At 72.2% G+C, this 55977-nt stretch carries 55 protein-coding genes and 7 pseudogenes (1 of these 62 only partly in view); 33 read left to right on the top strand and 29 right to left on the bottom strand.

Going from position 1 to position 55977, the window contains the following annotated elements; all coding sequences use genetic code 11:
- Nucleotides 1-231: 231 nt before the first annotated feature.
- Nucleotides 232-1704 (bottom strand): ligand-binding sensor domain-containing protein, encoded by a 1473-nt coding sequence (locus OV079_RS46280; protein WP_267776366.1) that lies wholly within the window; start codon nucleotides 1702-1704, stop codon nucleotides 232-234.
- A gap of 140 nt (nucleotides 1705-1844) precedes the next feature.
- Nucleotides 1845-3680 carry a DUF2254 family protein gene (locus OV079_RS46275; RefSeq protein ID WP_267776365.1) on the bottom strand — a complete coding sequence of 612 codons (1836 nt, stop codon included), beginning with the start codon at nucleotides 3678-3680 and terminating at the stop codon, nucleotides 1845-1847.
- A 50-nt stretch (nucleotides 3681-3730) separates the two neighbouring features.
- Here OV079_RS46275 and OV079_RS46270 point away from each other — a divergent pair, with 50 nt between their 5' ends.
- The 6 genes from OV079_RS46270 to OV079_RS46245 all read left to right on the top strand — a co-directional run bounded on the left by OV079_RS46270 (nucleotide 3731) and on the right by OV079_RS46245 (nucleotide 8797).
- On the top strand, nucleotides 3731-4540 hold the full coding sequence (locus tag OV079_RS46270) for a type III pantothenate kinase (RefSeq protein WP_267776364.1): 810 nt from the start codon (nucleotides 3731-3733) through the stop codon (nucleotides 4538-4540).
- 83 nt (nucleotides 4541-4623) lie between these two features.
- On the top strand, nucleotides 4624-5196 hold the full coding sequence (locus OV079_RS46265; RefSeq protein WP_267776363.1) for a Uma2 family endonuclease: 573 nt from the start codon (nucleotides 4624-4626) through the stop codon (nucleotides 5194-5196).
- A 10-nt stretch (nucleotides 5197-5206) separates the two neighbouring features.
- Nucleotides 5207-6112, top strand: a complete 906-nt coding sequence (locus tag OV079_RS46260; protein WP_267776362.1) for a hypothetical protein — start codon at nucleotides 5207-5209, stop codon at nucleotides 6110-6112.
- A 408-nt stretch (nucleotides 6113-6520) separates the two neighbouring features.
- Complete coding sequence (locus OV079_RS46255) at nucleotides 6521-7543, top strand: TlpA family protein disulfide reductase (RefSeq protein ID WP_267776360.1); 1023 nt, start codon at nucleotides 6521-6523, stop codon at nucleotides 7541-7543.
- On the top strand, nucleotides 7540-8235 hold the full coding sequence (locus OV079_RS46250; protein WP_267776359.1) for a cell surface protein: 696 nt from the start codon (nucleotides 7540-7542) through the stop codon (nucleotides 8233-8235). The genes OV079_RS46255 and OV079_RS46250 overlap by 4 nt, the downstream gene beginning before the upstream one ends.
- Before the next feature lie 94 nt (nucleotides 8236-8329).
- Complete coding sequence (locus tag OV079_RS46245) at nucleotides 8330-8797, top strand: DUF6939 family protein (RefSeq protein WP_267776358.1); 468 nt, start codon at nucleotides 8330-8332, stop codon at nucleotides 8795-8797.
- Nucleotides 8798-8828: 31 nt separating this feature from the next.
- Here OV079_RS46245 and OV079_RS46240 read toward each other — a convergent pair whose 3' ends face one another.
- From OV079_RS46240 to OV079_RS46230, 3 genes are all read right to left on the bottom strand, one after another.
- Nucleotides 8829-9212, bottom strand: a complete 384-nt coding sequence (locus OV079_RS46240; protein WP_267776355.1) for a hypothetical protein — start codon at nucleotides 9210-9212, stop codon at nucleotides 8829-8831.
- Between the two features lie 28 nt (nucleotides 9213-9240).
- On the bottom strand, nucleotides 9241-9465 hold the full coding sequence (locus OV079_RS46235) for a hypothetical protein (protein WP_267704405.1): 225 nt from the start codon (nucleotides 9463-9465) through the stop codon (nucleotides 9241-9243).
- Between the two features lie 624 nt (nucleotides 9466-10089).
- Nucleotides 10090-11085 (bottom strand): MopE-related protein, encoded by a 996-nt coding sequence (locus tag OV079_RS46230; RefSeq protein ID WP_267776354.1) that lies wholly within the window; start codon nucleotides 11083-11085, stop codon nucleotides 10090-10092.
- Between the two features lie 104 nt (nucleotides 11086-11189).
- On the opposite strand from OV079_RS46230, the gene OV079_RS46225 reads away from it, so the two are divergent.
- Together OV079_RS46225 and OV079_RS46220 are read left to right on the top strand one after the other, a co-directional pair.
- Nucleotides 11190-11837, top strand: coding sequence for a hypothetical protein (locus OV079_RS46225; RefSeq protein WP_267776352.1), 648 nt, complete (start codon nucleotides 11190-11192; stop codon nucleotides 11835-11837).
- Nucleotides 11838-12606: 769 nt separating this feature from the next.
- A complete protein-coding gene (locus OV079_RS46220; protein WP_267776351.1) occupies nucleotides 12607-14307 on the top strand; it encodes a SulP family inorganic anion transporter in 1701 nt (566 codons plus the stop codon).
- 30 nt (nucleotides 14308-14337) lie between these two features.
- Here OV079_RS46220 and OV079_RS46215 read toward each other — a convergent pair whose 3' ends face one another.
- Together OV079_RS46215 and OV079_RS46210 are read right to left on the bottom strand one after the other, a co-directional pair.
- Entirely contained in the window at nucleotides 14338-15141 is an 804-nt protein-coding gene (locus tag OV079_RS46215; RefSeq protein WP_267776349.1) for a DUF1963 domain-containing protein, read from the bottom strand.
- Nucleotides 15142-15468: 327 nt separating this feature from the next.
- Entirely contained in the window at nucleotides 15469-16227 is a 759-nt protein-coding gene (locus tag OV079_RS46210; RefSeq protein WP_420829590.1) for a phytanoyl-CoA dioxygenase family protein, read from the bottom strand.
- Here OV079_RS46210 and OV079_RS46205 point away from each other — a divergent pair.
- Together OV079_RS46205 and OV079_RS46200 are read left to right on the top strand one after the other, a co-directional pair.
- Nucleotides 16186-16509, top strand: coding sequence for a hypothetical protein (locus tag OV079_RS46205; RefSeq protein ID WP_267776347.1), 324 nt, complete (start codon nucleotides 16186-16188; stop codon nucleotides 16507-16509). The two genes, OV079_RS46210 and OV079_RS46205, sit on opposite strands and share 42 nt — an antisense overlap.
- Nucleotides 16510-16800: 291 nt before the next feature.
- Complete coding sequence (locus OV079_RS46200) at nucleotides 16801-17220, top strand: hypothetical protein (RefSeq protein WP_267776346.1); 420 nt, start codon at nucleotides 16801-16803, stop codon at nucleotides 17218-17220.
- 119 nt (nucleotides 17221-17339) lie between these two features.
- On the opposite strand, the gene OV079_RS46195 is transcribed toward OV079_RS46200, so the two are convergent.
- Nucleotides 17340-17684 (bottom strand): AgmX/PglI C-terminal domain-containing protein, encoded by a 345-nt coding sequence (locus tag OV079_RS46195; RefSeq protein WP_267776345.1) that lies wholly within the window; start codon nucleotides 17682-17684, stop codon nucleotides 17340-17342.
- 311 nt (nucleotides 17685-17995) lie between these two features.
- On the opposite strand from OV079_RS46195, the gene OV079_RS46190 reads away from it, so the two are divergent.
- From OV079_RS46190 to OV079_RS46145, 6 genes and pseudogenes are all read left to right on the top strand, one after another.
- The gene (locus OV079_RS46190; protein WP_267776344.1) at nucleotides 17996-18607 is read left to right on the top strand and encodes an RNA polymerase sigma factor; all 612 of its coding nucleotides are present in this window, start codon (nucleotides 17996-17998) and stop codon (nucleotides 18605-18607) included.
- Entirely contained in the window at nucleotides 18597-20297 is a 1701-nt protein-coding gene (locus tag OV079_RS46185) for a serine hydrolase domain-containing protein (RefSeq protein WP_267776342.1), read from the top strand. Before OV079_RS46190 ends, OV079_RS46185 begins: the two co-directional genes overlap by 11 nt.
- 141 nt (nucleotides 20298-20438) lie before the next feature.
- Nucleotides 20439-21101 (top strand): hypothetical protein, encoded by a 663-nt coding sequence (locus OV079_RS46180; RefSeq protein WP_267776341.1) that lies wholly within the window; start codon nucleotides 20439-20441, stop codon nucleotides 21099-21101.
- A 131-nt stretch (nucleotides 21102-21232) separates the two neighbouring features.
- Nucleotides 21233-22323, top strand: a pseudogene (locus tag OV079_RS59725) (calcium/sodium antiporter).
- 42 nt (nucleotides 22324-22365) lie between these two features.
- Nucleotides 22366-23676: pseudogene (locus OV079_RS59720) on the top strand (OPT family oligopeptide transporter); the annotation flags it as partial.
- 55 nt (nucleotides 23677-23731) lie between these two features.
- On the top strand, nucleotides 23732-24568 hold the full coding sequence (locus OV079_RS46145) for an OPT/YSL family transporter (protein ID WP_267776330.1): 837 nt from the start codon (nucleotides 23732-23734) through the stop codon (nucleotides 24566-24568).
- A gap of 25 nt (nucleotides 24569-24593) precedes the next feature.
- Here OV079_RS46145 and OV079_RS46140 read toward each other — a convergent pair whose 3' ends face one another.
- On the bottom strand, nucleotides 24594-25091 hold the full coding sequence (locus OV079_RS46140) for a CAP domain-containing protein (RefSeq protein WP_267776329.1): 498 nt from the start codon (nucleotides 25089-25091) through the stop codon (nucleotides 24594-24596).
- Nucleotides 25092-25419: 328 nt separating this feature from the next.
- The gene (locus tag OV079_RS46135) at nucleotides 25420-26202 is read right to left on the bottom strand and encodes a hypothetical protein (protein ID WP_267776327.1); all 783 of its coding nucleotides are present in this window, start codon (nucleotides 26200-26202) and stop codon (nucleotides 25420-25422) included.
- Between the two features lie 266 nt (nucleotides 26203-26468).
- Between OV079_RS46135 and OV079_RS46130 the strand changes: the two genes are divergently transcribed.
- A complete protein-coding gene (locus tag OV079_RS46130) occupies nucleotides 26469-27206 on the top strand; it encodes a TerB family tellurite resistance protein (protein ID WP_267776325.1) in 738 nt (245 codons plus the stop codon).
- A gap of 298 nt (nucleotides 27207-27504) precedes the next feature.
- On the opposite strand, the gene OV079_RS46125 is transcribed toward OV079_RS46130, so the two are convergent.
- The gene (locus tag OV079_RS46125) at nucleotides 27505-28287 is read right to left on the bottom strand and encodes a hypothetical protein (RefSeq protein WP_267776323.1); all 783 of its coding nucleotides are present in this window, start codon (nucleotides 28285-28287) and stop codon (nucleotides 27505-27507) included.
- Between the two features lie 51 nt (nucleotides 28288-28338).
- Complete coding sequence (locus tag OV079_RS46120) at nucleotides 28339-28521, bottom strand: hypothetical protein (protein ID WP_267776322.1); 183 nt, start codon at nucleotides 28519-28521, stop codon at nucleotides 28339-28341.
- Nucleotides 28522-28949: 428 nt separating this feature from the next.
- On the opposite strand from OV079_RS46120, the gene OV079_RS46115 reads away from it, so the two are divergent.
- The gene (locus OV079_RS46115; RefSeq protein ID WP_267778901.1) at nucleotides 28950-29378 is read left to right on the top strand and encodes a hypothetical protein; all 429 of its coding nucleotides are present in this window, start codon (nucleotides 28950-28952) and stop codon (nucleotides 29376-29378) included.
- 371 nt (nucleotides 29379-29749) lie between these two features.
- On the opposite strand, the pseudogene OV079_RS59715 reads toward OV079_RS46115, so the two are convergent.
- Both OV079_RS59715 and OV079_RS46105 read right to left on the bottom strand, forming a co-directional pair.
- Nucleotides 29750-29797: pseudogene (locus tag OV079_RS59715) on the bottom strand (hypothetical protein); the annotation flags it as partial.
- 315 nt (nucleotides 29798-30112) lie between these two features.
- Entirely contained in the window at nucleotides 30113-30304 is a 192-nt protein-coding gene (locus tag OV079_RS46105; protein ID WP_267776321.1) for a hypothetical protein, read from the bottom strand.
- A gap of 737 nt (nucleotides 30305-31041) precedes the next feature.
- On the opposite strand from OV079_RS46105, the pseudogene OV079_RS59710 reads away from it, so the two are divergent.
- The 4 genes and pseudogenes from OV079_RS59710 to OV079_RS46090 all read left to right on the top strand — a co-directional run.
- Nucleotides 31042-31314, top strand: a pseudogene (locus OV079_RS59710) (acyl-CoA dehydrogenase family protein); the annotation flags it as partial.
- Nucleotides 31236-31742, top strand: a pseudogene (locus OV079_RS59705) (acyl-CoA dehydrogenase family protein); the annotation flags it as partial. The pseudogenes OV079_RS59710 and OV079_RS59705, both read left to right, overlap by 79 nt.
- Nucleotides 31743-31763: 21 nt before the next feature.
- Nucleotides 31764-32384 (top strand): hypothetical protein, encoded by a 621-nt coding sequence (locus OV079_RS46095; protein WP_267776318.1) that lies wholly within the window; start codon nucleotides 31764-31766, stop codon nucleotides 32382-32384.
- A gap of 46 nt (nucleotides 32385-32430) precedes the next feature.
- On the top strand, nucleotides 32431-33369 hold the full coding sequence (locus OV079_RS46090) for a WD40 repeat domain-containing protein (protein WP_267776317.1): 939 nt from the start codon (nucleotides 32431-32433) through the stop codon (nucleotides 33367-33369).
- Nucleotides 33370-33567: 198 nt separating this feature from the next.
- Here OV079_RS46090 and OV079_RS46085 read toward each other — a convergent pair whose 3' ends face one another.
- The 4 genes and pseudogenes from OV079_RS46085 to OV079_RS46075 form a co-directional block, all read right to left on the bottom strand.
- Complete coding sequence (locus OV079_RS46085; protein ID WP_338089012.1) at nucleotides 33568-34584, bottom strand: aminotransferase-like domain-containing protein; 1017 nt, start codon at nucleotides 34582-34584, stop codon at nucleotides 33568-33570.
- A 278-nt stretch (nucleotides 34585-34862) separates the two neighbouring features.
- Nucleotides 34863-35012, bottom strand: a pseudogene (locus OV079_RS55135) (GntR family transcriptional regulator); the annotation flags it as partial.
- A 116-nt stretch (nucleotides 35013-35128) separates the two neighbouring features.
- A complete protein-coding gene (locus OV079_RS46080) occupies nucleotides 35129-35758 on the bottom strand; it encodes a group II intron maturase-specific domain-containing protein (protein ID WP_267778803.1) in 630 nt (209 codons plus the stop codon).
- A complete protein-coding gene (locus OV079_RS46075) occupies nucleotides 35674-36315 on the bottom strand; it encodes a reverse transcriptase domain-containing protein (protein WP_267776316.1) in 642 nt (213 codons plus the stop codon). The genes OV079_RS46080 and OV079_RS46075 overlap by 85 nt, the downstream gene beginning before the upstream one ends.
- Before the next feature lie 881 nt (nucleotides 36316-37196).
- Here OV079_RS46075 and yedA point away from each other — a divergent pair.
- On the top strand, nucleotides 37197-38123 hold the full coding sequence (gene yedA / locus OV079_RS46070) for a drug/metabolite exporter YedA (RefSeq protein ID WP_420829589.1): 927 nt from the start codon (nucleotides 37197-37199) through the stop codon (nucleotides 38121-38123).
- A 53-nt stretch (nucleotides 38124-38176) separates the two neighbouring features.
- On the opposite strand, the gene OV079_RS46065 is transcribed toward yedA, so the two are convergent.
- The 4 genes from OV079_RS46065 to OV079_RS46050 form a co-directional block, all read right to left on the bottom strand.
- On the bottom strand, nucleotides 38177-39406 hold the full coding sequence (locus OV079_RS46065) for a leucine-rich repeat domain-containing protein (protein WP_267776313.1): 1230 nt from the start codon (nucleotides 39404-39406) through the stop codon (nucleotides 38177-38179).
- A gap of 297 nt (nucleotides 39407-39703) precedes the next feature.
- Nucleotides 39704-40078, bottom strand: coding sequence for a hypothetical protein (locus tag OV079_RS46060; protein WP_267776312.1), 375 nt, complete (start codon nucleotides 40076-40078; stop codon nucleotides 39704-39706).
- A 308-nt stretch (nucleotides 40079-40386) separates the two neighbouring features.
- Nucleotides 40387-41217: a metal-dependent hydrolase gene (locus tag OV079_RS46055; protein WP_267776311.1), complete on the bottom strand. Its 831-nt coding sequence runs from the start codon at nucleotides 41215-41217 to the stop codon at nucleotides 40387-40389.
- Nucleotides 41218-41337: 120 nt separating this feature from the next.
- Nucleotides 41338-42720 carry an HTTM domain-containing protein gene (locus OV079_RS46050; RefSeq protein ID WP_267776310.1) on the bottom strand — a complete coding sequence of 461 codons (1383 nt, stop codon included), beginning with the start codon at nucleotides 42718-42720 and terminating at the stop codon, nucleotides 41338-41340.
- Nucleotides 42721-42968: 248 nt separating this feature from the next.
- Between OV079_RS46050 and OV079_RS46045 the strand changes: the two genes are divergently transcribed.
- The 5 genes from OV079_RS46045 (at nucleotide 42969) to OV079_RS46025 (ending at nucleotide 45533) form a co-directional block, all read left to right on the top strand.
- Nucleotides 42969-43349 (top strand): hypothetical protein, encoded by a 381-nt coding sequence (locus tag OV079_RS46045; protein WP_267776308.1) that lies wholly within the window; start codon nucleotides 42969-42971, stop codon nucleotides 43347-43349.
- An 81-nt stretch (nucleotides 43350-43430) separates the two neighbouring features.
- Nucleotides 43431-43955, top strand: coding sequence for a hypothetical protein (locus OV079_RS46040; protein ID WP_267776307.1), 525 nt, complete (start codon nucleotides 43431-43433; stop codon nucleotides 43953-43955).
- Nucleotides 43952-44473, top strand: a complete 522-nt coding sequence (locus tag OV079_RS46035) for a hypothetical protein (protein ID WP_267776305.1) — start codon at nucleotides 43952-43954, stop codon at nucleotides 44471-44473. Before OV079_RS46040 ends, OV079_RS46035 begins: the two co-directional genes overlap by 4 nt.
- Complete coding sequence (locus OV079_RS46030) at nucleotides 44437-44928, top strand: hypothetical protein (protein WP_267776303.1); 492 nt, start codon at nucleotides 44437-44439, stop codon at nucleotides 44926-44928. The genes OV079_RS46035 and OV079_RS46030 overlap by 37 nt, the downstream gene beginning before the upstream one ends.
- Before the next feature lie 5 nt (nucleotides 44929-44933).
- On the top strand, nucleotides 44934-45533 hold the full coding sequence (locus tag OV079_RS46025; protein WP_267776302.1) for a TetR/AcrR family transcriptional regulator: 600 nt from the start codon (nucleotides 44934-44936) through the stop codon (nucleotides 45531-45533).
- 148 nt (nucleotides 45534-45681) lie between these two features.
- Here OV079_RS46025 and OV079_RS46020 read toward each other — a convergent pair whose 3' ends face one another.
- The 4 genes from OV079_RS46020 to OV079_RS46005 form a co-directional block, all read right to left on the bottom strand.
- Entirely contained in the window at nucleotides 45682-46032 is a 351-nt protein-coding gene (locus OV079_RS46020) for a hypothetical protein (RefSeq protein WP_267776301.1), read from the bottom strand.
- Between the two features lie 236 nt (nucleotides 46033-46268).
- Complete coding sequence (locus OV079_RS46015; protein ID WP_267776299.1) at nucleotides 46269-46598, bottom strand: hypothetical protein; 330 nt, start codon at nucleotides 46596-46598, stop codon at nucleotides 46269-46271.
- Entirely contained in the window at nucleotides 46595-48583 is a 1989-nt protein-coding gene (locus OV079_RS46010; protein WP_267776298.1) for an ATP-binding cassette domain-containing protein, read from the bottom strand. The genes OV079_RS46015 and OV079_RS46010 overlap by 4 nt, the downstream gene beginning before the upstream one ends.
- The gene (locus OV079_RS46005; RefSeq protein ID WP_267776297.1) at nucleotides 48583-48846 is read right to left on the bottom strand and encodes an FHA domain-containing protein; all 264 of its coding nucleotides are present in this window, start codon (nucleotides 48844-48846) and stop codon (nucleotides 48583-48585) included. Before OV079_RS46005 ends, OV079_RS46010 begins: the two co-directional genes overlap by 1 nt.
- Nucleotides 48847-48932: 86 nt before the next feature.
- On the opposite strand from OV079_RS46005, the gene OV079_RS46000 reads away from it, so the two are divergent.
- The gene (locus OV079_RS46000) at nucleotides 48933-49502 is read left to right on the top strand and encodes a hypothetical protein (protein ID WP_267776295.1); all 570 of its coding nucleotides are present in this window, start codon (nucleotides 48933-48935) and stop codon (nucleotides 49500-49502) included.
- A gap of 17 nt (nucleotides 49503-49519) precedes the next feature.
- On the opposite strand, the gene OV079_RS45995 is transcribed toward OV079_RS46000, so the two are convergent.
- Nucleotides 49520-50539, bottom strand: a complete 1020-nt coding sequence (locus OV079_RS45995; protein WP_267776294.1) for a PEGA domain-containing protein — start codon at nucleotides 50537-50539, stop codon at nucleotides 49520-49522.
- A 173-nt stretch (nucleotides 50540-50712) separates the two neighbouring features.
- Between OV079_RS45995 and OV079_RS45990 the strand changes: the two genes are divergently transcribed.
- Both OV079_RS45990 and OV079_RS45985 read left to right on the top strand, forming a co-directional pair.
- Nucleotides 50713-51888: a serine/threonine-protein kinase gene (locus OV079_RS45990; RefSeq protein ID WP_267776292.1), complete on the top strand. Its 1176-nt coding sequence runs from the start codon at nucleotides 50713-50715 to the stop codon at nucleotides 51886-51888.
- The gene (locus tag OV079_RS45985; RefSeq protein WP_267776291.1) at nucleotides 51864-53207 is read left to right on the top strand and encodes a hypothetical protein; all 1344 of its coding nucleotides are present in this window, start codon (nucleotides 51864-51866) and stop codon (nucleotides 53205-53207) included. Before OV079_RS45990 ends, OV079_RS45985 begins: the two co-directional genes overlap by 25 nt.
- A 184-nt stretch (nucleotides 53208-53391) precedes the next feature.
- Here OV079_RS45985 and OV079_RS45980 read toward each other — a convergent pair whose 3' ends face one another.
- Together OV079_RS45980 and OV079_RS45975 are read right to left on the bottom strand one after the other, a co-directional pair.
- Complete coding sequence (locus tag OV079_RS45980; protein ID WP_267776290.1) at nucleotides 53392-53817, bottom strand: hypothetical protein; 426 nt, start codon at nucleotides 53815-53817, stop codon at nucleotides 53392-53394.
- The gene (locus tag OV079_RS45975) at nucleotides 53814-54233 is read right to left on the bottom strand and encodes a hypothetical protein (protein WP_267776289.1); all 420 of its coding nucleotides are present in this window, start codon (nucleotides 54231-54233) and stop codon (nucleotides 53814-53816) included. The genes OV079_RS45980 and OV079_RS45975 overlap by 4 nt, the downstream gene beginning before the upstream one ends.
- Before the next feature lie 148 nt (nucleotides 54234-54381).
- Here OV079_RS45975 and OV079_RS59700 point away from each other — a divergent pair.
- Together OV079_RS59700 and OV079_RS45960 are read left to right on the top strand one after the other, a co-directional pair.
- Nucleotides 54382-55826: pseudogene (locus OV079_RS59700) on the top strand (UbiA-like polyprenyltransferase).
- 138 nt (nucleotides 55827-55964) lie between these two features.
- Nucleotides 55965-55977: the 5' end (the start) of a hypothetical protein gene (locus OV079_RS45960; RefSeq protein WP_267776286.1), read on the top strand. It continues 452 nt past the right edge of the window; only the first 13 of its 465 coding nucleotides appear in the window; it begins with the start codon at nucleotides 55965-55967; its stop codon lies beyond the right edge, outside the window.

Genomic DNA, 55977 nt, shown 5'->3' with positions numbered 1-55977 from the left:
GCGCTCCGGACGGCGGCTCGGCCGCCGGTGCGGGTCTCCACAATCGAGCCCCCGTCGCTCGCGGTGCGGCCAATCGCCTACATCGGCGTCGGTGCCGGTGATCCCGCGAGTCTATACAATCGGCGGCCCGACCGCCGCGGCTAACTCCGCAGAATCGTTGCCGCGACCCGCGAGGCGCGGCGTATCGTCGCCGCCGCCCGCGCACCGCGGGCTTCGTCTTCGCCGCTCGCGCTACTTGTCGAGCGAGACGGAGCCGACGTCGAACACCTCGCCGGGCCTCATGTCGACCCCGAGGTCGGAGCCCATCGTGATCCGCCACTTGCCCTCGGACTTGAGGGCGATGCCGTAGGCGCCGAGCGGTACCGCGGCGAACGTCCACTCGCCCTTGTCGTCGGTCTTGCCGGTGAACTTGACCGAGCTGTCGGCGCACGGCGACTTCGTGAACAGCATGCTCGGGCTCGGGCACAGCTCGACCTCGACCCCGGCCACCGGCTGGCCGCCGCGCAGCAGCTTGCCCTTGAGCCCGCCCGTCTGCACCGGCCCGGTCGCGGGCAGCTCGGCCGGGCCCGCGCCGGCGACGGCCACGCCGACCACCTCGCCCGACAGCTTCGGCACCGCCCCCGATCGCCACTCGACCTTCGCGTCGCCCGGCCCGAGGATGGTCACCCCGATCTCGCCGCCCACCCACACGCGACCGCCGGCGTCGACCGCCAGCGCCCGCACGCCCTCGGACATGTAGTCCTTCTTCCGCCACACCTTCGTGCTCGTCGGCGTCGACAGCACGAGGTCGAACAGGTTGCGCGCGGCGATCGTGCCATCTGACCCGAGAGCCAGGTCGCTGTACGACGGGATGCTGCCGCCGCCGAGCTTGACCGCCGCCGCGTCGGCCGGCCCCGGCCCGAGCCGGATCAGCGTCGCCGAGGCCAACGCGTAGACCGTGCCGTCGGCCGCCCGCTCGACGCCCTCCATGAACAGCGGGTCCTTGATCTCGCTCAGGTCGAGGGTGCTCCACGCGCCCTTGTCCTTGACGTGGATCCGGTTCGACGACGCGACCCACACCTTGCCGTCACGGTCGACCGCGAGGCCGTCGATGGTGTCGTCGCCGGCCCCGATCGCCGCCTTCTCCTCGCGCGTCCACGCCTTGCCGTCCCAGTGCGACACGCCGCCGAAGCCGGCCACCCACAGGTCGTCGTCGGCGATCACGAAGAAGTCGTCGAGCGTGCCGGTCTCCCGGAAGTCGCCGCGCACGACCTCCTTGAAGCGGTCGGCGTCGAGCTTCGGCAGCTTGTAGATCGTCTCGAACCCGAGCACCCACAGCGCCCCGTCGCCGGCCACGTGGAGGTTTTTGATGAGCTTGTCGGGCCCGTCCTGGAGCGGCGTGAACTTGCCCTGATCGAGCCGCACGATCCCCTTCTTGTCGACGGCGAAGAACGCCGGCCCGGGCACCTGCGGCGCCGCCGGGAGCGGCGGCGGGATCGGCTCGACCGGCGCGGCCTCGGGCGCGCCCGCGACGGTCGCCTTCGCGTCCGCCTTCGCCTCGCCCTTCACCTCGGCCCCGGCGGGCGGGCTCGCCGGCGCCGCCGGCGGCGCGGGCGGGGCCTCCTGCGCCTCCGACCTGGCCACGATCGGCGGACTCGTCGTCTCCCCGCAGGCGAGCGCGAACGACCCGAACAACAGCGCGAGGGACCGGGGGGCTTGCGGCATCGCGCGCGAGCGTGCCACGCCGGCACCCGCCGCGAGAAGCCCCGTCAGGCGATTTCTGCGACTTCCCTGGCGGCCCGCGCCGCGGACCTTCGCCGCGCCGGGACATGCCCTTTCGGGCATGTCCCCAAAGTCACCTCGGCTCACTTGCGCAGCACGAGCGAGTCGTAGAGCGCCGGGCTGTCGGCCTGCAGGCCTTCGAACCACTGGAAGAACCTCGGCAGCGTCGCCTTCTGGTCGGGCGTCAGGTAGTCGAAGTTCGAGCCGCGGTCGTTGACCTCCCAGAACTCGGGCGTGTCGAGGTTGGCCAGCTCGACCCACATCGAGCGCAGGCGGCGGGGGTCTTCGTTGCGCATGTCGTCGGCGATCCGGCGGGCCAGCGAGGTCGCGCCGTACACCAGGTAGTGGGTGGCCAGCTTGATCTGGGCCTTCCGCACCCCGCGCAGCGCCTTGGCCTTGTCGGCCGACTCGGTCGCGTCGTCGACGGCGAGGAAGATCCGCAGCAGGTCGTCGTGGCACTCGCTGCTGAGCTGGAACGCCCGCTCGCACAGCGTGCCGATGTCGTGGGCGATCACCTCGGCCACGAACGCCATGTTGCGCTGGAACGCGACCCCCGAGTAGTAGCGCATGCGGTGCGCGATCTCGATGGCGCGGTCGGCCAGCGTCTTGTCGCGGTCGATCACCGTCGGCTTCGAGCGCTTGCCGATCTCGAGCACCGTCTCGCCGAGCTGGCGGTACTGGTGGAGGATGTTGTACGCGGTGCGGATGTCGGACGCGTTGAGGGTCGCGCGCAGGTACGTGTTGAAGAACTTGATCGTCAGGTCGAGCGCGCGCAGGTCGCCGTAGACCGACGCGGCCTCGCCGAGGCGGCGGGTGTTGATGGCGAGCAGGTAGCAGATGTCCTTGATCTGGCTCTGCCCCTCGGTGAACAGCATCTGGTACTGGCGCAGCACCTTCCACTCGAGCCAGGTCCGGCGGTGGCGCAGGTCGGTGATCGCCTCCGGCGACAGCGACACGAAGTCGGGGCTCTGGCGGTCCGGGATCTTGAACCACTCGAGCACCATGCCGTTCTTCATCTCGCCGTACTCGACGCAGAACTCGCGCAGCGCGTCGATCGTCGCCGAGACGATGTTCTTGTCCTTCTGCTGCAGCGCGTTGAGGCCGATGTTGGTCAGGTGCTCGACCGCCTCGACCGCGGAGCGCTGGCGCTGCTCGATGCTGATGGACTGGCGGCCGAGCTTGGTGGTGCAGGCGTCGAGGCCGTTGGTCTTGATGCGGCCGATGATCTTGTTCGGGTCGAGGAAGTCGAACACGTACGCGAAGTACGGGAACAGCAGCAGCAGGCTGGTCGTCATCAGCAGCATGGAGAACATCACGTCCCAGCGCGGGCCGACGTAGTCGGCCCCGTCGAGCGAGAAGTTCACCCACACCACGAACAACGTCGACACCACGAAGAACCCGAGCACCAGCATGTTGGTGCGGGCGCGGAAGAACAGCACCGTGATGTGCGGCGTGAACCGGGTCGCCGCCAGCTGCACGATGATGCTCGAGACGGTCAGCGCCAGGCCGAGGACCGCGGCCATCACCTCGCCGAGGCCGCCGACGGTGTTCTGCGCCTTCTCGAGGTCCTGGTGGACCAGGCGGTCGACCAGGCTCAGCTCTTCGGTGCCGGTGTACGACAGCACGTTGAGCCAGAACGACAGCAGGTAGAAGACCACGACCACCGCGCCGATCATCAGCAGCGGGACCGACCATGTCTTGAGGGCCAGGCGGTACTGCCCGCGGGCCTGCTGCCGGCGCCGCAGCTCCGCCTCGCGCGACTGGCCGTCGAGCGGCAGCCGGCGGAGGATCATCGACCGGCTGGCGTGCATCGTGTCGTCGAGCTTCTCCTCGCGCGTGACCGCGTTCGGCGACACGCTCGGCTCGTGCGGCCGCTGCGGCGGCTGCGGCGGCTGCGCTGCCTTCGGCTCGTCGTCCACGGGCGCCACGGTAGCAGAGGTCGAGCCGGCGGGGTTAGAGTGCCCCGGCCATGCTCCTCGCCATCGACGTGGGCAATTCCAACACATCCATCGGGGTGTTCGCGGGGGCCGAGCTGCGATGCGAGCTGCGCCTCGCCACCCAGCGCAACTGGACCCGCGACGAGCTGGCGGTCGCCGTCGAGCGCGTGCTTGCGCTCGTCGGCGTGCGCTTCGCCGACCTCCGCGACGCCGTCGTCGCCAGCGTGGTCCCTCCGGTCGTCGGGCCGCTCTTGCGGGCCCTCTCGCACTACGCGGGGCTCGCCGCGCTGGTCGTCGAGCCGGGTCTGCCGACCGGCATGCCGATCCTCTACGACCCGCCGCACGAGGTCGGCGCCGACCGGATCGTCGCCGCCGTGGCGGCCCACAGCCGCTACGGCGCGCGTGGCACCGCGGGCGCTTCCGAGCCGGCGCGCGGCGTCCTCGTCGTCGACTTCGGCACCGCCACGACCTTCGACGTCGTCACGCCCACGCCCGAGTACCTCGGCGGGGTCATCGCCCCCGGGATCGGCATCAGCGCCGACGCCCTGTTCGCCCGCGCCGCCAAGCTCCCGCGCGTCGACATCGCCCGCCCCGCCCGCGTCATCGGCACCAACACGATCATGGCCGTGCAGTCCGGCCTCCTGTACGGCTACGTCGGCCTGGTCGAGGGCGTGATCCGACGGATCTGCGACGAGCTCGATCACCCCGTCACGGTCGTCGCCACCGGCGGCTTCGCCCCCGACGTCGCCCGCGAGACCGACATCATCGACGTCGTCGACGACGCCCTCGTGCTCGAGGGCCTGCGCCTGATCCACGCCCTCCACCGCCCGCCCGCCGACTGACGCAAACACCGGCGCAAGCCGTGCGCTACGCCCGGCGCCCTCCACGCAGGCCCACCCTGCCTGCATGTGGTACGGTTCGAGCCGTGGAGGCCGCGCGCAAGCTCAAGACCTACGAGGATCTGCTCGATCTCCCCGAGGACGTGCACGCGGAGCTGCACGCCGGCGAGATCGTCGCGCAACCGGGAAGCCTGCCCCAGCACGGCCGCGTGCAGCGCAGCGTGGGACGATTCATCGGTGGCCCCTACGACGACGACACCGACGGTCCCGACGGCTGGTGGATCTTGCCCGAAGTCGACGTCCGCTTCTCGCGCCACGACGTCACCCGCCCCGACCTCGCCGGCTGGCGACGCGCGCGGCTGCCTTCCCCCGAGGACGTGCGCCCGATCGACGTCGTGCCCGACTGGATCTGCGAGGTCCTCTCGCCCTCCAACGCCCGCCACGACCGCGTGTTCAAGGCCCGCCTCTACGCCCAGCACGGCGTCCCCTACTACTGGCTGATCGACCCGGCCGAGCGGACCCTCGAGGCGTATGTCCTCAAGGACAGCCAGTGGCTGCGCGCCGGCGCCTGGGACGACACCGAGGTCGCCCGCGTCCCGCCGTTCGAGGCCGTCGAGCTGCCCATCGGAAAACTGTTCTTCCCGCGGCCGCCCACCTGACCTCTCCGCCATGTTGCACCCGCCGCTCAGCGACGCCCGGCTCGGCGCCCGCCTGCACAAGCTCGTCGGCCCCGGCGCCGGCCCGGCGCAGCGCGAGCTGGCGGCCCGCGCCCTGATCCCCGCGCCCGGCAGCGACACCTGGCTGATGCTCTATCAACTGTGGGCGCTCGAGCGACCGCCGCACGCCGACCTCGCCGGGCGCACCGCCGCCGAGCTCCCGGGCCCCACGATCTTCGCCGCCCTCGCCGACCCGCTGCTGCCCGCGCCCGCGCTCGACTTCATGGCCCGGCGGCGGCTCGGCCACGCCGACGAGCTCGCGGTGCTCGTGCGTCACCCGCAGGTCCACGCCGACACCCTCGCGCTGGTCGCCCGCTGCGGCCCGCCGCGCGCCTGCGAGGCGATCGCCCTGGCCCACCCGCGCCTGCTCGCCGCGCCGGCGATCCTCGCGGCGCTGGCCCGTAACCCGCGCTGCCCGAGCGCCGCCCTCCACGCGGCCGTCGAGCTCGGCGCCCGCGAGCGCGTGCCCGGCCTGCGCGGCCTGCTGCGCGCATTGCTCTCGGGACATGTCCCTCACGACAGGTCCGACGACCACGCCGCGCGCCAGCTCGCGGCCCTGCGCTCGCGCGCCGGCGAGGACCTCGAAGCCGCGCCCCCGCTGCCCGACGATCCGCCCGACGACACCGACCTGCCCGCGCCGATCGAGCTGGCGCCCGCGCCCGTCCCGGCCCCTCTCCCCCGTTTCGACCGGCCCCGCGACGCCGGCGTCGCTCGCGTCCTCGACCCGGCCACCCCGCTGCCGCTGGCGATGAGCCTGCTGTGGCGCCTGCGTCGCGCCGACCTGCGCCGCGTCGCCGACGCCCGCCGCCTCCCGCGACCGCTCGTGGCCGCCGCCCGTCGGAGGCTCGGCCAGCCATGAACGCCTCTCATTTCAGACCCGCGACGAATGATCGATCCGGCTCGGTCCCTGCGCTCACGGCCCGCCCTCGTGCCGCAGCCACGATCGATGTCTCGCGCGAGGCCTCGCTGCGAGCTCCGCCCCTCGACCCTCGTCGTGCCGTCGATCGGTGCTGGTCCCGCGCTCCGTCCTCGCGAACCCGGCCATCCGCGAGCGGCGCGCTCCGTCCTCGCGAACCCAGCCATCCGCGAGCGGCGCGCTCCGAAGTTCGCCCGCTCATGAATCACCGCTCGCGTCCCGCCTGCGCATGAATCACCGCTCTCGTCCGCATCGTGGCTCGCCCCGCGCATGAATCACCGCACGCCTCCCCCTCGCGGTTCGCCCGCTCATGAATCACCGCACTCGTTCCGCCTCGAGGTTCGCCCGCTCATGACCCGTCTCCGCACCGCGCTCGCGCGCTGGGGCGGCGCGCTGCTCCGCCCGCGCGCCACCGTCGCCTCGCTCGCCCCCGAGGACGGCCCGCGCGACGGCCTCCTCTTCATCCTCCTGTTCGCCGCCGGCGCGCACCTGCTGGCGCTCGGCGACGCCGCGGCCGACTTCGCCGCCATGGCCGGGCTGGCCGCCCTGCCCACCCTGCTGGCGGGCCTCACCGTCCTGATCCCGTGGCTCGTCACCACCCTCGCGGTCGAGGCGATCCTCGGCCCGCTGCGGGCCCACAGGGCCGCCCTGTGCATGTTGCCGATGCTGCTCTTGGTCGTGGTGGCGCGCCTCGCCGCCGGCCTCGGCCACCCGCTACCTGTCCCGAAGTACAGCATCGAGATCGCCGGGGCCGTGCTCGCGGCCGGCCTGGCGCTGTGGATCCGCCCGGCCGTCTGCCTGTCCCGAGAGACAGCCGAGCCCGCGCCGCCGGCCGGCCGCGCCGCCCTCGTCGTCGGCGCCCTCGTCGTGCTGCTGCCGCTGGCCAGCGCCGGCCGCGACGCCGCCGATCTCGCCGCCCACTGGCAGACCCTCGCGCCCGTGGCCGTCGGCGAGGCCGTGCCCGAGTTCCACGCCGAGGACCTCGACGGCGGCGACTTCACCACCGCCGACCTGCGCGGCGGGGCCCGGCTGCTGGTCTTCTTCACCAGCTGGTGCGGCGTGTGCAGCGACGAGATGAGCAAGTACGTCGCGGTCCACCACGAGCTCGCCGAGCGCGGCTTCGCCGTCGTCGGCGTCAATTGCGACCGCGAGGGCGACCAGCGGACGATCGCCGCCCGCTACCGCGACGACAAGCAGCTGCCCTTCCGCATCGTCCTCGACCGCGGCGCGATCTCCCGCGCCTTCCGCCTGTCCGTGTATCCGCACCTGGTGCTGGTCGACGCCCACGGGCGGATCCGCTGGGTCCACCAGGGCCGGGCGCTGGACAGCACCTTGCGCGCCGCCATCACCGCGGCCACCAGCCCCGATCCATGACCACCCGCACCCGCCTCGCACCCTTGCTGCTCGCGTTCGCCTGCGCCCCGACCGGCGGCGAGGACGACGGCCTCGACCGCCACCCTGCCCTCGGAGCTTGCCCCGAGGACATGTCCGATGCGCCATCCGACCCGTTCGCCGACTGCGTCGACGAGTTCGTGCCGATGGGCGGCGGCTGGGGCGAGGAGTCGTTCCCCGCCATCGTCCTCGGCGCGCCGGAGGCCGGCGAGAACGGCAACGCCGGCCTCGACGTGCTGTCGCTCGGCTGCGGCGGCCAGATCACCCTCTGGTTCGCCGGCGACGGCGTCGTCGACGGCCCCGGCCCCGACCTGCTCGTGTTCGAGAACCCGTTCGTCGTCGGCGACGGCACCTTCGCCGAGCCCGCGCGCGTGCTCGTGAGCGAGGACGGCGTCGACTGGCGCGCTTTCGCCTGCGACCCGGTCGGCGACGATCTCCTGCGCGGCTGCGCCGGCGTCGCCCAGGTCCGCGCCAACACCGGCAACGGCCTCGACCCCACCGACCCCGCGGAGGCCGGCGGCGACGCCTTCGACCTCGCCGAGGTCGGACTCGCGCGCGCTCGCTACGTCCGCCTCATCGACGTCGGCGACGCGTACGATCCGTCCGGCCAGTGGTGCAGCGGTCGCAGCGGCGGCTTCGACCTCGACGCCCTGGCCGCCGTCCACGCGCCATGAGCTTCCACCTCTACAACCGTCACGCGCAGGCCCACGTCGGCAAGCGCTTCCCCGGCGCCACCGTGCTCGACCTGACCTCGCGCGGTCCTGACCCTTGGGTCAGGTTCAGCCCTTCTACCCGCACGGCGGCATCCCGGTGCCCTTCACCCCCGGGCACACCGCCGCCTCGGTCGAGGGCGTGTGGCAGGCGCTCAAGGTGTTCGCCACCCAGGACATCGACCCTAGCAAGCTCGACGTCACGACGCTGAAGGGCCTGAAGCGCACGGTGCAGCGCCTGGGCGCCTGCCTCGGCCACCGCGACGGCCTCGAAGGGACGCGCCTCTTGTCCTACGCCGAGGCCCGCCGGCAGATCTACCTGCCCACCTACCGCCACGTCCTCCACCACCATCTCGCGGCCGAGCTCGCCGAGCTGCGCCGCCTCGGCGCCGCGGGCCAGGTCGTCCTCCTCGACTACGAGACCAACCCCGACCCCGACGACCTCAGCCGCCCGCTGTCACACGTCGGCCTGGTCATCCACATGCTCGAAGGGACATGGCCCGCAGAGCATGTCCCTTCGACCTGAGGATTCTCGAGACCGCATCGGTCTCGTGCGGTCAGCGCTCGCCGGCGCGCGGCCGTGGCCCGATGGACCCGCTGCAGCGCGGCGAGCTGATCGATGCTGAGGCCGTCGAGCAGGTGCTGGCGCAGGAGGTTGCGCGCCTGCTCGTCGAGCTCGGCCAGGGCCGCGTGGAACGAGCGGCGGAACGCCTCGCCGTAGGTCGCCTTGAGGTGGGCCAGCTCGACGTCGCCGCCCCGCGCCCCATCTGCGCCTCGCCCAGGCCCGCCAGCGCCTCGCCTCGCAGCGCCCCGCGTCCGTCCGCATCGACCTCGGCGATCGCCAGCGCCCGCGCGAAGCTCTGCTCGGCGGCGATGCGCGCCCACCACATCTCCAGCTGCCGCGCCCACAACCGACCCCCGGCGACGTCGCCGCGCTTCACCGCCACCACCTCGACGCCGCCTCGGCCGCTAGCTGCGGCCGCGCAGGCGCTCGAGCGCCTGGACCAGCGACTCGAACGCGATCCGCTCCGCCTCCGTGCGCGACAGCTCGCCGTCGATCTCGCAGATCGCGGCGCGCTCGTCGAAGCGCAGCCGCAGGTCGTCCCGCAGCGCGTCGTCGCGGACCTGCGCCAGCAACGTCGCCGCCTGCCGAGCCCAGCGGCTCGGCCCCGTCCCCGCACTCGCAGCCTTCACGACCCCTCTATGCCCGAGCCCCGGCCGCCTCGCCACGCGCCGTTCCGCGCAGCGCACATTCGCCCCGCGCGGCACTGCGCATCACCTGTCTCTCGGAACATGTTCATTATCGCCATGCCGCCGTCGACGCCGCCGCCCCGCGATCGGCATGTCCCGAAAGACATTCTCTTTTAACGACCGCTCCCCGCCACCGCCGCGCCGGCCGCCATCGGCATGTCCCGAAGGACATCTTTTTCAAGACCGCTCCCCACCGCCACCACCGTCACCCCGCGAGATGGGTATGTCCCGAAGGACATTCTTTGCGACGCTCACCGCCACCCGCACGATCGGCATGTCCCGAAGGACAAATTTTGTTTACGACCGCTCCCCGCCACCACCGCGCCCCGCACGATCGGCATGTCCCGAGCGGCGCTCTCCGGGGCTCCCCCCGAAGCCATACGGACCACGTGCGTCGTCCGCCGCGCCGCTGCCTGTGCAACGCTATCAGGTCAGCGCATGGCGGCGGCAGTTCTCCGGCGCATCAACCTGTCCCGAAGGCCATCCTCGTCCCCCTTGCGCCGCGGGGCTCTTGCGCAGCTCCACTCGTGCGGCGCCCCGCGGATCGTCGGGCCCCGGGGCCGCCGGTCACGGCGGCGGTCCTTCGCAGATGAACTTGAAACCGTCGTCGCACATGTGATCGGCCCACTTGCCGCCCGTGCCGCCGCCGGGGTAGCCGCCCACGCCGTCGCTGTCGATCAGCAGCATGCAGTCGGCGTTCTCCCACAGGAGCCACTCCTGATCGTTGGGCTCGTTGTTGCCCCACGAGTCGCCGGCCACGTTGGTGTCGTCGGACACCCACTTGAAGGTGCCCTCGGTCATGCGGTCGTTGCCGCCGGTCCACCACAGTCCGGTGTTGCCCATCTCCTGCAGCAGGAACGTGCGCTCGGCGCCGCCGTCGTCCTTGACCAGGTGCAGCCCGTGACTCACGCAGAACTGCTCGGCCGGCTCCCAGTCGAGCTCGTTGCTGCAGAAGTAGTACAGGCTCCCCTCGTACATCCTGAACTTGCAGCCGACGCAGGCGTCGTTGTTGCTCTCGGCGTCGAACTCGTCGAAGGCCCCGTCGCAGTCGTTGTCGATCCCGTCGCACATCTCGGTGATGCCGGGGTGCGAGTTGGCCGACATGTCATTGCAATCGGTGTTGTCCGGCACCCACCCCTGCTCGCCCTCGCAGACCAGCATGGGCACGTTCGGGTCGCCGTAGTTGTCGTTGTCGAAGTCCTTGTAGAGCATCACCAGCGGGCAGCCGGTCGTCTCCGGCGCCGTCGTGCTGGTCATCGGCTGCGTGGTGTTGGTCGTCGTCGTCGTCTCGGGCTCGGTGGTGGTCGTGAGCGGCGGCATCGACGTCGAGTCGCCGCCCGGGCCACCGGTGCCGTCGGTCATCGACTCCGAGCCCGACACGCCGAGCGTGTCCTCGGTCGTCGACGAGCCCGTCGGCCCGGGGTCGGTCGACGGCACCATCTCCGACGTCGAGCCCGTGGTCGTCGGCCCCGTGCCGGCGCCGGTCTGCGGCGTCTCGCCCAGTCCCGTGGCGTCGAACGTGCAGCCCGCGAGCGCGAGCACCAAACCGGCGACCCTTCTCATCGCCAGGCACTCTAGCTGGAACCCCGTCCGCGCGGGTCGCCTGCACCCGCCGAAGCCTCACGCGCGCGAGCGCGAGCGCGCGCCGCGTTTGATACACTCGCCGCATGCGCACGCGCCTCGCCCCCCTGCTCGCAGCCCTGCTCGCTTGCACGCCCGCAACGACCGACGCGCCGCCCAGCCAACCACCGCCCTCGACCGCGCCCGGCCTGCCGGCCACCACGGCCCCGGCCCCGGCCCCGACACCGACACCGGCCCCTCAGCCCGCCCCCGAGACGCTCGAGGAGCGCAACGTCTCCAAGTCGGCCGGCACCGCGGGCGGCGTGACGGTGCTGTGGCCGCGCATCATCCCGCGGGAGATCGTCGACGACAACCGCAGCCTCGCCTCCGCCCTGCAGCAGCAGATGCGCCGCATCGTCGAGAAGCACCTGCCCGGCCGCCCGATCGACTTCCGCCCCGAGCCCGAGCGCGTGTGCCCCAAGGAGGGCTGCGCCGGCGTCTCGGTCGGCCTCCTGCTGTCGCGCCAGGGCCAGGGCTGCCTGGTCATCGCCCTCGTCTCCCGCCCCGGCGCGTCACCGACGAAGATCGTCCCCTGGGTCGGCAAGGTCCAGCTTCGCTCCGACACCGTCGGCTTCCGCGAGTGGCCCGAGTCGCAGATCACCGTCGACGACATGGTCCCCTGCAACTCGCTCCTCACCACCATGGACGCCCAGGAGCCCGCCATCGCCGCCGCCCTCCAGGCGGCCGCGCAATAGGACCTGTCCCTCGCGCCATGCGACCTGTCCCTCACGCCAGGTCGCGCGCCTTCCCGTCATCTCACGCCAGGTCACTCTTCTCGCACCGAACGACCTGTCCTTCACGCCAGGTCGCACGCCTTCCCGATCACCTCACGCCAGGTCGCTTTTCTCGTACCGAGCGACCTGTCCCTCGCGCCAGGTCGCGCGCCCTCCCGGTCATCTCACGCCAGGTCGCGCGCTTTCCCGGCCACCTCGCGCCAGGTCGCGCGCCTTCCCGGTCATCTCACGCCGGGTCGCGCGCCCTCCCGGCCACCTCACGCCAGGTCGCGCGCCTTCCCGGTCATCTCGCGCCAGGTCGCTTCACCTCGCGTCGGACGATCTGTCCCTCGCGCCAGGTCGCTTCACCTCGCGTCGGACGATCTGTCCCTCGCGCCAGGTCGAGTCTCTCGCGTCAGGACGCATGCCCTCGCTCCCGGTCGCGGTGCGGCGCACGTCAACCGGTGCGCGCCTTGATGGGTTCTTCGAGACACATGAAAGATCGGCCTCGTGCCCGTCCGTGCGGCCCTGACGACCTGTCCCCGGGGACATCTGGTCTGTCCCTCGCGCCAGCGCCTCCCGCCCCTCCCGGCCCGCGCCGCCTCACGTTCGCGCGTGACGAGACGCTCGTCCGTCCCGGGCACGCCCGCCACGGTCGTCGGGACCGCGTTCATCGCCGCGCCCGCTGCGGCGCTGCGCTCGGCGGCCGCTGAAGCCGGCGCGACAACGTGCCACACTCGCTCGCGCCGGCATGTCGTCCCTCGAGCCCAAGCCGCGCGCGCTCCTGCGCTGGATCGTCGGTTACGGTCGCGCCGACTTCGCCGCCGACCTGCTCGCGGGCGCCACCACGGCGGTGCTCCTGGTGCCGCAGGCGATGGCCTACGCCATGCTCGCCGGCCTGCCGCCGATCGCCGGCCTCTACGCCGCGCTCGCTCCGCCGCTGATCTACGCGGTGCTCGGCACCTCGCGGCGGCTCGCGGTCGGCCCGGTCGCGCTCGACTCGCTGCTCACCGCGGCCGCTCTGGCCCCGCTGGCGAACGGCGACGTCGCCACCTACGTCGCCGCGGCCTCCGCCCTGGCCATCCTCGCCGGCGCGTTCCAGGCCGTCACCGGGGCGCTGCGCCTCGGCTTCGTCGTCAACTTCCTCTCGCTGCCGGTTTTGCGCGGCTTCACCTCGGCCGCGGCGATCCTCATCATCGCCAGTCAGCTCGGCCCCTTGCTCGGCCTCAAGCTGCCGAGCAGCGCCCTGTGGCCGCTGCTCGTCGCCCTCGCCGAGCAGCTGCGCGCCGTCCACGGGCCCACCGTCGCGCTCGGCGTCGGCGCCGTGCTGGCGCTCGTCGGTCTCGGAAAGTTCCGCGGCAAGGCGCTCCTCGTGGTCGTCCTCGCCACCGTCGCCGGCTACGCGTTCGCCCTCGACGCCCGCGGCCTCGCCCTGCTCGGCCCGGTGCCCTCGGGCTTGCCGGCGCCGACCTGGCCCGCGGTCGACCGCGAGCTGCTGCTCGGCCTCGCCCCCGCCGCCGGCCTCATCGCCCTGATCTCGTTCATGGAGGCGTTCTCGTCCGGCCTCGCCGTCGCGCGCCGCGGCGAGGTCGTCGAGCCCGACCAGGAGCTGCTCGCGCTCGGCTTCGCCAACATGGCCGCCGGCCTCGTGCGCGGCTACCCGATCGCCGGCGGCCTCTCGCGCACCGCGGTCAACGCCCAGGCCGGCGCCCGCAGCCCGCTCGCCGGCGTCGTCTCGGCCGCGCTCGTCGCCCTCACCCTCGTCCTGTTCGCCCCGCTGCTCGCCACCCTGCCGCGCGCGGTGCTGTCGGCGATCATCGTCGTCGCGGTCGCGCGCCTGGTCGACGTCGCGTTCGTGCGCGAGCTCCGACGCACCCGCCCGCGCGAGCTCGTGCCGCTGGCGATCACCTTCGCCACCACGCTGGCGCTCGGCGTCGGCCTCGGCCTCGCGTTCGGCGTCGGCGCCTCGCTGCTGCTGTTCGTGCTCCGGACCACGCGCCCGCACACCGCCGTGCTCGGCCGCCTGCCCGGCACCCAGGTCTACCGCAACGTCCTCCGCTTCCCCGACGCCGAGACCGTCCCCGGGGTCGTCATCATCCGCCTCGACGCGCCGCTGTACTTCGCCAACGCGACCTACCTGATCGACGAGATCCGGCGCCGGATCGCCGCCGAGAAGGCGCGCGCGGTCGTCGTCGACGCGGGCGGCGTCCACGACATCGACGTGTCGGCGCTGGCCAACCTGCGCGACTTCCTCGGCGAGCTGCGCCGTCACGGCATCGAGCTCTACGTCGCCGACCTCAAGGGCCCCGTGCGCGACGTCCTGGCCCGCAGCGGCTTCACCGCCGAGCTCGGCCCCGACCGCTTCAGCTTCACCGCCCACGAGGCCGTCCAGCGCGCCAGCGGCGACCAGGCGCCGACGCCCGACGCCCGCGCGACGCAAGCCTGGCCATGACATGTCCCACGGGACATGTTCAAGCTCGCCTCATTGCTGGCAGAAGTACGCCTTCTTGCCGCACGCCGGGCAGGCGACGATCCACGTCGTCCCGCCGTCGCCGACCACCACCGCGCTCTCGCCGAGCTGAATCACCGGCTGCATCACCGCCTTGCACTTGCACTTGACCGTCTCGGGCTCCGAGACCCACCGCGGCCAGCCGCCGAGCTTGACGCCGTCGAGCGTCTCGAGCTCCGCCTCGTCCATCGCCTCCGCCAGCGTCTCGAGGCGCTCGCGGGTCGCCTCCGACTTCGCGCTCACCTCGAGCGCGGCCGCCAGCGACTCGACCAGCGGCGACGGATAGTCCTGCGCCTCGCGCCAGTCGCGGATGAACGTCACCGACAGCGCGTCCGCGTCCGCGTCCTCGTCCTCGTCCTCGAGGTTCGCCGTGGCCGGCGCGATCGGCTCGCCGAGCGCGACCTCGCGGATCAGCGCCCCCTTGCTCCACGGGTCCTCCGCGCCGCCGCTGCTCTGACAGTCGTCGCACCAGAACAGCTGCAGCAGCTCGTCGGCGAGGGTCGCCTGGGCGGCAGGCGGGAGCTCGGAGCGGCGCAGCTGCAGCACGAAGCGGAGCGGCTGCTTGCACTTGCCGCACTTCGGCGCCGGCGCCTCCTTCGACAGGAACGGGGCCCCGCCGATCTTCGCCGCCGCGAGGTCGTCGACCCCGAGCACCGTCTCGTCGTCGACGTAATCGGGGTCGTCGGTCACCGCCACCAGCGTCGGCACGAACGCCGTCCGCTCCAGCCGGGGCCGCACGTCTTCGAGGTTGAACGACTCGGTCTGCTTCTTCGCCATGAGGGGTGCGCGAAGCTAGGCCATCGGCCTGGACGGCGCAAGCGCCCGTCGCTCGCCGAATCACGTCCTCGTCGATGGCATCGGACGAGCCCACGATCTCCGGGCGGCGGACGGTGGTTCGCTCGCGTCCCGCTCGCCAGCTCATGTCCCGCAGGACATGCGCGGCGTGACTTCGTCACCTGTCCGCCGGGACATCCGGCTCTCGTCGACGGCGACATCCGCTCCATGAAGCGCGGACATGTCGCTTCGGGCATGTCATCCGCGGCTGCCCGGCCGTCGCACACGGGCCCGCCGCGCGAAGCCTCGCGCGGCGGCCCGTCGCTCGGCTCACGCGCGACCGAGGGCGCGGCGGATCGCCGTCTCGACCGGCACGTAATCGCCGTCGGAGCGCTCGAGCCGGAACGGCTCCCGCGCCAGCAACGGCGGCTGCGCGAGGAACCGCGGCCGCGTCCCGCGGTGGGGCTGGGCCGAGTGGACGAGGAACGGATGGCACAGGTACACCGTCCCCGCGTCGCCGACGGCCAGCGCCTCGGGCAGGTGCGCCGAGCCGCCGAAGTCGTCGGCCACGAGCTCGCGCAGGCTCAGCCCGGCCTCGCCGGCCGGCGCCAGCCGGCGTGCGATCGCCAGGTGCGAGCCGACGCGGATCCGCGTCGGCGCGTCGTCCTCGCCGACGTCGGAGAACAGGAACAACATCAGCAGCGCCCGGCCCTGCGAGACCAGGTTGACGCGCCATTCCATGAAGTCCGGGTTGTCGGTGCCGAAGCTTACGTCGACGTGCCAGCCGGCGTCGCCGGGATCGACGGGCGACGGGAACCGCACCGGGAAGGTGCCGAGCGCCCTGCACGGCACCCAGCGCTCGCGCCCGACCAACCTGTCGTAGGCGTCGCGCAGCGCCGCAGTGCCGGCGGCGGCGACGAACGGCGGCTGGCCGTACTGGCCGAGCCGGATCACCGGTCGGGTCCAGGTCGCAGGGTCGGCGGGGTCGCAGCCGGTGTCGCGCCAGAGGATCGCGCGGGCCTCGTCGGCCACCTCGCGGGGGAAGGCGTGGTCGATGCGGACGAAGCCGTCGCGGATGAAATTGTCGATGTCCGCGTCGCCGAGCGCGCGGGGGAATTGTCGTGGGCAGTCATGAAAAAATTCTCCGATCGCGCCGGCCCGCAGCGCCGCGGGGCGTGCGGAGGCCGGCAGTTCAGCCGTGGGCGCGGGGCGCCCGGTTCGAAGCGCGCTGCCTCAAACGACTTGGAAGAAGGCCGAAGCGATCGTGAACATCATCATGTCGCCGGCAGCATAACCCACCGGCCCGGCCGACTCAACCCGAGCGCCTGGGCCCGGTGGGCACGCAGCATCATCATGTTCTTCAAAAAATAACATGACCGAAAGGGCATGTCCCTTCAGTCAGCTCTCGGCAGGTGCCAGTCTTCCGCGAGACACCCGTGGCGGGCGTCACGGGCCGCATGTGCATCACCCACGCAGCCGTCGCGGACGTGCTGCGCAGGGGCCGTTCGCGGGCCGCGAAAGCGCGCGTCAGCGGCCGCCGCGCAGGTACGGACGGGCTCGCGCAAAACGCTGTCCAGAGCCCGTCTGCAGGCCCTCCACAGGCCGATCGCATGGTCCGCACCAGATAAGGCGACTCGCCTATACGAGCCCTACCTCCTGGCGATGACCATGGCCTTCGACAGCGACACCCTCAACTCGATCTACACCTCCACGCAGGGCTTCTGTCACCGCTGCCGCCGCAAGCTCGCCTTCTCGCGGTTCGGCTGCGGCGACGGCCGCGGCGCCTGGGACATCGACGCCGTCCGCCCGCACCCCAAGGTCCTCGCCTTGCTGCCGGGCTGCCTGCGCTGCGTCCAGAAGCCGACCCCGCGCCGCCTCCCGAAGTCGGCGCCGGCCCCCGCCGTCACCGACGACAGGCCGGCGTCCAAGGCCCAGGAGGCGCAGGCCGAGCCGCCCGCGCCCGCCGAGCCGCCCATCAGCGACACCGCCCTCGTCGGCGGAGCCGCCGGCGCCGTGCTCGGCGGCCTGTGGGGCGCGGTCCTCGGCGGCCTCATCGCCATCGGCCTCCAGCTCTGGGGCTGACCTCGGCGACATGTCCTTAAAGACATATTTTGAATTGTCCCTGACTTCGCCGATGACCCGTGCGAGCTCGGGCGCCTCGAGCTCGCACGGGTCATCGCGCCTCGCACGGCCGCGTCCGTTCACCCCGGCGCGAACTCGAACGGGTAGCTGACGTGCACCGAGCCGCCGGTCGGCGCCGGGAACTTCCACGACTGCACGGCAGCCGCGACGCAGCCCTCGACCTTCGGATCGGCCAGGGTCGAGCCTTGCTGGATCTGGCTGCTGCTGACCTCGCCGCCGGCCGCGATCTCGAAGTCCACCGTCAGCTTGCCGGCCATCGTCGGCTTGCGCGACAGGCCCTCGTTGTAGCAGCTGCGGATCTCCTGGATGTGCGTCTTGACGACCTTGCGGATCTCGTCCTTCTCGAGCGATCCGTCGCCGGCCCGGGCCGGGGTGGTCGCGGTCACGATCGTGGTGAGTAGCATCGCCGGGTACCATCTGCGCATAGCGTCGCGTTCCTCCGTTCGCTCCGTCTCACGGACCCGCGGCGTCGAGGTTCCCGCGGCCGCGATCTTTCTGCTCGACCTCGAAGGTCCTCGCGCCACCGCCGACGTCCTGGAAGATCGCGGCGCTCCTGAGGACCGCGTCACACCGCCTCCGGGCTCGGGTCGCCCGGGTCGTCGCGCCCGTCGCCGGTCATTTTCGCGCAGGCGCCTCCATCGCCGCGGGGCGGCCGTTCTCGTGCATTGTGGCGTCGATCGGGAACCCGCGGGCGGGCCGCCCGTGACACCCTCGCGTGACCGCCCTCGCCTCGCGGGACCCCGAAGCCGTGCCGCCACGACCACCACCCGACGAGCTCGACGAGGTCACGCTGGCCCGCGCCCAGCGGGGCGACGCGCGGGCGCGGCGGGACCTCGTCGTCCGCTATCAACGCCCCGTGTTCGCGCTGCTGTCGCGCATGCTGCACGGGCGGGCCGCGGCGCCGCTGGTCGAGGACCTGGCCCAAGAGACATTTTTGCGAGTGTTCCGCGCGCTGCAGGGCTTCGACCGCCGCGGACCGGCGCGGCTGTCGACGTGGATCTTGACGATCGCCAGCCGCCTGGCGATCGACGAGCTGCGGCGGCGCCGGCCCGAGGTGGCGCCGATCGATCCGCTCGCCGAGCCCGCGGGTCCCGCCGCGGCCGACGCCGACGCCGAGCGCGTGCGCCTCGCGGCCGCGCTGCAGCACGCGATCGACGACCTGTCCCCCGAGTTCCGCGCCGCCTTCTTGCTGCGCGAGTACCACGAGCTCGAGTACGCCGAGATCGCCGACAACCTGCAGGTCGATCTCGGCACCGTGAAATCCCGACTGTCTCGCGCCCGCGCCGCCCTGCGCCGCGCCCTGGAGGAGGTGTACCGTGCACGATGAACCCCGCACCGACGCCGAGCGCCGCGCGCTCGCGGCGTTCACCGCCGCCGAGCCTCCGGCCGACTTCGCCGACCGCGTCCTCGCGGCCCTCGCCGCCGAGGGCCGCAGCGAGCCCGAGCGCGCGCCCTTCCGCCGCTTCTTCGGCCTCGGCGCGCCCCGCCTCGTCGGCGTCGCCGCGGCCGGCGTGCTCGCCGTCGCGGTCGCCGCGGTCGCCGCCGCGGCCGCCGGGTGGATGCCCGAATGGACAGGTCTTTCACGACATGTCCCGGAGGTCATCCAGGCCCAGCCGCCGCGCGACGAGGCGCCGATCGGCGCGGTCCTGCCGGAGGGCCCGCCGGTGCCCGCGCTGGCGCTGCCGGCCGACCTCGCGGACCGCATCGACGCCTACGTCGGCGCGTTCGGCCGCAACTACGGCGAGGCCTTCGAGTTCCACGGCGTCGTCGGCGTGGTGAAGGACGGCGAGCTCCTGCTGGCCCGCGGCTACGGCCGGGCCGACCTCGCCCGCGAGAGCCCGATCGACGCCGACACGAAGTTCAGGATCGGCTCGCTGACCCAGACCTTCACCGCGATCGCGGTGCTGCAGCTGCGCGACCGCGGCCTCGTCGACCTCGACGCACCTGTCCGCAAGTACATCCCCGACTACCCCGCGATCGGCGGCCGCATCACCGTCCGCCAGCTGCTCACCCACACCTCGGGGATCCCCAGCTACACCGACGCCGCGGTGTTCTCGCTCGGGCACACGCGCGCGGTCGCGGCCGCCGACGTGCGGGCGATCTTCCAGGACCAGCCGCTCGAGTTCGTGCCCGGCACCGACTTCGACCTCAGCAACTCCGGCTACTTCCTGCTCGGTCAACTGGTCGAGCAGGTCGCGCGCGAGCCGTTCGCCGACTACCTGCGCGCCAACGTGCTCGCGCCCGCGGGCATGCGGAGCAGCGGGATCGGCCTGGCCGCCGACGCGATCGGCCACGAGTTCGACGAGGACGAGGTGCTCGTGCCCGCGGCAGAGCGCCACTCCTCGGCCTACGGCGGCGCGGCGGGCATGGTCTCGACCGCCGCCGACCTGGCCCGCTGGGACCGCGCCCTGCGCACGCCGGGCCTGCTGCTGTCGCAGAAGAGCCTCGACGAGATGACCACGGTGGTGCGCGACGAGTACGGCATGGGCTGGTTCGTCCGCCAGGACGGCGGCAGCACGATCGCGTGGCACCCCGGCGGCGTCGAGGGCTACAACGCCACGATCGCCCGCTTCCTCGGCGACGGCATCACCGTGTTCGTGCTCGCCAACACCGAGGCGGTCGACACCCGCGCGGTCGCCTACGACCTGGCGCAGATCGTCCACGGCGGCGCGGTCCAGCCGCCGCGCGAGTTCGCGGAGATCCGGCTGTCGGCCCCGCAGCTCGCCCGCTACGTCGGCAACTACGTGCTGACGGAGACGACGCACAAGGAGCTGAAGGGGCTGGTCGAGGAGGGCGAGCTCAGCGCGATCGAACAGGTCCGGGTGTTCCGCACCGGCGATCGCCTGTGGATGAACGTGCCCGAGCACGGCGACAAATGGATGCACTTCATGGGTGAAGACCGCTTCTTCTTCAAAGATCCGTCGGCCACGATCGCGGAGTTCGGCCCCCCGGGCGCGCCCGTCGCCCATCTCACGCTTCAGGCCGGCGAACTGCGTTTTATCCTCAAGAAGGAGTGAGGCCGAACGAGAAGGACACCGAGCGGTATTTGACAACCCCGCGCCGGCGCTCGTATCGTGCCGGCTGGGGGATCTGCTCATGTCCAAACGTTCTGTTCTCTCGGGCCATGTCGTAACGCGCAGCTTGATGCTCGCCCTGCCGTGGGCGCTCCTGGCCGCGCCCGCGTGCGACGGCGGCGAGCGCAAGTCGATCGCCGATCAGATCGGTCCGCCGACCAAGAAGGTGTCGGAGCTCAAGCAGGAATCCACCGTGTCGGAGGAGGAGCGGCGCGCCGCCGCAAGGAGGCCGGCTTCAAGACCAAGGCCGAGATCGACGCCGAGCTGGCGGCCGAGAACGCCAAGGAGATGGAGAAGGTCGAGCGCGAGTACATCAAGACGCGCATCAAGGAGTACAAGCAGCTCGACGTCGACACCGGCAAGTTCATCGACGACGTCGAGAAAGAGACCGCCAAGTGGGCCGCCGCGAAGGACCCGCAGAAGGCCGCCGACAAGGGCATCAAGCCGCTGCAGGACCGCTTCAAGGCGCTGATCAAGCAGATCGACAAGCTGTCCGAGCGCAGCACCAAGGGCGGCAACACCCAGGCCAGCTACAACAAGCTGTTCCGCCCGCTCGAGGAGATCGTCAACAACCTCGGGCCCAGCATCGCCAGCGACGCGGCGTTCACCGAGGCCATCAAGAACGCGCGGACCGAGCTCGAGGGCATCAACAAGGCGCTCGAGGAGATCGAGAAGGACGAGACCCTCACCGTGAACAAGTTCAAGGACGGTGAGGGCGAAGGCGAAGCCAAGGACGAGAAGAAGTAAGGGCGAGCGCCGCCGCGCGTCGGGGGCACGGCCCCTCTGCGACGGCGCCCCTCCGCCACGGCGCTCCTGCCCGCGCGCAGGCGCCTGCGAGCGGCGAACAGCGGTTCGGTCGCGTATCCTCCCGGCCACCGATGTCCGCCGTCACCATCGCGCTGTTCGTCCTCGGCCTCGTCCTCCTCGTCGTCGGCGCCGAGCTGCTGGTGGGTGGCGCCGCACGCCTCGCCGGGCGCCTGGGCATCTCGCCGCTGGTCATCGGCCTCACGGTCGTCGCCTTCGGCACCTCCGCGCCCGAGCTCGCGGTCTCGATCAGCGCGGCGATGTCGCCGGACGGCGGCGCCGACGTCGCGCTCGGCAACATCGTCGGCAGCAACATCTTCAACATCCTGTTCATCCTCGGCCTCTCGGCCCTGATCGCGCCGCTGCTGGTCCAGCGGCAATTGGTCCGCCTCGACGTGCCGCTGATGATCGTCGCCAGCGCGGCCTGCTGGCTGATGGCGCTCGACGGCAAGATCGGCCGCGTCGACGGCATCGTCCTGTTCGTCGCCCTGCTGGTCTACACCTTCATGCTGCTGCGGATCGCCAGGCGCGACGGCCAGAGCGGCGACGAGGAGGTCTCGCTGGCCCAGCCCGGCAGCCTGACCGCCAAGCTACCTGTCCAATGGCCATGGTCGCCGCGGGCCTCGGCATGCTGGTGCTCGGCTCGGGCTGGCTGGTGGACGGCGCGGTCGCGTTCGCCCGCCTGTTCGGCGTCAGCGAGCTCGTCATCGGCCTGACGATCGTCGCCGCCGGCACCTCGCTGCCGGAGGTCGCCACCTCGGTGCTGGCCGCCGTCCGCGGCCAGCGCGACATCGCCGTCGGCAACGTCGTCGGCAGCAACATCTTCAACGTCTTCTGCGTCCTCGGCATCAGCGCCGCGGTCGCCCCGACTGGCGTCTCGGTCGCCCCGGACGCGCTGTCGTTCGACATCCCGGTGATGACCGCGGTCGCCGTGTCCTGCCTGCCGCTGTTCATCACCGGCGGCGGCCTGGCCCGCTGGGAGGGCGCGCTGTTCCTGTTCTACTACGTCGCGTACACGGCCTATTTGATCCTCGCCTCGCAGCAGCACGCGGCGCTGGCGACCTACGGCATGCTGATGCGCTACGTCGCCTTGCCGCTGACCGCGATCACCCTGCTGCTCGGCCTCGTGCTCGAGCTGAAGCAGCGGCGCAAGCAGGCCGCCTGAATCGCGCGTGACCGCTGGGCGCGGATCGGCTACCGTCGCCGCGTGGCTGAAGGCGAAGCGCTCCCGATCCCCGTCCCGCCCGACCGCGACCCGCCCGAATTGACGCGCGGGCCGCTGCTGCTCGGCGTCCTGCTCGGGATCGTGTTCGGCGCGTCGTCGATCTACCTGACCCTCAAGGTCGGCCTCACCGTGTCGGCCTCGATCCCGGTGGCGGTGCTGGCGATCACGGTGCTGCGCGCGCTGAGCCGCGCGCTCGGGACCCGCCGCGCCACCATCCTCGAGAACAACACGGTGCAGACGGCCGGCTCGGCCGGCGAGTCGATCGCGTTCGGCGTCGGCGTCACCATGCCGGCGCTGATGATCCTCGGCTACGACATGGACATCGGCCGCGTGATGCTGGTGGCGATCCTCGGCAGCATCCTCGGCGTGCTGCTGTTCTCGCCGATGCGCCGGCCGATGATGGCCGACAAGTCGCTGGCGTTCCCCGAGGGCACCGCCTGCGCCGAGGTGCTGAAGGTCGGCGAGCGCGGCGGAGCGACCGCGCGCACCGTGTTCAGCGGCTTCTTCGTCGGCCTGTTCTACAAGCTGGCGATGGCGGGCGCGCACCTGTGGAAGGAGGTGCCGACGTGGGTCTCGGGCGGGACGAAGACGATCGCCACGCCGCAGGGCGACCTCACCGTGCACACGCCGGGGGTGCTGCCGGGCGGCTCGGTGGGCGCGGAGATCTCGCCGGAGCTGCTCGGGGTCGGCTACATCGTCGGCCTGCGCGTCGGCGGGATCATGCTCGGCGGCGGCGTGCTGTCGTATCTGGTGCTGATCCCGATGATCAAGTTCTTCGGCAGCGCCAGCCCCGACGCGCTGGTGTTCCCGGCCACCAAGCCGATCGCGGCGATGGGCATCGACGACATCCGCAACGCCTACGTGCTCTACATCGGCGCGGGCGCGGTGGCGGCCGGCGGCATCATCAGCATGGCGCGCTCGCTGCCGACGATCGTCTCGTCGCTGCGCGCCGGCCTGTCCTCGCTCGGCGCCGGGAAGGGCAAGACCGAGGTGATCCGCACCGAGCGCGAGCTGTCGATGAAGACGGTGCTGCTCGGCGCGCTGGGGGTGATCACCGCGATCAGCCTGTCGCCGTTCTTCCCCGTCGGCTTCCTCGGCGCGCTGTTGATGGGCCTGTTCGCGTTCCTGTTCGTCACCGTGTCGGGCCGCTTGACCGGCGAGATCGGCTCGTCGTCGAACCCGATCTCCGGCATGACGGTGGCGACGCTGCTGCTGACCTGCCTGATCTTCCTGGCCGCCGACTGGGTCGGGCCCGAGCACCGCCTCGGCGCGCTCACCATCGCCGGCGTCGTCTGCGTGGCCGCCAGCGTCGGCGGGACCACGGCGCTAGTCGCTGAAGACCGGCTCTTTGATCGGCGCGACCCCGCGGCGGCAGCAGATCACGATGATCCTCGGCGCGGCCACCTCGGCGCTGGTGATCGGCTTCACGCTGCTGCTGCTCAACAACGCCAGCACCGTCTACACGCTGAAGCACGAGGCCGCCGGGGTGCACGCGCCCGCCGACGTGCCGCTCGGCCCGGCCGAGCCGCTGCGCGGGCCCGAGGCGCTGAACGACTCGGCCACCTACCGCGTGCTGCAACTGCCCAAGCCGCGCGACGGCATCCCGGCCGGCAAGTACCTGGTCGACGAGACGGGCAAGATCAAGTACCTGGTCGACCCGGGCATCAACGGTCGGGTCAAGAAGCGCGACGACGACACGCCGGTGGTCAAGTACGACGCGCCCAAGGCGAGCCTGATGGCGCTCATCACCGACGGCATCCTCACCCAGCAGCTGCCGTGGGTGCTCGTCATCCTCGGGGTGATGATCGCGGTGACGCTCGAGCTGGCCAGCGTCAGCGCGCTGCCGTTCGCCGTCGGCGTGTACCTGCCCATCGCCGCCAGCGCGCCGATCTTCGTCGGCGGCCTCGTGCGTCACTTCGCCGACCGCGCCCGCCAGCGCCGGCGCTCCGAGGCCGGCCTGGCCGCCGAGAGCGAGCTGGAGGCCGAGTCGAGCCCCGGCGTGCTGATGTCGAGCGGCCTCATCGCCGGCGGGGCGATCGCGGGCATCGGTCTGGCCCTGCTGGCGCTCGCGCCGTCGGTGCAGCACGCGATCAACTTCGGGGAGACCGCCGAGCTCGGCGACATCGGGTCGCTGATCCCGTTCGGCCTGCTCGTCTTCGGGCTGGTGACGGTGGCGCGCCGCTGACGGGCGCGCCGCGCCGCGGCGAGCGTCAATAGGGGCGCTCGCCCCAGATGTTGCCGGGCGGGTCGTAGTTGCAGACCCACACCTCCTTGTCGCCGCAGCTGGCCATGCCGCAGCCGAGGCGTTCGCTGGCGGCCCACACGACCTGCGTGTAGTGGCCGCACACGCCGCTGCAGGTGTCGGTGATCGCGTTGTAGTCCGCGGCCTCCGAGGCCCAGTCGGCGACCACGTCCACGGCGCTCGGCGCGTAGCCCCAGCTGCTGAAGATGTTCTCGCCGTACTTCTGCGCGTCGGGCCCCTCGTACGGCCGGTGCTGCATCACGCAGCCCTGCTCGGCCAGCTTGTCGGCCCACGCCTGAGCGAACGCTGCGACCTGCGGCGACCAGGTCAGCGGCGCGATGTTCAGCTCGGCGCGCACGGCGTTGTGCGCCGCGGTGATCCCGGCGAGGCGACCGGGCTCGGGGTCGGACCGCGGCACGATCGCCAGCTCGATCGCGGATGAATCACCATATGTCTCCGAGGACATGTCTGGAAAGCAAGCCGCTGCGAGCGCCGACAGGCCGGCGACGAGGAGGCCGGCGGGGCGCGCGGCGGACCGATGACGAGGACGGATACGGGTGGACATGAGGAGCGAGCGTGGCTCGAGCGCCCGCCGCGACCGGCGAACACGAGCGAAGCCCGGCGACGTCCGTCGCCTCCCCGGGGCGCCGCGGCCTCGCGCGAGGTCGACCGTCGCGCGACGAACGGCGCTCGGCCCACGCCAGGCCGCGGGCCGAGCGCCTGCAACGCGCTCGACGATGACCGCCGGCGCCCGGGGGCGGTCGACGACCGCGGCAGATCGATCCGCTCCGCCGTCACACGGGCAGGCGATAGCGCCAGTGTGACAGCGGGTCGCGGCGGATGAACACGTGCATCTTGCCCTCGCCGGCCGCGAGGGTGAAGATCGATCGGTCGACGCTCCACTCGTAGCCGAGGGTGGTCACGTCGACATGAATCAAGAGCCAGGTCGGAAAGGGCAGCTTCCACAGGAAGTCGCGGACGAACTCGGGGATGCTGGCGAACTTGCCGGCGTAGACCGGGAGCGCCTCGTCGATGCCGTCGTCGCCGAAGCGGGCGCGCAGGAGCCGGCGCACCCGCTCGGCCTGCTGCGCCTCGCCCTCGCCGTCCTCGTCGCCGAGGCGGAAGGCGTACAGCGTGCCCTCGCGCTCGACGGTCCAGAAGTGCCGCTGCAGGTGCATGTCGAGGCCGATCCCCGCCATGTCGGTGCGCGGGTGGACGCGGCCGGTGAAGCCGAGCGCGCCGCGGGCGAACGCGTCGAAGTCGCTGTAGGCCCCGAAGTAGGGGCCGACGTAGGAGAACGGCCGCGCCGGCTCCGGCACGCCGGGCTCCGGCGGCCGCGCCAACTGATTGCCGCGCCGCAGCACCCGCGCGTTGCTGAGCTCGCGGTGATGACTGCGGAAGCGGTCGACGAGCGCGTCGACCTCGTCGAAGAGCCGCGCTACGTCGGGATCGCTGTCGCTGACCGCCGCGCGCTGCAGCGACGCGACCGCGGTCTTGACGAGCTCCTGGGCGAACCCCGCGGCGGTGATCCGGACGTCGCGGGTGATCTCGTGTCGCGTCCGCTGCCTGAAGTCCATGGCTTGGCCTCGCTCTCCGCTCACCATACCCGAGCCCGCCGTGTCCCCACAAGTCCCCTTCCGTCATCTTCAGTCCCCTCCAGTCCCCACCCGTCACAGATCGCAGCTCAGTAAGTGCCGCGCGCCCCCTCGTGCTCGAAACCACTTCTCATCCGCGGGCAAAGACGGATATGATGTTGGGTCGCGCGCGCAGGGGGCGATCGTGTCGCGGCCGCGGGTCGCACGAGCCGGGTGACGTCCCGGCCGAAGCTGGCTAACGTGGGCGCGTGGCGCTCACCGACGAACAAGCGTGGACTCTGACCTCGGCCGGCCTCGTCGCGCTGGCCGACGGCGTGCTCAAGGGCGGCGAGGCGACGCGGATCCTGGCGCTGGCGCACGCGCAGCTGCCCGCCGAGGAGCAGGACGCGTGGATCGATCGGGTCGCCGACGCGGGGGCGCTGTGGGAGTACGCCCGCGGGCTGCCGCGGCTGCCGGCCGATCGCGCGGCGGACATCTTGCGCAGCGCCTGGTCGATCGCGCTGGTCGACGGCGAGGGCAGCGCGGAGGAGGCGGAGGTGCTCGGCCGCGTCGGCGAGCTGCTCGGCGTCGACCGCGAGCCGCTGACGACGTGGCGCAAGGCGTGGACGGCGGAGGCAGGCAAGCTGGCGCAGTACGTGGCCGCGTTCGCGGCGATGATGCTGCACCGCCGCGCCGATGCGGCGCGCGATCCGATGCAGGCGATCGACGAGGACGGCCGGGCCGAGTTCCGCGCCCTCCTGGCCCGCCTGCCGCTCAGCGAGCCGCGCCGCCAGCGGGCCCTGCGTCTGCTCGACCAGGCCCCCACCCTCGACGAGCTCGGCGGCGCCCTGCAGCTCGCCGAGCCCGAGCGCCGCGGTCGGGCGCTCGAGGAGATCGCTCGCCAGATCCGCGGCAGCAACCACGCCGCCTTCGGCCGCCCGCTGTTCCTCGCCCTCGCCGCGCGCATGGCCGTCCCCGAGGACGTCGCCCGCGTGATCCTCGGCTGACGCCGCCCGCACCCCAGGGACAATCCGCCGGCGGACGTTCTCCTCCGCGAAGAGGCGCCTGTCCTCGCGGGCAGCTTTTGCGCCCCGGCCAGCGCGCTCGCCGACGGGGACGTAGTCCTCTGCCGAGAGCGCCTGTCCTTGCGGACAGTTTTCTCGGACGTCGGCCGGCGCGAGAGCCTGTCCGTTTGGACAGCTCCACCGCCGAGCCCCGCGCGGCCGGGCTTCGTCCCGCCTGTCTCCTGGGACAGGCGTCTCGCTCGCGGCTTGCACGCCTGTCCTTGCGGACAGGCGCCTTCGTTCACTGCTGGAAGCAGCTCTGCGGCGGCGCCACGTCTTCCGCGACGAGGCCGGGGCACTGGCAGATCCCGTAGCCCTCGCCCCGGTGCGCGCCGCACACCAGCCCGGGCTCGCAGTCTTCGTGACGGGCGCAGATGCTCCCGGGCGGGCCGTCGCTCGGGTACGGCCAATCGCGGCAATCGAAGCCCTCGGGGAACTCGCAGCAGGCCAGCGCGCGCGCCTCGGACGGCGAGCAGGCCCAGCAGGTGCCCTCGCCGTAGCCGATCGCCTCACCCTCCCCGTCGCACCAGATGTCGATGTCGGCGAAGGTGCACACGCCCGGGCCCTCGGCCGTGCCGCGCAGGCAGATCCCGTTGCACGGCGGGTCCTCGGGTCGGCCGCAGGCCACCGCAGTCAAACTGCCGCAGTCGAGGTCGGTCCAGTCGTCGAACCGGGGCCGCGCGTCGGGGCCGAAGTTGATCGGCGGCAGCGGAGGCGCCGGCTCGGGGAACGGGACCTCGCAGACCATGTGCTGGACCCCGCCGCTGGTCGAGCTCTGCGAGTCCGCGGTGGTGGTGAGCGGCTCCGCCGTGGTGCCCGTGGTCTCGCCCATGCTCGTGGCCTCGCCCGTGCTCGGCGGGACGCTGGGCCCCGTGCCCTCGCTGCTCCCCGACTCGGTCGCGCTGGCGGCCGGGCCCGAAGGTTCCGTCGTCGTCTGCTCGGAGCCGCCGGTGTCGGCCTTTTGCACGACACACGCGGGGAGCAGACAGCCGAGGGCGAGGGCGAGGAAGACAACCCAATCCATCGTAAGTGCATGCACTCACGATAGACTGGGCGACCGCTCGCGTCCACCCGATCAGATCATCGGGCGATTGGGCGCGGCGGGCAACTGCTCGAGCATCGTCTCCAGGCGGGTCAGGTGGTCCTGGGAGCGGTCGAGCAGGACCTGGAGCTCCTGCACCACGTCGTCCTCCAGCGTCGGGTCGGACAGGAGCTTGGCGTAGCCCTCGTAGCCGACCGTCTCGCCGCGGTGCAGCACGCGCAGCGGACCTCGTCGTTGACGATCGAGGCCAGACGCTCGAGGCCGGTCGTCAGCGAGCCCCACGCGCCGGAGCTCTCCGGCTCGACGCCGCCGTGCTGGCGGATGATCGCGCCGAGCCGGCGCACCGCCCCGAGGTGGTCCTCTCGCAGCCGCAACAGCTCGGCCTCCTCCGCCTGGCCGGCGAACTTCTGCAGCGCGCGGTCGTAAGCTTCGATCGCGGACAACTCGCCGCGGTATTGCGACAGCAGCGAGTCCATGAGCGGCTTGGGTAGAGCCATGGCGCGTCCTCCGAACACAACCGTGACCGACGACATCGAGCTGTCAAGGACCCCGCGCGGCGGCCCCGGCGCGGCCAGCGGACGCGGCCGTGCCGGCGGACACTGGCGCGGCGCGTCAGGTGTCTCTCAGGGCATGACCCTTGTGACATGTCCTTCACGCCATGTCTGCGCAGCAGCGCCCGGCGCGTGGCCGCGCCGAGCCGACCGCGTCACGCCGGCGGGTGGCCGGGCGGCGACGGCGGGGTCACACTGGACGGGATGGAGGCGCTCGTGGCCATGCTCCTGTTGCCGCTGCTGCTGGTGGCGCCGCTGGGCGAGGCGCTCGAGCGGCGGCGCGACCGGCTGCACGACCGCGAGGTCGAGCGGGCCTGGGGCCAGACCTGGATGCGGGTCCACGGGCCGCGCGCGCTGCCGGGCTCAGAGGTTCGCGGGTTTCACGAAGCGCACCACGAAGCGGTCGGCCGTGCCGCGCTTCCCCGCCGCCGCCGCAGCCGACGGCGCCGCGTTCCAGTCGCGCGGGTCGTCCGGGTTGCGGAGAAATTCCGCCGACCCCGCGCGCTCGAAGCCCGCCTGTAGCACCTCCTCGACCACCGTCGACTCCTCGACGCGGTGGAGCGACTCGGCCTCGCCGGCGCCGGTCCCGGCGCGCGCTGTGATCGACGAGCACGTAGAAGCCGCCGGGGCGCAGCGCCGCGAAGATCGCCTGGTTCATGCGGGCCCGGTCGGTGCCCATCCAGTAGGTGTCGTGATAGAAGAGCACGTTGATCACGCCGTCGAGGTCGCGGGCCTCGGGCGGCAGCAGGTCGTCGAACTCGCGATCGACGCGGACCACGTTGCGCAGCTCCGGCGTCTTCAGCCGCTCGGTCCAGGCCGGCTCCAGAGCGGTCGGTCACGAACTTGTTGTTCTGGGCGTAGACCACCCCGTCGGGCCCGACCGCGCGGGCCAGCAAGAAGGTCGTGTAGCCGCGCCCGGCCCCGAGGTCGGCGAGCCGCATCCCCGGACGCAGGGCCAAAAACCGCAGCAGGTCCTCCGGCTTGCGCCCCGGGTCGAGCTCCGCTCCGCCGCGGGCCTGGCTGGATCTTCGACGATCGCCCGGATCGCCGCCTCGTCGAGCCCCGGCGCCGCGTCGGGCGCGCTGACCACTGCCGGCTCGGCCGTGGGGCGACAGGCGGTCAGCGCGAGGAGGAGGAGCGCGGCGCGGCGGAGCATCGCGCGCAACCTAGCACCGCGGTTCCGCGGCGTCACATTGTCGGCGTCCGCGGCGGTCGAGCCCGCGGACGGGGTCCGATCGCGGTCCGAAGCCCGCGCGTCACAGCGGGACCGGGACGCCGCGCAGCCACAGATCGGCGAGGCGGTCGTCGTGCATCACCGGCGTGACGAAGTAGCCCTTGGGCCGCGAGTCGGCGATCGCCTGCGCCGACGCCAGTGGTTCGTCGGTCACCACCTGCTCGCCGGTGTACGACGCGTGGACCAGGCGGACCTCGGCGCGCTCGACCACCACGAAGCCGATGTGATTGGCGAGGCCGATGATGTAGAGGCCGTCGCCGAGCGCGGCGATCTTGGCGGCCAGCGCCCAGAAGTCGCCATGTCTTTAAAAACATGTCCGAATAACCATGTTAAAGCCGGCACCCGGACACCGGCGACGAGCGAGCGCGCGCACCCTCCGGCAACGCGTGACGCGGGTGCGGGCATTCCACGCCACGCGACGGGCCTGCTTCGGCTTCGCGCCGGCCGGCGGCGACCGGCACCCGGCCCCTGTACTCGCGGAGGGACGCGCCCCGCTGCCTTCGCAATCCTTTCGCGCCTGGCCCGCGTGGTCTCACGCCCGGGCGAGGCCCCGCGCGGGCGCGGACGTGCGAAGCTCCGCGCGTGCCCGGCCTGCCCGTCTGGACCCGTCTCTGCCCTGTCGACGTGTTGCGTCACCCGGTCGTCGCCGGGGTCGCCAAGCTGCTGGCCGCGCCCGACATCCAGGCCGCGCTGCACGAGGGTCAGCGGGCCGGCACCTACCCCGCCGAGGTCGTCGCGGCGCTGCGGCGGATCGGCGTCGCCCGGCTGTACACCGACGAGGCCGAGGTGTTCCACCTCTGCGGTCTCAACGCGATCGCCGCGGCCGTCGACGGCTCGCTGGCGATCACCCTCGGCGTCAACGCCCTGGCGCTGCTGCCCGTCCACCTCGGCGCCGGCCCCGAGCTGCGCGCTCAGATTCTCAAGAAAATCAACGACGGCGCGTTCGCGGCGATGCTGCTGACCGAGCTCGATCACGGCTCGAACCTGCTGCGCAACGAGGCCGCCGCCGCGCCGCATCCCGACGGCGGCTATCGCCTGAGCGGCGAGAAGCACCTCATCAACGGCGCCACCCACCACGACGTCCTGGTCGCGCTGATGCGGACCGCCCGCGGCGGCGCGGTCGCGTTCGGCGACTTCTCGGTGTTCTGCGTCGACCGCGACGACAGCGTCGAGGCCCTGCCGCGCTGGTCGACCTTGCCGGCGCGCGCGGCCGACATCGCCGGCGTCCGGTTCCACGGCACACATGTCCCCGAGGACAGCCTCGTCGGCAAGCTCGGCGACGGCTTCAGCCTGGTCCAGCGCACCCTCACCCTGTCGCGCGGCGGGATCAGCGGGCTCGCGTCCGGCAGCGCCTCGGGGCGCTCGCGCTGGCGCTCGCCTACGCGCACACCCGCGACGTCTACGGCGCGCCGATCGTCGGCCTCGACGCGATCGCCGATCACCTGGTCGCCCACGCCGAGCTCGACCTCGTCACCGCGGCGATGGCGGTCAAGGCGGCGGTCGCCGCCAACGCCCTCGGCATCGGCGCCGCCATCTACACCGCCGCGGCCAAGCTGGCCTGCTGCGCTCTGGCCGAGGAGGCGGTCGAGCAGGGTCGGCGGGTCGTCTCGAGCCGCGCGCTGCTGGCCGATCGGCCCTACGAGAAGTTCGTCCGCGACGTCACCCTCTACGGCGTGTTCGACGGCACCAGCCACTTGATGCTGACCGACCTGAGCCTGCGCCTGCCGCAGATCGTCAAGGTCCGCGACGACGTCGAGCCGACGTTGCCGCGCGTGGCTGCCATGTTCGCCGCGCCCGCGCGCCCGCTGGCGGCTCTCGGCGACGCGCGAGCGCCCGTGCGCCACCTCGACCTCCCGGCCCACGCGCGCGCCCTCGACGCGATCGACGGCGGCGTCGGTTTCACCGCTTTCGTCGCCCTCGCCGACGCCCTCGTCGCCCTCGGCCGCGGCCTGCGCGGGCACAAGGCCTGGAACGACCAGGGCGTCCGCTTCGCCCTCGCCGAGGCGCTCGCCTGGCTCGAGTGCGCGTTCGCGGCGGTCAAGCTGGCCGACCCCGCGCGCCGGGCCGCCGTCGGCGCGACCACCTGGTCTTCGGGACAGGCTGTCTCTCCGGACATCCTCGTCGGCGCCCTCGCCGGCCTCGGCCTGCGCGCTCGCGCTCGCCTGCTGGAGGTCGCCGCGGCCGCGGGACTTCCTGTCCCCGGGGACATGTCCGAGGTCGAGCGCACCCTCGTCGCCGCCCGCACCGCCGCCCGCCCCGGCGCCCGCGCGTGGGTGCGGGCGCAGGTGCCCTGACCGCGCTCGGCCGTCGCCGCCTCGTGGTAGCTTCGCCGCCGCGACGATGACGCTGTCCTATCGACTCGAGCGCGAGCTGGCGACCGACACCGCGATCGGCCAGCTGCAATTCTCCCCCGACGGCGAGCGGCTGGCGCTGCTCACGAGCGACAAGAACAACAACGTGCGCCTGCTGCGGAGCCAGGACCTCGCGCCCGTGCCGGCGCCCCGCTTCATCCGCAACGACCTCGCCTTCGCCGGTGACGGCGCGCTGTTCGTGGCCGGCAAGACCGTCCACCGCCACGAGCTCGGCGAGGCCGGCCCCGGCAAGCCGACCCTGGCGATCGAGGGCGAGAAGAAGGGCCTCACGCGGATCGCCGCGGCCCCCGACGGCCGCTGGCTGGCCCTGCACAAGCACCTCGACGTGCTCGAGCTGTGGTACGTCGGCGACCCGAACCCGACCCGGCGCGCGACGGTCCGGGCGAGCGCGCTCGTCGACCTCGGCTTCCGCCCCGACAGCGCCCAGCTGTGGTTCACCAGCCGCGTCTCGAGCCCGCTGTTCTTGCAGACGATCGACCTCGAGCCCGGCGGCGGAAACCTGCAGCCGACGCCGCCGCAGCCGCTCCCGTCGGTGTTCGTCTACAGCCCCGTGCGCGCCGCCCCGCGCGGCCTCGTCGCGGTCAGCGACGACCTCGGCGACGTCGTGCTGCTCGAGTGGGGCACCTGGGCCGCGCGCCCGCTCGGCCTGCGCGCGCTGTGGGGCGAGCGCCTGCCCGAGGAGCTCGTCGTCGCGGGAGGCGGCAGCCCCGTCGCCGCGGTCGCCCGCGACCCCGACAACCGCCTGCGCGTCCGCGCGGCCGCCCTGGGCGACGACGGCGAGCCGTTCAGCTTCCGTCCCGAGGGGTCGGCCACCGGCCTCGCCGTGGCGCTGACGCCCGACGGCGCCCGCCTGGCCGTCGCCACCCGCGCCGCCGCGAGCAAGCTCTACATGTTCGCTCGAACATAATCTTTAGGACATGCCCCTCGGAACATGACCCATAATGCAGGCAGCAGACCGATCCAGCTCTCGCCTGCCCATGCGCCTCCCCCTGTACTCAGGCTGCCGTCGGCAGCCGCCATGTCCGCGAGCAGGCTCCCCCTGTCCTCTCGCACATGCCCCTCGAGACATGCCCTTTCGCGCACCTTCATTTTTAAAGAATTCGACTCAACCGAGCTCGGGCCCGGGTCGCTCGGCGACCTCGCGGGCGAGCCGGCCGAGCGTGCGGACCGCGTGGGCCAGCAGGTCGGACCACGGGTAGCCGCAGCTCATGCGGATGCAGTTGGCGAACCGCGGCTTGGCCGAGAAGATCGGCCCGGGCGCGATGCTGATGCTGTGGGCCAGGGCGCGGGCGTGCAGCTCGAGCGCCGACGTCCCGGGCGGCAGCTCGACCCGCAGCACGAAGCCGCCGGCCGGGCACGACACCCGGGTGCCGGCGGGGAAGTGCTCGGCGATCGCGGCGCTGACCTGCTCGACCTGGGCCTGCAGCTTGCGCCGCATCGCCCGCAGGTGGTGCTCGTAGCCGCCGTTCTCGACGAAGTCGGCGATCGCCAGCTGCGGCAGCGTCGGCGTCGCCACGCTGTTGGCGAACTTGAGCTGCTCGACCTGGTCGCGGAACCGGCCGGGCATCACGTAGCCGACGCGGTAGCCGGGCGCCAGCGTCTTGGTGAACGACGAGCACAGCATCACCAGGCCGGCCTCGTCGAACGCCTTGGCCGGGCGCGGCATCGCCTGGCCGAAGTACAGCTCGCCGTAGATGTCGTCCTCGATCAGCGGGATGTCGCGGCGCGCCAGCATCTCGACCAGGCGCTGCTTGGCCGCGTCGCTCATCGACGCCCCGAGCGGCTGGCTGACCACCGGCAGGGTCAGCACCGCCTTGATCTTGTGCAGCGCGATCGCCTCCTCGAGCGCGTCGAGGTCCATCCCGGTGCTCGGCTGGCACGGGATCTCGAGCGCCCGGATCCGCAGGCCCTCGATCAGCTGCAGCAGGCCGAAGTACAGCGGGCTCTCGATCGCCACCGTGTCGCCCGGCTGGGCCACCACGCGCAGGCACAGGCCCAGCGCCTCCATCGCGCCCACGGTCGTGACCACGTCGTCGGCGGTGACGGTGCAGCCGCGTTCGACCGCGCGGCGGGCGATCTGTCGCCGCAGCGCGGGGCAGCCCGGCGGCGGGTCGTACGACACGCCGACGGCCCCGGAGGCGCGGGCGATCCGCGCCAGGGTGGCGTTGAGGCGGTCGGTCGGCAGCAGCTCGGGCTCGGCGTGGCCGCCCCGAACGGCACGATGTGCGGGTCGCGGGTGGCCCCGTAGACCTTGGCCACCAGGCTCGCCACCGACACCTTCGAGGCGGTGGTCGACGTCCGCGGCGCCCGCGGCTCGGGCAGCGCGGCGCAGCGGCGGCGCACGTAGTGGCCCGACTGCGGCCGCGCCTCGATGAGGCCGCTGCCCTCGAGGTGCTGGTAGGCCTGGATCACCGTCGACACGCTGACGCCCTGCTGCTTGCTCAGGCGCCGCACCGACGGCACGCGGTCGCCCGGGCGCAGGGCCCCGCGCTCGATCAGCCCCGCCACGTGGGCGGCCACCCGCTCGTAGAGCAACGCCTGCGCGTCCATTGGTAGATCCTACTTTCCTTTCCGCATGAGGCGGAGAAGTTGGGCAAGACCCCCGTTCAAACCGTGCATGCGAATTTCCCGCACACGGCTTACCGGTGGTCTCTCGGGCCGTCGCATTACGCGGCCTCCGGGTACTGCACGGTCCCACGTAGTCGGTGGAGCCCGTGGTCATGGAAGAAGTCGCTTGTCCAACCTTCGACGTCGTTGGCTCGCAGGTGTCGGCCATGGCGCCGCACCATGAAGTGCGTGAGCCGGCGCCATACGTACGTGTCGATCTGATTGAATTTCGCGGCGGCGTTCCCGGTGCGGAAGTAGTTACCCCAGCCGTGCAGCACGGGGTTGATGTCGCGGATGAGCACCCGGACATCTTTGACCCCGTTGCGGTTCGAGCCAGTTAGCTCCTTCACGCGGTGCCGAACCCGCGTCATGCTGCGCTGCGAAGGCCAGCGCTGGAGGAAGTACACCCTGCGATGCTCCTTCTCCCAGATCGGCCCGGACATGCGCTTGCGCAGGTGACAGCCGAGGAAGTCGAAGCCTTGCCGTCCCCGGCTCAGCTCGACGCGCCTCGTCTTTTCGGGATGCAGCTCCAGCTTGAGCCGTCGCAGGATCTCGCGGACCCTGACCTCGGCCTCCTCGCACGCCTTCGCGGTCCTGCACAGGATCACGAAGTCGTCGCAGTAGCGCACGAGCTCGCCCAGGTGGGCGTGTCGTCGCTGCCACAGCTTGTCGAGGACGCCGAGGTAGATGTTCGACAGCAGCGGTGAGATGACGCCGCCCTGGGGTGTCCCCGGAGCATCGCCGTCACTTCGCTGTCCTCCATCACACCGGCTTCGAGCCACTGCCGCACCAGCTTGAGGACCCTGCGATCCGAGATTCGCATCGCCACGAGCTTCATCAGTCGCTCGTGATCGATGCTGCCGAAGTAGTCGCGGATGTCGGCGTCGAGCACGTGGTTCCCACCGCGCGCTCCCAGCACGCGCAAGCGCTCGAGCGCCTGCGTCGCACTGCGCTTCGGCCGGAAGCCGTACGAGCACGGAAGGAAGTCCGCCTCGAATATCGGCTCCAGCACCAGCTTCGCCGCCATCTGCACCACTCGGTCCCGGACTGTCGGGATCCCCAGCGGCCGCTTCTTCCCGTCCGCCTTCGGGATGTACCGCCGCATGACCGCGCTCGGCCGGTACGTCCCGCCCTTGAGTTCGTCGGCGATCTCTTCGAGGAAGCGATCGACGCCGTACTCCTCCACCTCGGCCAGCGTCTGTCTGTCGACGCCCGCCGAGCCCTGTTCCTCTTCACCCGCCTCCATGCTTCCCTCAGGACGTCACGCCTGAAGATGCGGTCGTACAGCGCATGGAAGCGGCGACCCGGATGCCGCTTGGCCGCGGCCCACAGTCGGCGTCGAAGTTCTCGCACTTTGTCACGCGGCCTGCGCCGCGTGGGGTTGTTGGGACCTGTCCTGCAGGCCATGCCCTCGCGCTTACCTTCTTCTCCGACACGACCACCCCAGGGGCCCTTCCCTCCGGCGGCGTTGTTCTGCGCCGCCATCGCCGGTACTACGACCCCCTCGGACTCCCGCTGCACAGCGCTCGACTTCGCCTTCGGCTTATACGAGTCGCCTCGCCCCGACACGGGCCGTGCAGACGGGCCTCTCCTGTTCCGCATCGCTCCTTGAACGCGTGCTGCGCCCCGTACCCGGGAGGACCCACCGCGCTTTCTGATCCGGATGACTGCGCGGTGGACGTGGCCTTCGCCGTGACATGAGCGGCTCGGCTCCTCCATTGTTTCTCTGTCGAGGCTGCAGGCTTCACTTCATGTTGCGGCCCGCGTTCTTGCTCCCTCCGTAGAGGCTTTTGACGCCCCGCTCGGGCCGCGAGAATCTCTCCTCGCGCCTGGGGCCTGCTACCGGGCGCTCCGGCGCCTACCCGGGCGGGACTCTCACCCGCTGGAACGGTGCAGCATGACGCGGCCGAGCCGCCCCCTTCGGGGTCCTGCTCGCCCTCGTCTTCAGGACGCACCATGACACCAGCCTACCTCGACGCGAGGGGTGGGACCAGCACAGCCCGGGGGACGCGCCACCGGTACAGTTGCAGCGAGCTGGGACTGTACCGGTACGATCGTGGCGTTTCTGCATCTGTTACGGTCGGGTCGGCCGGCCCATGCTTCGGGCATGGCTTCCCCTTCCGGCGTCTGGATCGCCCCGCCCGTGCGGATCGCCTGGGATCGGGCCGCCGCCGCGACCGCGGTCCGCCCGGCGCGCGCGAGGCCCCGCTGCTGATCGTCGCGGCGATGCTCGCGGTGTACTTCCTGTGGGGCTCGACCTACCTGGCGATCCGCGTCGCCCTCGAGACGATCCCGCCGTTCTCTCTCGGGGCCGCGCGGTTCTTGATCGCCGGCGGCGGGCTCTACGCGGCGCTGCGCCTGCTCGGGGTCCGGCGGCCGACGGCGGCCGAGTGGCGCACCTCGTTCCTCACCGGCGCGCTGCTGTTCGTGGCCGGCAACGGCTTCGTGGTGCTCGGCGAGCAGTGGGTCAGCTCCGGCCTGGTCGCGCTGGTGGTCGGGACCATGCCGCTGTGGGCGGCCCTGTTCGGGCGCGCCGCCGGGCAGCCGCCGACCACGCGCGAGTGGCTGGGCCTCGGCCTCGGCTTCCTCGGCGTCGCCGTCCTGCAACTGGGCGGCGAGCTGGCCGGCGCCGGCTTCGGCGCGCTGCTGGTCCTGCTCGCGCCGGTGTGCTGGGCCCTCGGCGTCGTGCTCGGGCGCACCCGCCCGCTGCCGCCCGGACCGATGGGCGCGGCCACCCAGATGCTGGCCGGCGGCCTGATGATGGCCCTCGTCGCCATGCTGCTCGGCGAGGCACCGACTGTCCCTTCGGCCAGGTCGCTGGCCGCCGTGGCCCACCTGGTCGTCAGCGGCTCGCTGATCGGCTTCACCGCCTACGGCTACCTGCTGCGCCGCACCCGCCCGGCCGTCGCCAACAGCTACGCCTACGTCAACCCGGTGGTCGCCATCGTCCTCGGCGCCGCCCTGGCCGGCGAATCGGTCGGCCCGATCACCTGGCTGGCGACCGCGGTGATCCTGTCCGGCGTGGTCGTGATCGGCCTCGGCGGCAAGCGCTGAGCCTGTCTCTCCGCGCATGTCCATCCGGACATGCGCGAAGGATATTCCAGCCGTCACGGCGGGATGACGCAGGGGCTGGCGCCCGGGCAATCCATCAGCCCGTCGGCCCACACCCACGCCCCGGTGGCGGCGCAGAACGCCGGCAGCGCGGCCGCGAGCGCGTCGGTCGACAGCGGGTTACCGGTCAGGAGCACCTCGAGGCACTGGTCGGGGTTGTCGCTCGCATCCCAGCCCGACCCGATCAGCGGGTCGGCCTCGACGATCTGGTTGTCGGACAGGATCATGATGATCGGCGTGGGAAAGCTCGCGACCGGCGTGAGGTCGGAGATCAGCGCGCTCTCGGCGTTCAGGAAGCGGATCGGCAGGCCCGTGAGCGGCCCGAGGTCGGCGATGTCGGTGTGATCGATGACCAGGAACTCGAGCGCCTGCGTCCCCGCCAGCGGGCCGAGGTCGGTCACCGCCGTCTCGGCGATGTTCAGCTTCACCAGCCCGGTCAGCCCGACCAGCGGCTCCACATCGAGGAATTCGGCGCCGTAAGCGATCAGCTGCCGCAGCCCGGTCAGGCCCGCCAGCGGCGCCAGCGTGTTCACCTTGGTATTGCTGATGTCGAGGGTCTCGAGCGCGCCCAGCCCGGCGAGCGGCCCCAGGTCGGCGACGTCCGTGGCGGAGACGTTCAGGCTGTGCAAAGACGCGAGCCCCGCGAGCGGTCCCAGGTCGACGACCTGAGTCACGGCCACGTTGAGCCACTCGAGCTTCTCCAAACCCGCGAGCGGCCCGAGGTCGGCGACGTCATGCCCATGGAGCTCGAGGATACGCAGGCCCGAGGCGCACTCGAGCCCGGTGAGGTCGACGACCGGATTGACGATGGGAAACAGCTCTTCGATCGTGGCCACGTCGGCCCCCAGCAGCGGCCCCTCGGGCTGGTGCAGGAGCTCGCGGATCCGGAACTCCAGCCCGGCGTCGGGGAACTCCACCACCGTGCAGTCGACCGGCCCGCCCGAGGTCGTCGTCGAGTCGCCGGTCGTCGAATCAGCGGTCGTCGAATCGCTGGAGGTCGTCGCGCTCCCGGTGGTCGTCGGCCCCGTGCTCGTGCCCGGGTCCGTCGTCGTGGTCGGACCGGTGCTGGCGGTCGGCGACGTGCTCGACGCGGTCGCGTCGGTCGGCGATTCGCCGCTGTCGGCCGTGGACGCTCCATCGGTGTCGCCGTTCTGGTCGGGGCAGCCGGCGCACAGCAGCGCGCCCCAGACGATCAGGAAGCTCGATCTCCGAGTCAAGCGCATCATGCCGCCACGATAGGGACCCCGGGCCGCGGGTGTCAACCGACCGCAGGGGCACGACCTGACCGAAGGGTCAGGACGGATCGAGCCCTAGCCGGCGACGAGGCGCGACGAGCCCGCCCTCACCCGACGCCGCGATCGACATCGTCGCACAGACCGGGGGCGGGCTCAGCGTGCCCGGCGGACGGGCGCGCGCGGACGGCTCCATGCATGTCCACGACATCATGCCCGATCGGACATGACCCCCAGAACGTCCTTCATCGCAACGATTTCAGCTCCGCGGCCCGTCGTAGACCTGGACGCTCACGCGAAGCTGGCCCGAGTTGTCCTCGTGGTTCGAGTCCCAGTAAAAAAGCTGAGCGTGCCCTCGGTCAGGATCGTCATGCTCAGGTGGGTGCCGACGCCGAAGAACGTGGCGCCGCCATCGAGGCTGCCGACCAGCGCGCCGTACAGGAACGACTGGGCGCCGCGGCCGAACAGCCCGTAGTCGCCGCCCAGCGGGTTGCCGAGGCCGTTCGCGTTCGAGGTGCGGTCGGCCGCGCCCGCGCTCCACGTCTCGTCGGGGTCGACGTGGACCGTCAGCAGCTGCCCCGGCGAAAGCGCGATCCCGGTGTCGAGCCCCGTCCCGCCCGAGATGCTGTGCGTCCTCGCGTCGACCGTGAAGTTGTTCTGCGCCATGGGCCCGACCCTCCCGCGATCGCGGGCTGTGGACCGGGACCGCGTGAGCGTCAAGCGACGGCCGGCGCCGCCCGCCGCGAACGACGAACGGCCGCTGCCCGAGCGCCCGCGAGCGGAGGCGCGCCACCTGTCCTGGAGGGTGCGGGGTCGCCGTGGCGAGGGTCTCGGCGCGCTGCCGCGCGAGGGTGCTACATGTCCCGAAGGACAGGCCATCACTGCTATCCCGGGCGGTCACGCCGCCCCCACGGGGTCGCGCGTGCGTGCGACCTGTCCCGACGGCCAGGTCGCTGCTCACGCAGTCGGGGCGGTCAGGCCGCCGCCTCGTCCGCCAGCATCTGGAAGCTGCGGCGGGCCAGCTCGAGGTTGTCGTTGTCCCACGGGTGGAAGCTCGGGCGCAGGTACTCGCGCAGCCCGCGGAGGAACACCCGGCGGATGATCGGCTCGCGCCGCTGCGTCGCCCGCAGCTGCCTGCCGATCTCGCGCAGCCCCAGGCCTTTCTCCTGGCGCAGCAGCATCGTCGCGCCGGCGAACCAGAACGCCCCGAGCAGCGTCGTCGCCAGCGCCATCCCGGCCATCCGCAGCGCGTAGCTCGGCCTTACCTGCTTCAGCACGTCGAAGGCCACAGCCTTGTGCTCGATCTCCTCGGCCGCGTGCCAGCGGAGCAGCCGCTGCATCTTCGGGTGCACCATCTCGAGCGTGCCCTCGCTCGCCAGCGCCCCCTCCGCCATGATCGCGGTGTAGTGCTCGAGCGCCGCCGTCACCGACAGCCGCAGCGCCGGCGGGCTGATGCGCTCGATGAAGTCGAACGCGACCCGCTTGTACACGCGGAGGAACGTGTCGATGTCGTAGCCCTGGCCGCGCAGCGTCTCGAACACGCGCTCGTGCTCGTGCGCGTGGCGACCTTCCTGGCCGAAGAACCCGCGGATCTGCTCGCGCAGGGTCGGGTCCTCGATCTCGCTCATGTAGTGGCGGACCGCGCGGACGAAGAAGCGCTCGCCCATCGGGAAGATCAGGTGCAGCGCGTTGCCGATGGCCGTCGACACCGGCAGCCCCGCCATCCAGTAGCGCGGCATGTCGTCGAGGTCGAAGTCCAGCGCACGCGGCTTGATGGGTCCCAGGTCGGCGGGGGCGTGTGGCATCGAGAACCTCCTCTGTTCCCCGAGCCTATCGCCTATTGAATCAAAGTCAATAGATCTTCAAAATGCCCCTGAGACCCTTGTTCCGCGTCGTCTGCCGGCTCGATTTGCGAAATCGCCCCTTCACCGATCGACGAAGTCGTGGAGGATCCACGGGCTCGGCCACAGCGACGGCTCGACGCGCGCCAGGTCGACGGTCGGGTCGACGAGCGGCTGCGGCGTGCGCCCGTTGAGCGACACCAGCGCGACCACGCGGACCTCGATCGCCGCGTGGCCGCGGGCGCGCAGGTCGTCGGCGAGGAAGCGGGCGTACTGCAGGATCATCTCCGGCCGGCCGCCCATCTCCTGGCGCTGCCACCCGCGCAGGCGCCCGGTCAGGTCGATCTTCCACGTCTCGCCGAGCTCGGGGTCGGTGGCGAAGAAGCGGACGTAGCCGTCCTTGGCGCGCAGCTTCATGCGCCACGCGAACTTGTGGCCCTCCTCGGTCCAGGCGACGTCGCCGGGGTACAGCCAGTGGCGCAGCGGGAACAGCAGCTGCCAGCCGACGTAGATCGCCAGGGCCGCGAGCGTGGCCTCTTGCGAGCGCACGAGCCGCGCCGGCGGCCCCGCCAGGATCGGCGCCGGCGACGGCGGCGCGCCGACGAACGCCGCCACGCGGTTCCGCAGGCGACGCGGCCAGTCGGGCTCGAAGAAGATCGTCGTCGCCGCGATCATCACCCACGGGAAGATGCCGATCGAGAACACCGCCGCGTTGATCAGGTGGAAGCACAGCGCCAGCACGTACGCGAGCGCGCGGGTGCGTCGCCACAGCAGCGCCGGCACCACCAGCAGGTCGAACACCAGGCCGCCGTAGCTGAAGAAGTATGGGGCCCACCACTCGCGCAGCAGCCACCCGGCGACCGCCGGCTCCTCGCCGTGCGTCAGCCACATCCGCATCGGCTCGCCGCGCAGCCAGTCGGGGTTCAGCTTGGCCAGCCCCGCGTAGAAGTACGGGATCCCGACCTGCGCCCGCACCAGCCACAGCGACCACGCCGGGGCCGAGTCGGCGCGCAGCTGCGGCCGCAGCCACGCGTCGACCGCCAGCGCGCGGTGGGCCGGGACGAAGATCATCAGGAAGCTGATCAGCGCGATCAGATAGATGTGATTGAGGTACAGCGCCTGCTCGAGCAAGAACACGTACGAGATGCCGACGAAGAACACCGCGGCGGCCAGGCGGTAGCACAGGCCGATCGTGACGCACAGCGCCGCCAGGCCGAGCACGCCGAACACCACGTACATGCCGTCGCCGGCGAGCGGCCGCACCCACTCCAGCCCGTAGAACGTGAAGTGGAACTCCGGCGCCACGTAGAACTCGCCGATCTCGGCCAGGTCGCCCCACACCTCGATGAACATGAGGAGGCCGAACAGGACGCGGAAGCACGCCAGCGAGGCGATGTCGACGGTGGCGAACAGCCGGCGCGCCAGCGAGGCGCGCGGTGCGTCGAGCGTTGCAGCGGTGGTTGGCATGGCCGGCGGCATAGCGCCGATCGCCGGCGATGCAGTCCGCCCGCCCCGCGCCCGTGCACGCGCCCGCGCGGCCGCGATGCGCCCGCGTGCGTGCGCCCCGGCGGGGCCGGCACGCGAGCGGACGTCCGGTGAATGGCCGCTCGCCGGGTGCCATGATTCGCGACTGAGCTCGCTTGATGTCCCCCTCGACCCGACGCATAGACGCGTACCTGTCAGGCCACCGGTCAATGGCGTGCAGGAGGAGTGACATGCGAATGAGAATCACCGAGTACACCTGGATTCATACGAGTATCTTGGCGCTCGCCACCGCGTTCGTGACGAGCGCGTGTGACGAGGCGGGGGCGATCGACGAGCGCGAGCTGGCCGTCGAGTCGCCCGACGAGGAGGAGCCGGAGTCGATCGACGTCGACGACCAAGCGGTCGACGAGCTGAAAGACGTCGACGCGGAGGCGGACGCCGACGAGGAGGTCAGCCGCGACGACGAACGGCGCCGTCGCCACGACGACGACGGCTGGGGTCGACGTCGCCACGACGACGACGGCTGGGGCCGCCGCCGCCACGACGACGACGGCTGGGGTCGTCGCCGTCGCCACGACGACGACGGCTGGGGTCGTCGCCGCCACTGGTGAGCCCCGGCGGCCGGCCGACCGCGCCGCTGCGACGGACACGTCGCGGGCGCGGCCGGCCGTCGCCGCGTCACGAAAGTCCCCATGACCCTCCGACGTCGCATCATCCTGCTCGCGGCGGTCGCCGCCCACCTCGTGCTCGTCGTCCTCGGCGCGCTCGGCTTCTGCCCGTGCGGCGCCGGGCCGCTCGGACCGCTCCTCCTCGCTTACGGGGAGCTGACCGGGGCCGACAACGGCTACGGCTTCTACGCGCCCTCGGTCGGCGACCCGCCGACCCTCACCCTCACGCTCGTCGACGACGCCGGCCGCACCGCGGTCGATCGCCTCGCGCCGAAGAGCACCCGCGAGGCCGACATCCGCGTCGAGGACCTCATCGAAGTGTTCCACGACCGCCGCAGCGACGACGACGTGCGCGGCCGCCTGGCCGCCTCGTGGGCCGCGAACCTGTTCGCGCGCCACCCCGAGGCCCGCAGCGTCACCGTCGACATGGGCTTTCACCGCGTGCCCTCGCTGGTCAAGGCCGCTCGCGGCGCCCGGACCCGCTGGCGCTCGGTCTACCGCGCCCGCGTCGTCCGCCCGGCACGCGCCGGACCCGGAGGTGACCCGTGAACGCCCGCCTCGACGCCGCCCTGCGCGCGATCGATCGCTTCTTCTTCGCCCCGGCCCGCCCGGCCCCGCTGGTGGCCCTGCGGATCGGCCTCGCCGCGGTGCTCCTGGCCCAGGCGCTGCAGATCGCCCCGCTCTTCCACGCGCTGTACCACCACGGCGGCCTGCTCCGCGGCCCGCTCATGGACGCGTTCGGGCCGCGGCACCTGCCGCCGCTCGGCGAGCTGCTGGCGACGCCGTTCGAATCGCAGGCGCTCGCGGCCCTCGGGCTGCTCTACGTCGCCAGCCTGGTCGGCATGCTGCTCGGCTGGCGCACCCGCCTGTCGACCGGCGCCGCCTGGCTGCTGCACTTCGCCTTCATGCGCCTGGCCCCGCACACCACTACGGCGCCGACGACTTCGCCAACATCTTCCTGTTCTATTCGACCGTCGCCCCCGGCGGCGCGGCCCTGTCGCTCGACCGCCGGGCCGGCCGGGCCCAGGACGTGGCGACCGCGGGCACGCGCCTGGCGATCCGGGTGATGCAGCTGCACCTGTGCATCGCCTATCTGCTGTCCGGGCTGGAGAAGGCGAGCGGACCCCAGTGGCGCGACGGCGAGGCGATCTGGCGCTCGCTCGTGGCGCAGGGCTACAAGCTGCTCGACTTCACCTGGATGGCCCAGGTCCCGTGGCTGCCGACGGTGGCCGGCTGGTTGGTGCTGGTCGTCGAGATCGGCTACGCGGCGTTCATCTGGCCGGCGGTCACGCGGCGCGGGTGGGTGGCCGCGGTCGCGGCGATGCACGCGGGCATCGGGGTGTTCATGGGCCTCCACGTGTTTGCGGCGGTCATGATCGTGCTGACGGTGGCGATGTTCGGGGTCAGCGCGGAGCCCGCTGTGACCGTCAGGAAACAACGCGAGGACGGCCGCGACTTCTTGTCCGCCGCGGCCGCGTCTTCGGGTACCGTGGACCGTGGCCAGGGCGCCCCGCCGCAGTGAACCGGATGACTCGCGCGAACGCGCGCCTGCAAGTCGACGAACGTCGGGCCCAGCTGGTCGCGCTGGGCCTGCGCCTGTTCAGCGAGCGCAGCTACGACGAGCTGTCGATCGACGACATCGCCACCGCGGCCGGCATCTCGAAGGGGCTCCTCTACCACTACTTCACGAGCAAGCGCGACTTCTACGCCGCGACCGTGCGCAGCGCCGCCGAATCGTTGCTCGCGCGCACCGACCCGGCCGGCGAGGGCCCCGACCCCGAGGCGCTGCTGGCCGCGCTCGACCAGTACTTGTTGTTCGCCGAGGAGCACGCCAGCGCCTACGTCGCGCTGATGCGCAGCGGCGTCGGCCACGACGCCGAGGTCGCGGCGATCGTCGAGGACACGCGGGCCCGCTTCGTCGCCCGCCTGGCCGGCCGCCTCGGCCTCGCCGACCTGACCCCGCGCGTGCGCCTGGCGCTGCGCGGGTGGGTCGGCTTCGTCGAGGGCTCGAGCCTCGACTGGCTGGCGCGGCGCGACCTCCCGCGCGACGAGCTGCGCGACCTGCTGGCGCAACTGCTGGTCGCCACGCTGATGGCCGTCGACGCCGCCCCGCCGACCGCCGCGTGACGCGTCGCGGCTATGATCATACCCGGATGATCACAGGCGAATAAAAAATGCAGGCCCGACGGAGGCGAGCCAGGAGCTCGTCCCCGCCGGACCTGCCGGGTGAGCGCGACGCTGTGTCGTCTCGGTCACGCTCGCCGCATAAGTCCGCTCAATCGCGCTCGCCGAAGCACCAGTCATCGAGGCCGCCGCGGCCGCGGCAGTGCTTGCGGGCGCGTCGCTCGCAATAATCGCGGTTGCCGCGGATCTTGATCCGCTCGGTCACCGCCCGGTAGCGATGGCCGCGCTCGCATCGCGCGAGGCAGTAGCCGCGCCAGTGGTCGTTGTCGTCGTAACACTCCCACCGGTCGTTCTCGCTGGGGTCGACCTCGTCGGTGAACTCGACCTCGTCCGGCGAGACGTCGCCCTCCGCGGCGGTCACCTCGTCGGCGAGCTCCTCGGTCGGCTGCTCGGGCGCCGCGAGAGCGGCCCACGCGCTGAACAGTGCGCTGAAGATCATCATGACACCTTCTCCTCTCCACGATCGAATGTCCGTGTCCACGCGCGCGACGTGGCCCCCGCGCGTCCAATGCGACGGGTGTCCAAAAACCATGAGCCCGGTCCGGCGAACCGTCGAGCAGGCTCTGCCGCGAAATTATGCGCCGGGCGGGCCGCCCGCGGCGAGCGGACGACAGTACGATGATATGTCCCTCAGGACATCTATGATGAAAAGCGCGGGCCCGCGCTCTCGCCCCGATCTCAGCGCTCGCGGTCGCGCCGCGCCAACACCACCGCCGCGAAGCCGACGCACAGCGCCGTGTACGCCAGGAGCACGCCCCAGACCTCGAACACGTGCGCGGTCGAGGGGTCGTAATCGACGGTGGGGTAGACCGGGCAGCTCAGCGGGTTGCCGGGGATCGTGCAAGCGGCGAAGTCCCGCGGCGGCTGCAGGTGCGCCAGCGACCCGAACGCCTCCATGGCCCAGCGCGCGCTCGTGAGGTACGACAGCGGCGCGAGCCCGGCCGGCAGCGACACCAGCGCCAGCGCGAGCAGCAGCTGCGGCACCAGCACCAGCGGCACCACGCTCATCGCCCGGTCCGAGGTCCGCGAGGTGCTCGGAGCAGGAGCCCCATGCCGAGCCCCGACAACGAGCTCAAGAAGGTCGTGACCAGCATGCTGCCGAAGAACCCGAGCCCGGCCACCCCGCGCACCACCGACTCCGGCCCGTCCGCGGTGAAGGTCGTCACCGCCGCCGTGAAGTCGACCTTCAGCGCCAGCACCGTCAGCAGCACGACCGACTGCACCAGACACACCGCCGCCAGCACCACGAACTTCGCCAGCAGGTACGGCCCGATCCGCAGGTTCGCCAGGCGCTCGCGGCGGTAGATCGCCCGCTCCTTCGTCAGCTCGCGCGCCGAGCACAAGATCCCGCACCACACCGCCACCAGCGCGACGAGGAACAGCACCAACCGCCCGTGCGAGCTCTGCAGGTCCTGCAGCGCGGTCGGGCGGGCGACCAGCACCAAGATCCCGCCGATGATCGGCGCCTGCAGCAGCAAGGTCGCCAGGTTGCGCCGGTCGACCGCCAGCAGCCGGACGTTGCGCCGGACCAGGATCACCAGCTGCTGCCACGCCGACACCCGCGCGGTGTCCGGCCGGTCCTCCGGGGTGGTGCCGCCGACCTTCATCGCCGTCATCGTCATCGACGGCCGGCTCTGCGAGTTGTGCAGCTTGTTCGACTTGACCGCGGGCCCGCGCGCCTCGCCGGCCAGGCGCTCGACGATGTAGCGCGTGCGGGCGTCCGAGCGGCGGAACCGCAGCTCCCACAGCTCGGCCAGCGACGGCTCGCCGCGCTCGTGGGCCTCGCGCCAGCGGGCGTACTCGGTCCGCAGCTCGCCGAGCACCAGCGGGTGCGACTCGTGGGCGTCGCCCTCGACCTTGGTGTAGATGTCGGCGAAGTCGCCGCTGCGCACCCCGAAGTGCTGCAGCGCCTCGGCCGGCGGCCCGAACCACACGAGCCGCGCGTCGGCCATGAACGCGATGTGGTCGCATTGATGGATGTTGGCCGTCGCGTGGGTGACCATCACGATCGTGCGCCCGCCGTCGGCCAGGCGGCGCAGCGTGTACATCAAGCGCTTCTCGAGGCCCGGGTCGAGCCCCGAGGTCGGCTCGTCGAGGAAGAACAGGCTCGGGTCGGCCAGCAGCTCGGCGGCGATCGAGACCCGCTTGCGCTGGCCGCCCGACAGCTCGCTGATGCGGGTGGTGCGGCGGTCCTCGATGTCGACGTCGGCCAGCACCCGCTCGACCCGCGCCGCGATCTCGGCGTCACCTGTATCTTCGGGCAGGCGCAGCTGGGCCGTGAAGCGCAGCGCCTCGTCGACCGTGAGCGTCTGGTGCAGGATGTCGCTCTGCGGGACGTAGCCGATCTGGCCGCGGTAGGCGTCGAAGTTGGCGTAGTAGTCGTCGCCGTTGACCAGCACGTCGCCCTCGCTGGCCCGGCTGAAGCCCGACAGCGCGCCGAGCAGCGTCGACTTGCCCGCCCCCGAGCCGCCGACGACCCCCACGAACTCGCGCGGCAGGATCGCCAGCGACACGCGGTCGAGGATCACCTTGCCGCCGCCGACCCGCCGCACCAGCCGCCGCGCCTTGAGCTCGATCGCCCCGCGGTGGTCGTACGAATCGAGCGAGCGCCCGTCGTAGACCAGCTTGAACGGCCCCACCTGGATGATGTCGCCGCGGCCCAGCTTCCTGCTGATCTGGACCCGCTCGCCGTTGACGAAGGTGCCGTTGGCGCTGCCGAGGTCGCGCACCTCGTGGCCGTCGGGCAGCGCCCGCACCGTCGCGTGCCGCCGCGACACCAGGAGGCTCGCCAGCGTCAGCTCGCAGCCCTCGCGCCCGATCGTCACCTCCGGCTGGTCGAGGCGGCAGCGCGGCACCGACTCGTCCGGCGGCGCCATCGTCCGCGCCAGCCGCTGGTAGGTGATCGTGACGAAGCTGCCGGTGTACGGGTCGCCGACCCGCAGCACGTCGCCGTGGCGCAGCTCGTGCTCGGGCACCTGGTGCCCGTTGAACATCAGGCTGCACGGGCCGCCGAGGTCACGGACGCGGTAGCCGTCGCCGACGCCGGTCGGCTCGAACCGCGCTGGTGCGCCGCGACGAACTCGGCCTTGACGACGATCCGGTTGTCGTCGGCCCGGCCGAGGCGAAACGCCTTGCCGTCGAGCGGGTACGGCACCTCGCGCTTGTTGGGCTCGCGCACCACCAGCCGCGACGCCTGCAGCCGCACGGCCCAGGTCACTTCCGGCGACGGGTCGTCGCTGTCGGGCGTCAGGTCCACGCAGGCCTTGTATTCGCAGGATCCAGCCGGCGCCGGCGGATGTCAACGTTTCTGGGCAATTCCCCCACGATGTGTATGCTTGCGGCATGACCACGAGGACCCAGATCTGTCAGACCCTGTCCCGCCTGCAGGCCCGGTGGGCCGTGAGGCATGTTCCTCGCGGGCTCCTCCTCGGCGGCGCGCTCCTCGTCGCCTGCGACGACTCCGCCGAGCAGCGTAAACCAGGCCCGACGCCGGCGGTCCCGGCGGTCGACCGCAGCTCCGAGACGCCGCCCGCCGAGCCCAAGCCCAAGCGCCCGGCCACCGGCTCGGACACGCCGACCACGCCGCCGCCCGCCACCGACCTGCTGCCCACCGGCTCCGCCACCGACGTCGCCGGGGTCGTCCGCTCGTACAGCGGCTGTTACACCGACTGCGTGTCCGAGAAGAAGGCGACCAACCGCGAGACCTGCAAGCTCACCTGCGACGACGCCGCCGAGGCCGCGATCGAGAGCATGCCGGGCGGTCCGTCGAAGGAGAAGTTCAAGGCCGCGGCCGCCAGCTTCACCGGCTGCGTCAACTCCTGCTTCGCCGACAAGAGCCTGAACTCGACCAACCGCGCGACCTGCGTGCTGACCTGCCAGGACGCCGCCGAGGTCGCCGCGATCGGCAAATAATCGCGGGCGCAGCGCGCTCAAAACCGCGCCATCACCCCCAGCCCGGTCGGCAGCACCCGCGCGCTCCGAGCCGGTCTCGGCGCGCGATTTCGCACCAGCGCGACGATCCCCAGAGTCACCAGCACCGCCCCCGACACCGCCAGCGCCGCCCCGCCCCAGCCGGTGTTGTAGAGCCAGCGGCAGTCGCCGTCGGCGTCGACCTCGGTCCCCGTGCAGCGCTTCTTGAACGGCATGTCGTCGAGCGCGAGCAAGGCCACGCCGGCCCCGAACAGCGCCAGGCCCCCGCCGAGCGCCGCCCCGCCGAGCGCCCGCTGCCGCGGGTTGCCCGGGGTGCGCTGCAGCTCGATGACCACCTCTTCGCGGCCGCCGGCGACGAACGTCAGCTCGCGCTCCTCGGCGACGTAGCCGCCGAGCGTGACCCGGATCTTCCGCGCCCCGGCGAGCAGCGGCCGCTCGAGCGGAGTCTTGCCGACGACCTCGCCGTCGACGTGGACCAGGGCGCCGCTCGGCCGGGTGTCGAGCACCAGCACCGGCGGCCCCTTGCCGAGCACCGCGAGCCGCGTCTGCAGCAGGGCGCCCTGGGAGTCGAGCAGATCGGCGACCTCGCCGACGCCGCAGATCTCGCACCGCTCCTGCGACTTGAAGAGCACCGCGCCGGAGCCCGCGTCGACCAGCTCGAGCTCGAGCAAGTAGTCGCGGCTCTTCATCGTGATGCCGGTGCGCACCAGATGGGTCGCACCCGCCTCGCGCAGCGCGTCGAGGCACGCCTGCCGCTCGCAGCCCGGCTCGCCGACGCGGTCGGCCACGTCCTGCTCGACGAGCGTGAAGTCGCCGCGCCCAAGCCCGCGCCGCAGCCCCGCGACCCAGCCCTTGCGCGTCGCCTCGTCGACCTGGCCGCCCCCCACGCGCAGCGGCACCACGGCGATCCGCACCGAATCGCTCGGTGTCGCCGCACCCCCGGGTGGCGCGGCCCACACGACCCCGGCGGGCGGCATCGCCAGCAGCCACCCCAGAAGCACGCACAGCGGGACCCGCACCGCTCTACCCTAGCATCAACGCCCTCGGCCCAGGGCCTCCCCGGGCGCGCTCGCACCGCGCGAAAACGCGCCTCACGACACTCGCCCCTTGTCGCGCCCCCCCATGGCCGCCCACACTCGAGGCGCCCGCCCGGATGCCCGCGCCGCCCCGAGACCTGATCCCGGCCCCGCTCGTGCCCGCCCCGCCGCGCGGCCCCGCGGGCTCCACCGCGGCCGCCGACACCTGGACGATCTCGTTCGACGAGCCGCCCGCCGAGCCCCGCACCGACGACCGCGCCCCCACGCGCAAGGACCACTTCAACCGCGAACCACCGGCGCTCCGTCAAGACGACCGCGCCGTCACGCGCAAGGAGCCCGCCGGCCTCGAGCACGCGCCCGGTCGACCCGACGCCATCACCCGCAAGGAGCCGAGCGGCTCCGAAGACGTCGCGCCCGGCCGTCCCGACGCCATCACCCGCAAGGAGCCGAGCGCGCTCGACGACTCCGACAAGAGCCGCCCGCTCGCCCGCCCGCTCGCCGGCAAGACCGGCCGCGCGGTCGCGGTGTCCGGCCGGATCTCCACGCGCAGCAGCAGCTCGCAGGTCAACGCCGAGGGCAAGCAGGTCCGCCTGCTCCCCGGCCGCCGCGTCCCCGGCACGCGCTACCGCCTGATCCGCTGGCTCGGCGAGGGCGGCATGGGCGTCGTCTACGAGGCCGAGCACGAGGACATCGAGCGCCGCGTGGCCCTCAAGATCCTCCGCCCCGAGGCCAGCGAGGACCCGCAGCAGGCGGCCCACTTCCGCGACGAGGCGCGCGCGGCCAGCCGGATCGGCTCGCCCAACATCGTCGAGATCTTCGACTTCGGCGAGCTGCCCGACGGCCGCCTGATGTTCGCGATGGAGCTGCTGAACGGCCACGGCCTCGACAGCGAGCTCGACAAGTGTCCCATGGACCAGGCGCGGATGATCGGGATCCTGCGCCAGGTGTGCAAGGGCCTGGCGGCGGCGCACGAGGTCGGGATCATCCACCGCGACGTCAAGCCCGACAACATCATCCTCGTCACGCACAACGGCAAGGCGGACTGGGTCAAGGTCGTCGACTTCGGCATCGCCACGGTCCACGCCGAGACCGACGCCGGGGCCGCCGGCACGCCGCACTACATGGCGCCCGAGCAGGTGCTGGGCCAGAGCTTCGACGGCCGCCTCGACATGTACTCGTTCGGCTGCACGGCCTACGAGCTGCTGGTCGGCAAGCCGCCGTTCGTCGCGCCGACGATCGAGGAGATCCTCGAGAACCAGCTGACACAGAACCCGACGCCGCCGTCGGGCTGTGCCCGCCCGGCTCGGTGCACCCGGCGCTCGAGGCGGTGATCCTGCGCTGCCTCGAGAAGGAGCCGACGCGGCGCTACCGCGACATGCGGGACGTCGAGGCCGCGCTGTGCGAGGCCCAGATCGCCGCCGGCCTGCACACCGCCTACGACGACCTGCCGCTGCCCGACGTCGACCCCGACCGCTACGAGCGGCTGCGCAAGGACATGCCGCAGCCCGGGGTGATCCGGCAGCGGCGGCGGTGGTTGTGGCCGGCGATCGCCGGGGCCAGCACCCTGCTCGCGCTGCTGCTCGCGCTGGCGCTGTGGAACCTGCGCCGGCTGCCCGCCCCCGAGGAGCAGGTCCTCGTCGACAACCTCGTCAACGAGGCGCGAGCCGCCGGCGCGCGGGCCCACTGGGTCTACCCGCCGGAGGACGAGCCCGAGCTCACCGCGCTGCTGAAGATCCGCGCGCTCGAGGAGCAGCGCGGCGGGGCCCGCACCCTCGCCCACGGCAAGGCCACCGAGCTGCGCGAGGAGTTCGCGCAGACGCTGGTCCGCCTCGGCGACCAGTACTGGGACATGGACGGCGGCAAGCCGTTCGCCCGCGACTTCTACATCCAGGCCGTGCTGTTCGACCCCGGCGACGTCCGCGCCCGCGAGCGCTCCGGCGTGACCCCGGGCTTCGTCTCCGACCTCGAGGATCGGGCCCTGAGCGGCGGCTTCACGCAGGCCGAGCTGCGCAACACCGGCGTGCTGGTGGCCCTCGCCGAGCAGGACACCGCCAAGCGCGACCAGGCGCTGCTCGACCTCGTCGACGGCGAGGACAGCACGTCGCTGGTGATCGCCGCCTCGGCCGAGAAGCTGGTCCGGTCGACGCAGGCGCGGCCGAAGGGGCGCCGCACCAGCGACCCCGCGCCCGAGGCGACCGGGCCGGGCTCGAGCCCCGCGCCGGCGACCGCCAGCGATCCCGAGCCGACGCCGCAGACCCCCGGCAAGCCGACCGCGAGCAGCAAACGCGACAGCAAGCAGTCGACCGCGCTGGCCCAGGACGCCCGCGCCGCGCTGGCCGGCGGCGACCGCAAGCGCGCCGAGACCCTGTTCCACCAGGCCCTCGCGTCCGACAACCGCAACGCGGTGGCGCTCATCGGCCTGTCGGACCTCGAGTTCGACAAGGGCGCCCACCAGCGCGCCGCCGACTACGCCGAGAAGGCGATCGCCGCCGCGCCGAAGACCGCCCTCTACCACCTCAAGCTCGGCGACGCATATTTCAAACTGCTGCGCTACGCCGACGCCCGCCGCGCCTACGAGAAGGCCAAGGAGCTCGGCTCGCGCGACGCCGACGAGCGCCTGACCAAGCTCAAGGCCAAGCTCGGCAAGTAGGCTGGTTGTGAGGGCATGTCCGATCGGGCATGCTCTTCGAACTTGCCCCGAACGGCATGTCCTTGGGGACATACTGCGATGCTCGGGTGCGCCGGCCGCCGCGCAAGCCGTCCACGCCGACGCCTCCTGCGGTCGACGCCCCCGGACGGCCCGCGGTCACCGGCCTCGCGCCGCTACTCCGTCTTCACCCGCCGGAGCAGCAGCGCGAAGATCTCCTCCAGTGGCAGCACTCGTTGTACTGCGCGGTGTCGACGTCGACGGCGAAGCTCTCGCCCGCGCCGGCGACCAGCTCGCCGCGGTGGCCGGAGAACACGCTCAGCGTCTGGTCCGCGAGCGTGAAGTCGAGCTGGAACGAGCTGACCGCCAGGTCGAAGTTGACCGGCCCGCAGGCGGGCACCGGCTCGACGACGATCGGCGCGAACAGCCCGGCGGGGAGCTCTCCGTTGCGCGGCGCGACGCCGGCGGCCAGCAGCGCGTCGTCGGCTCCGCGCAGCTCGATCCACTTCTCCCAGGTCACGTCGAGGTCCTGCGAGCCCGAGTTGAGCTGCACGCCGTCGCCGACGGCCCAGGCGACCTCGCCCTCGGGCGCGACCGGGAGGGTCAGCGTCACGGCCCGCGGCGTGCCCCCTCGTCGCAGGTCAGCGAGGTGACCGATTGGTTCCCCTCGGTCGCCACCGCGTCGACCGTGCACGGCAAGTCGATGTCGTGCACGCCGGCATCACCGTCGATCGCAACCTCGAAATCGGCCGACACCGCCGGGTCGACCTCTTCGCAGGCCGCCGGCAGCGCGCCCTCGGTCTCTCCCGCCGTCGGCTCCTCGCCAGTCTCGGTCGGCGTCCCCTCCGTCGCCCCTTCGCTGGCGCCTTCCGTCGCCCCTTCGCTGGCGCCTTCCGTCGCCCCTTCGCTGGCGCCTTCCGTCGCCCCTTCGCTGGCGCCTTCGGTCTCCTGAGGAGACGTCTCCGACGACTCGCCCTTCTCGGTGGAGCACGCCAGCACCCCACAGCACAACCCGATGATCACGCGCACGCTCAAGCCATGAACAGTAAGCATGCCGACGGCATAGCACGGGCGTCCGGGCCCGCCAAAGGCAAGCAACCGCTGGCGACGGCCTTCTGGCGAACAAACCGCACACCACGAGCGCAAGGCATGGCAGCCGCGTCATGACACTCGCGCCATGGGGCCCTCCTTGAGCGCGCCGACGAGACACCTGTCGAACGACTACATGTCTTTCAGGACATGCAACCAAGTTCGCGGTCAAGCGCGCGCCCGGACGCCTCGCCGCTCCGCCGCACCCGCCTGTCCCTCAGGACATCCGCACCCGCGCGCCCCCGGACGGCCTCGCCGCTCCGCCGAACCCGCCTGTCCCTCAGGACATCCGCACCCGCGCGCCCCCGGACGGCCTCGCCGCTCCGCCGAACCCGCCTGTCCCTCAGGACAGCCGAACCGCTCGCGCGCGACGGGCTCGCCGCCCTCCCGGGGGCATCTCCTCGACCCGCGGAACGCGGCCTCGCGCGCACGCCGGGCGCGCGGCCAGCACCTGTCCCCGAGGACATCCCCATCGTCCCCCGGTCTCTCCGGGCAGCTGTCGGCGGCCGCTGCGGATCTCGCCCTCCCGCGCGGCGCTTGCAGTCCCCCCTCGCGGCCGCCGCGAGTTGCCCTTCCGCACGCCCCTGCGACCGCCCGCCGCGGCCGCCACGCGCTGCGCGCTGCTACACTCTCGCGCGTGACCGCAGCTCCGGCCCCGTGGCTCGTCGTGCGTCGTCTCGGCGGCCTCGTCCGCTTCAGCCACACCGTCTTCGGCCTGCCGTTCGCGCTGGCCGCGGTCGCCCTCGCGCACCGGCACGCGCTCGCGCACGGCGGCGCGGGCCTGGACCTCGGGCGCCTCGCGCTGATCGTCCTCGCCTTCACGGCCGCGCGCACCGCCGCCATGGGCTTCAATCGAATCGTCGATCGCCGGATCGACGCCGCCAACCCGCGCACCGCCATGCGCGAGCTGCCGGCCGGGCTGGTCTCGCTGCGGGCCGCGGTCCTGCTGACCGTCCTCTCCGCGCTCGCCTTCCTCGGCTGCGCCTGGCTCTTGGGACCTGTCCCGTTGTTGCTGGCCCCCGGCTGTCTGATCGTCGTCCTCGCCTACAGCCTCTTCAAAGATTCTCGTGGTCGGCCCACCTGGTGCTCGGGCTCGCCCTCTCGCTCGCCCCCGGCGGCGCGTGGGTGGCCGTCACCGGCGACCTCGCCGCGCCCGCCACCCCGCTGTGGCTGATGCTCGCGGTCGCCACCTGGGTGGCGGGCTTCGACATCCTCTACAGCCTGCAGGACGAGACCTTCGACCGCGAGCAGCGGCTGCACTCGATCCCCGTCCGCTTCGGAACCGTGGGCGCCCTGGTCTTCAGCGCCCTCCTCCACGTCGGCACCGTCGCCGCGCTGGTGGTCGTCCACCTGCGCGAGGGGCTCGGCGTCGCCCATGCCGTCGGGGTCGCGCTGATCGCCGCGATCCTCGTCTACGAGCACGCGATCGTCCGCCCCGGCGACCTCAGCCGCATCGACAAGGCGTTCTTCGACCTCAACGGCTACATCAGCATGGCCTACCTCGCCTGCGCCCTGATCGCCACGCTGGTCTAGCGCCGCGACCGCGCGCGATCTGCCGGCGCCGCGGGCCCGCGCTCGCCTGTCCGAAGAGACATATCACCCATGGTGTGACCTCGGTGGAGCGCGAGCACCCGGCTCGCGCTCGCCCTCCGCTCGTGCGACGCTGCCCGGGTGCCGAACCGTC

Source organism: Nannocystis pusilla, assembly GCF_026626665.1.
Taxonomy (GTDB): domain Bacteria; phylum Myxococcota_A; class Polyangia; order Nannocystales; family Nannocystaceae; genus Nannocystis; species Nannocystis pusilla.
Note: the sequence above shows the minus strand (reverse complement) of the source record. Positions and strands in the feature narration are given on the sequence as shown.

Coding starts and splice junctions, on each gene's coding strand:
- OV079_RS46280 (WP_267776366.1), bottom strand. CDS start 1,704: ATGCCGCAAGCCCCCCGGTCCCTCGCGCTGTTGTTCGGGTCGTTCGCG.
- OV079_RS46270 (WP_267776364.1), top strand. CDS start 3,731: ATGCTCCTCGCCATCGACGTGGGCAATTCCAACACATCCATCGGGGTG.
- OV079_RS46260 (WP_267776362.1), top strand. CDS start 5,207: ATGTTGCACCCGCCGCTCAGCGACGCCCGGCTCGGCGCCCGCCTGCAC.
- OV079_RS46255 (WP_267776360.1), top strand. CDS start 6,521: ATGACCCGTCTCCGCACCGCGCTCGCGCGCTGGGGCGGCGCGCTGCTC.
- OV079_RS46250 (WP_267776359.1), top strand. CDS start 7,540: ATGACCACCCGCACCCGCCTCGCACCCTTGCTGCTCGCGTTCGCCTGC.
- OV079_RS46230 (WP_267776354.1), bottom strand. CDS start 11,085: ATGAGAAGGGTCGCCGGTTTGGTGCTCGCGCTCGCGGGCTGCACGTTC.
- OV079_RS46225 (WP_267776352.1), top strand. CDS start 11,190: ATGCGCACGCGCCTCGCCCCCCTGCTCGCAGCCCTGCTCGCTTGCACG.
- OV079_RS46220 (WP_267776351.1), top strand. CDS start 12,607: ATGTCGTCCCTCGAGCCCAAGCCGCGCGCGCTCCTGCGCTGGATCGTC.
- OV079_RS46215 (WP_267776349.1), bottom strand. CDS start 15,141: ATGGCGAAGAAGCAGACCGAGTCGTTCAACCTCGAAGACGTGCGGCCC.
- OV079_RS46200 (WP_267776346.1), top strand. CDS start 16,801: ATGACCATGGCCTTCGACAGCGACACCCTCAACTCGATCTACACCTCC.
- OV079_RS46195 (WP_267776345.1), bottom strand. CDS start 17,684: ATGCTACTCACCACGATCGTGACCGCGACCACCCCGGCCCGGGCCGGC.
- OV079_RS46140 (WP_267776329.1), bottom strand. CDS start 25,091: ATGTCCTCGGAGACATATGGTGATTCATCCGCGATCGAGCTGGCGATC.
- OV079_RS46135 (WP_267776327.1), bottom strand. CDS start 26,202: ATGGACTTCAGGCAGCGGACGCGACACGAGATCACCCGCGACGTCCGG.
- OV079_RS46125 (WP_267776323.1), bottom strand. CDS start 28,287: ATGGATTGGGTTGTCTTCCTCGCCCTCGCCCTCGGCTGTCTGCTCCCC.
- OV079_RS46115 (WP_267778901.1), top strand. CDS start 28,950: ATGTCCTTCACGCCATGTCTGCGCAGCAGCGCCCGGCGCGTGGCCGCG.
- OV079_RS46090 (WP_267776317.1), top strand. CDS start 32,431: ATGACGCTGTCCTATCGACTCGAGCGCGAGCTGGCGACCGACACCGCG.
- OV079_RS46075 (WP_267776316.1), bottom strand. CDS start 36,315: ATGGAGGCGGGTGAAGAGGAACAGGGCTCGGCGGGCGTCGACAGACAG.
- OV079_RS46065 (WP_267776313.1), bottom strand. CDS start 39,406: ATGATGCGCTTGACTCGGAGATCGAGCTTCCTGATCGTCTGGGGCGCG.
- OV079_RS46060 (WP_267776312.1), bottom strand. CDS start 40,078: ATGGCGCAGAACAACTTCACGGTCGACGCGAGGACGCACAGCATCTCG.
- OV079_RS46055 (WP_267776311.1), bottom strand. CDS start 41,217: ATGCCACACGCCCCCGCCGACCTGGGACCCATCAAGCCGCGTGCGCTG.
- OV079_RS46050 (WP_267776310.1), bottom strand. CDS start 42,720: ATGCCAACCACCGCTGCAACGCTCGACGCACCGCGCGCCTCGCTGGCG.
- OV079_RS46045 (WP_267776308.1), top strand. CDS start 42,969: ATGCGAATGAGAATCACCGAGTACACCTGGATTCATACGAGTATCTTG.
- OV079_RS46040 (WP_267776307.1), top strand. CDS start 43,431: ATGACCCTCCGACGTCGCATCATCCTGCTCGCGGCGGTCGCCGCCCAC.
- OV079_RS46025 (WP_267776302.1), top strand. CDS start 44,934: ATGACTCGCGCGAACGCGCGCCTGCAAGTCGACGAACGTCGGGCCCAG.
- OV079_RS46020 (WP_267776301.1), bottom strand. CDS start 46,032: ATGATGATCTTCAGCGCACTGTTCAGCGCGTGGGCCGCTCTCGCGGCG.
- OV079_RS46015 (WP_267776299.1), bottom strand. CDS start 46,598: ATGAGCGTGGTGCCGCTGGTGCTGGTGCCGCAGCTGCTGCTCGCGCTG.
- OV079_RS46010 (WP_267776298.1), bottom strand. CDS start 48,583: ATGTTCAACGGGCACCAGGTGCCCGAGCACGAGCTGCGCCACGGCGAC.
- OV079_RS46000 (WP_267776295.1), top strand. CDS start 48,933: ATGACCACGAGGACCCAGATCTGTCAGACCCTGTCCCGCCTGCAGGCC.